Genomic DNA, 56,112 nt, shown 5'->3' on the forward strand with positions numbered 1-56,112 from the left:
AGCAGCGGAGAGACCTTCGGGTCGAGTTTCTCCGCCTCGCTGTTGAGGTAGCTGTCCATGAACCAGAACTGGGCATCGCGACTGATATTGCCGTACTTGCCCGCATACTCGCGGATGCTGAAATTCGTTCTGCGGAAATCGAGATCGGGATAGATCAGCAGTTGGAAGACCAGTGCCGGACCGTTGTCGCGTGCCATCCGCGCGACGACGGCCGCCAGATTTCCCCCGGCGCTATCGCCGCCGACGGCGATCCGGGTGGCATCGACGCCGATGTTGGCCGCGTGTTCGGCGACCCACTGGGTCGCGCCGAAGCAGGCGTCGGGTGCCGCGGGAAACTTGTGTTCCGGCGCCCGCGGATAGTCGACGGAGACCACGACGCATTCGGCGCCATTGGCCAGACTGCGGCACAGGCCGTCGTGGGTGTCCAGATCGCCGAGCATGAAGCCGCCGCCGTGGAAGAACACCAATGCCGGGAAGGGGCCCTCGCCGTTCGGGGTGTAGATGCGGATCGGTATCGGTCCGTTCGCGCTCGGGATCGTCCGGTCCTCGACCTGGGCAATGGGCTCCGGTTCGCCGAGTAGGGCGATCTGGCGCCGCCACCCTTCGCGCGCCTGCTCCGGGGTGAAGGTGTGCACCGAGCCGAAATCGGCGCGGGCGAGTCGGTCCAAGTAGGCCTGAACCTGGGGGTCCAAGGCGATCTGGTCTTCTTTTGTTTCGCTCATGCGCCTATCGTCTGACTTGAAGTCCGCTTCAAGTCAAGGAGTAGATGTGATGGAGCTCGATATCGGGGAAGTGGCCGCGCGGTCCGGGCTGGCGGCGTCGGCGCTGCGGTACTACGAGAAGCGCGGTCTCATCGAATCCGCGGGCCGAAACGGTTTGCGGCGCACCTACCGTCCTGAGGTGCTCGACCGGTTGGCGCTCGTATCCTGTGCTCGTGCAGCGGGTTTCACGCTCGCGCAGATCGCACGATTTCTCGTTGCCACGCCCGCGGACACCGAACTGCGCGGCTATATGGCCGCGAAGGCCATGGAGCTGGATGCCGATATCGCCCGCCTCACCCGCATGCGCGACAGCCTCCGCCATGCCGCCACCTGCACGCATCGACCGTTGGTCGAGTGCCCCGACTTCAAGCAGACCTTCGGCGACACCCGATCCGAACCGGCCCTGGCCGGCCGCGGGGGCGGGTCGTAACCGATACCCGAGCGCGCGTATATGCGGCGATACGATGTCGCCGACGATCCGCGTGTCGCGCGAACCGCACGAAAGCCATACTCCACCAAGCACTTTCGGCGTTCTCGTTGGTGAGAACAGGGTCCGGCGAGTGGTACTCGCCGGACCCTGTTTCGGCGCGACGTCAGGTGGCGCCGACCCCTCCGCGGCGCCAACCGCCGTTACGCGGCCGGTGTGGTCGGTACCGCGATGCGGCAGTTGGCTCCGGACTGGCGCCGGTCGCGTTCGAGGATGCGGGCGTGCAGCAGGACGACCGCCTGGGCCAGTTCGAGGCCGAGATCGGCGGCGCGCATGGCCGCGATTTCCATGGCCAGCAGGTAATCCTCGGGATCCGGATCACTCAGGGTCTCGTCGAGCACCATGCCGGTGATGGCCTGCTCACGGGTGAGCAGTCGGCCCGGCAGCCAGCTGAGGATCCAGCCGTCGCCCGTGTAGCGGGCAGTCTCGGGGGTGATGTCACTGGTGATCAACCAGTCGGTCGGTTCGAGCGTCATGACCCCTCCCTTGGTCGATCGAAACCACCTGTCCCGGAAGAGGTTCCGAATCAGATGTGGCGCTGACAACAATGCTATGGATCGCCACTTCGGGATGTCAACTAAGCATAGATGCTATCCAATGATATCTTTCAATCAATATTGCTTAGATTCAAGCAGATTGGGTGAAATATGTCCGAGTTATGTTCTTTGAGAGCGAGGTTGAGTGACGTAATGCCATTGCGGATGAAATTGCACCGACGATACCGAGGCTGCCATGCGCAATATCCGTCCGTGCGTACGGTTTCCAGCGACCGCTCAGGAAACATCCATTGTTCGAATCGGCGTCCGGCTTCGTAACGTGACTATGATGACGACGGATGACACATCGTGGGCATTAGGATCCGAGCGCAGGATGGAGGCGCGACATGGCTGGCTCTGGGCCGGACGGTGAGCAGGTAGGGGATCTGGTCCGTCGGCTCCGCACCGAACGCGGGTTCACCCAGGCCGCGCTCGCGGCCAAGGCGAGTTGTTCGCGCAGCCTGATCCAGCAGATCGAGAACGGAACCCGGGTGCCGCCGCTACCGCTGCGTGAACGTCTGAGCCTCGCGCTCGGCCAGGAATTGCCGACCACCGACGGTGTCACCGATGATCTGGCCGGCGGCGCGTACCACGATCTGCGCATGCGATTCAATGTCCTACTCGGCAAGGACCCTGAACTGGTCGAGCGGGCAATCGGCATCGCGGGCAGCCTGATCGATGCGACCGGTGCGCGGGAGGAGATCGAACCGCTGCGCATGATTGCGGATCGGCAGTTGGAGCGGGCCGAGGAGATCCTGGCCCAGATCCCCTCGCGCAGCGCGACGGTGTGGGAATGGAATACCGTGAGCGACTGGTTGATGATCCTCGAACAGGCCAAACAGTCCGTTCGTGCGATCCACACCGCCGACCTGGGCACCATCGGCGGCGATGTCGGCGATGACTATCACGCCGCGATCCTGCGGCTGGCCGACAACACCCATCCGCCCCGAATCGATGTGAGACGCATGTATGTCCTCGACACGATCGATGACGTATGGCCCTATGACGACAAACTATGGAAGCAGGCGCGTTCGGGAGTGGAGAGCGTGCTGGTCAAGCGCGAGCATGCACGCAATGCGCAGAGCATGCTGGTAGTGGACGAAAAGTACGTCGCCGTAGGTGAATACGACTATTCCCGGCAGGCCCGCGTCGCAACCCGGTTCTCGGCCTTGAAGCACGATGTGGCGTTCGCGGTGCGCCGGTTCGAGCGCCTCTACGAACTCAAGGTCGCCGGTTCGGGCATCGTCGTCAACGACATTGTCGCCGCACCGTCGCTGGCCGCCTTCGAACGCCTGACCGATGGCGACTGCCGCAGGCTGTTTCGTGCGGCGCTGGAGCAGAGTTGGCGCGAGATGACCGCGCCGGGGGAGTCGCCCGTCGAAGGCGAGGTGCCGTGACTCGGCTGGCTGCCATCGATGGGCTGCCATGGCAGCACCCGGCGCCGAGTCTCGCCGCTCGCACCAACCGCTCGGAGGTGCGTAAGCGGGAAGTGCGCCGACACCTGGGCGCACGGCCACAGTTCGCGGGTGCGGACGACCGGATGTATTCGGATGTCATCGACGCCTATCACGGTGAGACCGGTCTCGCGCTGGCCGAAAACGCCGTCACCGCACTGGATCTGGCTTGGCGCGAGCTGCTGCACACGCAGCCGCCGGATGAGTACACCGACGGCACGCTGTATCACAAGCGGCAGCCGCTGGTACTGCGAGAGTTGGCGGCGCACAAGCTGTTCGGGCGGCTGTCGGAGCCGGTCGACGGTGTGCCCGGAGTGCGGGTATCGCCCGAGGAGGTCATTGTCTGCGCATACTCGAGCACCATGCTGCTCGAGGAGGCGGTCGCGACCCTGGCCCGTCCCGGTGGTGTCATTGTGTATCCGGAAGGCCTGTACAAGAGTTCGGGTATCCACGTGGAGAAGTACGGTCTGCGGATGCAGGCATGCCCGGTCGCACCGGATGACTCCTTCAAGATCGACCCCGAGCTGCTGGCAGCGTGCCTCGACTACTTCGCCGAGCGCGGCGAGCTGTGCGGGGTGCTGCTCACCCTGCCCGGAAATCCGGTATTCACCGAGTATTCGGCCGAGGAACTGCTGGCGATCGGTCGAGTGCTGCTGGCGCACGGGGTGCCGGTGATCTGCGATATGGCCTTCGATTGCATGGTGGCGCAGCATATTCCGATCGCCGCACTCGAGATACCCACCGCCGATGGCGTGCGGCGGCTCTACGACCAAGTGCTGACCATCACCGGGAACTCGAAGGGCTACAACGCTTTCGGCCCGTGCAAATTGGGCGCTGCGTGCTCGGGCAATGCCGAATGGCTTGCCGAGGTTCGGGAGCGGCTCACCATTTCCTTCCAGCGCGAGTCCACGCATCTGGCGCGAGCGATCGTCGAGCACACGCCAGCGGATTATTTCGCGCGCAATCGCGTGCGCATGCTCGAACAACTCGACCGCGCGCACGGCCATATCACGGCCATCAACGCTCGATTCGGTGCGAAAGTCATGCGGCCACTGGGCAGTCGGCAGGGCATGTTCCTGACCGTCGTCTTCGACGACGCGCTGCTCGACCAGGTGTGTGTCGCGACGAGCGCGGAGCTGGAGGATCTGCTGCTCGCCGGCGCGGGGATCGATACCGTCGCGCTGGACCGGACCGGATCCGAGCGACTCGGCGTGCGGTTCAATGTGCTGGCGCCGCGCAAGGCGCCCGGCCGCGAGTCGGCCGATCTGGTCGACGAGCTGTTCGACCGGCTCGAGCAGTTGATCCAGGAGATCCGGGAGGGGCTGACCTATCCCAAGGTATTGGCCGAGCGTGGTCTACCGATTCTGGAAGGCACTCCCGCACGATGATTATCGGAGTGCTGCGGGAGACGGCGGTCGAGGAGCGGCGCGTCGCACTGATCCCCGACGATGTGCGCCGGCTCGCGAGTGTGGATGTCCTTGTCGAGCGCGACGCGGGCCGATCGACCGGGTTCAGTGATGCGGACTACCGCGGGTCCGGCGCGCGGATAGTCGAGCGGGCAGAGGTTTTCGCGCGCTCCGACCTTGTGGTGTGGGTGAAGCCTCCGGCATATCCGCTGGATTCGGTGCGGTCCGGCACCACCCTCATCGGATTCCAGGACCCGCTGCATCGTCACGATGTGATCGCTGGACTGCGGGCCCGCGGCATCGAATCCATTGGCTACGAAACCGTTCCGCACTCGCGCCCCGAGATCGATGCCCTCTCCGCCATGAGCCGAATAGCCGGTGAGGTCGCCTATGCGCAAGGCCGAGAGCTGCGCTCGGCTCAGGGGGCCGTGCACGCCCTGATCCTCGGCTGCGGACAGGCCGGACTCGCCGCCATCGCCGTGGCGGCCGCACACGACGACGTGCCGACCGCGCTCGGCAACCGCCCCGATCAGGAGTCCGCGGCAATCCGCCACGGTGCCAAGACATTTCTGCCGAATCCGGCCGGGCTGCTCGCACACCTCGCCGCCGAACCACCCGACCTGATCGTCTGTGCTGCCGTACATCGTGGTGCCCGGGGCCCGCTGCTGCTCGATGGCGCGGCTCTCGACATACTGCGCCCCGGCACGGTGATCGTCGATCTCGTCGCCAAATCGGGTGGCAACTGTGTCGCCACCGTGCTGGACCGCACCGTAACCCTGCCCAACGGCGTCATCGTCACGCACCGATCGAATTATCCGACGCTCCGTCCGCTGGAAGCGAGCCTCGCCTACAGTGCGGCCACCGCCGCCCTGCTGAAGACCCGTTTCGTGGGTTGAAAACCTTAGCGCGGCCGAACTCACCACGGAAGCCGCTGTCGCGCGGCTGGTTTCGGTCACCGCGAACGGACTACATTCCGACGTGCGGTGATCCATGGTCATGGTCGTGACCGGTGTGCTCGTGCTGAGTGTGATCGTGCTGGGCGTCGGGTGAACCACCCATCATGCGCAGCATGGGAATTCCGCCGGTGCGTACGAAAATCGTGACCAGCAGTGCGGCGAGGATCAGGAAGGCGATATTGAGCCAGGTGGTGTAGTTCCACCTGATTCCCTCCGCCATCACCATGGCATTGCGTTCGGCCGGGATGAGATTTGTCGTGCCGAAAATGATTTCGACCAGAAATCCGGCGCCGACCATGGCGGCGTAGAAGGTACCGAGCAGGGTGAGCATCATCCGGGTGCCGTAGTACTTGCGGTAGATATTCAGGATCGGCAGGATCAGCAGGTCGGCGTAGATGAAGGCGATCACACCGCCGAAGCTGATGCCGCCGTTCCACAACACCGCAGCCAGCGGCACATTGCCGATCGAGCAGACGAACGACAGGATCGCCACCAGCGGTCCGACGATCGGTCCCCAGATGGCCGACAGCAGTGGATGATCGGTGAGGAAGAAGTTCTGCCAGAACGTCTCCGGCACCCATGCGCCGATCGCGCCCGCGATGAGCAGGCCGAGCACGAGATCGCGCAGAATCGCGGCCCATTCCATGACGAATACATGTGAGACCGCGGTCAGCCCCGATCGTGACAGCAGCCGGTGCGCGAAGGAGCCTTCGGCCGCTACCGACATATCCATCGCAGCATGGCCTTCCATCGATCCGGCGAGACCGCGGTCGGCTTGCCGACGGGCCTCGTCGACCAGCTTGGACCGCACGAAGAGCCGGAACAGCACCGCGAGCAGCACGATCATAATGGGACCGCCGACGAATTCGGCCGCGGTGAACTGCCAGCCCATCAGCAGCGCGAGGATGACGCCGAGTTCGATGACGAGATTGGTGGAGCCGATCTCGAAGGCCATCGCCGCGGTGAAATTCGCGCCTTTGCGGAACAGTGAACGCGCCAATGCCACCGCCGCGTACGAGCACGACGAGGAGGCCGCCCCCAGCCCGGCCGCGATGGCGAGGGTGCGCGGCCGATCATCGCCCATCAGCCGCAGGATGGTCGACTTGCGCACCACCGCCTGCACCACGGCCGAGAGCGCGAAGCCGAGGATCAACGCCCAGAGGATCTCCCAGGTCATCGATCCGGCCAGCGATAGCGCATGCCCGATAGCGTTCACCACAACCTCGTCTCGGTGGAGATCCGGGCGACCGCTCCGACCGCCCTGCGCGGCAAGATATACCCCCACCGGGTAACGGTCAAGCCGCCACTCGGGTCGGCGCGCTGCGTCGCGTGCCCGCTTGCCGTCAGGCGCTGCGCAATACCAGGACGGTGATTTCGCTTGGTGCGAAGACGCGCAGCTGTGGACCCCAGAAACCGGTACCGCGGCTGGTGTAGAGCTGGGTGTCGCCGTGTCGGGACAGGCCGGCCACGACGGGTTGTTCGAGGCGGACCAGATAGTGGAACGGCCAGATCTGGCCGCCGTGGGTATGGCCGGAGATCTGCAGCGCGACACCAGCGGCGGCGGCCTCGGCGACCTGCCTGGGTTGGTGGGCCAACAGGACCACCGGTGCGTCCGGATCCGCGCCCGCGAGGGCGGCGGGCAGGTCGGGGCCGTGGCCGGGCAGGCCGACGCCGGTGGGATCGTCGATACCGGCCAGCACCAGCCGGTCATCGCCGCGGGTGATCGTCTCGTGCTGGTTGTGCAGCGGCTGCCAGCCGATCGAGGTCATATGGTCGATCCAGCCGGGTGCGTCGCCGAAGTATTCGTGGTTGCCGGTGATGTAGAAGCGGCCCAGCGGGGCCTCGATCTTGCCGAGCGGGTCGACCTGCGGATGCCGTTTCGCCACCGAACCGTCCGCGAGATCGCCCGCGTGGCAGGCGATATCGGGCTGCTGGGCATTGACGACGTCGACCACCTTTTCCGACCAGCGCAACCGGTCCAGCGCCGCGTAGTGGGTATCGGTGATGACCACCATGCGCAGTCCGTCGAGCGCGGGGCCGAGCCCACGGATCGCGATATCGAGGGTGCGGACCCGGGGCACCCGGCGCGCTTCGATCACACCCCAGACCGTCAGCGCGGCCGCGATCGCCAGTACGCCGATGGCGACAATTCTGGAGCGGGTGGGATCGTCCACCCCGCCGAGCGCCAATCCGAGTCCGACGATATTGCCGATTACCGACCAGCTGAACACCACCCACATCACGCCGAGCAGCGTGTCGCCCACAATGGACGCCGCATCCGACTGCCTCGGTCCATGGCCGAGAAACATCGAGGCGGGCAAACATGCGAATCCGGCCAGGAAAGCCGCAGAGCCGAACCAGAACAGCGGGCCCTCGGTGGTGGCACCGATCAAGGTCCACCAGGGCAGCAGGAACAGTAAGGCGGGAATCGCCAGAAACAGGGCGATGCGCGGAACGTATTTCACGGAAGATCATTTCTCGCGGGTGCGGTGCGGCGCCCGGTCCCACCACCCGGTGCCATGGGCGCTATCGACGATAACAGCGTTAACGCAACCGCGTCGGCGTCGACCGATCCGCGCACGTCACTCAGGGCAGGGGTCTCCGATATAGGACGGGTCGAGTGCTTTCTGTACGACATAGCCAACAGTGGGCGATTCCGGCAGCGCGCCATGGTTGAAGTCATCGTCCGGGCACAGATCCTGTACCCAGATATTGTCGACCGTGGCACCGAGACCGGCGGTGAGAAAGGTGGCCTCGGGTGGGGTGACGACGCGGTCGAGGTGGCTGGCGATCACCGTGTATTTGATACCGGGTTCGGTATCACCCGCGGCATTGAGGCTGTGCAGGAATTCACTGTCGATCAGTTGTTGGAGCGCGGCCGTGCCGAGATATTCGGCGATGATGCCGAGGACGGGCGCCTGTGCGCTGCCGGTCGGTAGTAGATAGCCGAGCCCTTCCGCAGTGGTGCCGTGATTGGTCGCCGCGATGGTGATCAGTTGGTCCACCTTGTTCTGTGCGGGATCGCGATAGTTCGCGCCGCCCTCGAAGCGCAGAAATTGCCGGACCAGCGGACCGCCCTGCGAATGCGCGACGATATCCACCTTCGGTACACCGGTCGCCGCGCGCACCAGGTCGACGAATCCCCCGACTTCCCGGGCCGAACTGCGAATGTCCTCGGTGCCGTATACGCCCGGTTCCGCACCTCGGACACTGGATTCCGCGCGGCCGTAGCTGAGCGAAAATACGCAGTAGCCTTGCGCTTTCAGTTGCGGTGCGAGCACATCCCAGGAATTCTGATTACCCCAGGTGCCATGGACCAGGACCACGGGTTCCGGATGCGCCGCCGACGGTCGGCACGCCCAATCATTGGCCCCGGCCGGTGGCGTGCTGCCATCCGGGGAGCCATCGTCGGCGTGCGCCGGAGCGAGCATGCCCGAGAATGCGCCGATGAGCAGAGCGGGCACAACAAATGATCGTCGAATAAGCGAACTCTTCGCGAACAGCGCAACGCTCCCTTCGCTCACAAATCAGGACCTGCAAACGAAACTCGCCATCGGCTCGGTGATCGGGGCCGATATGGCTGTCAACCGCCTGCTTCATAACACGGCAGCGAATGCAGGGCAAACATGCTCGCCGCTGTGGCGAGTCGCGGAAATGCGGTGCCACGATGGAGTTGCGCACCGCTGTCGGTCGGTATGGTCGTTGGAGAGGAATTCGAATTCATGCCCAACACACCGCGTTCGGTTATCGCAGTGTTCATCGCGGCACTGCTGGTTTCGGTGCCGACCGCGTGCAGTTCCGCTAACAAGCCCGCCCCGGCGGTACCGCGCGGTGCGGTGGTCTCCACCACCCCGGTCGAGCAGCTGTCGACCGAACAGACCACGGCGTATCTGGCCGATGCGAATATCGGTACACCGGTGCGCAATGGCGTCGACGCCTACCGCGTCGTCTATCGCACCATCACCCCGGAGGGCGGCGCGACAACGGCGAGCGGACTTATTGCATTGCCGCGCACCGATTCCCGGCGGCTGCGTGTGGTCAGCTACGAGCACGGCACGCTGGTGCTGAAGAGTGACGCGCCCTCGGTCAACGGTACGACCCGCCCAGAACGTGCCCGCACCATCATGTTCGCCGCGGCGGGCTATGCGGCCGTCGCGCCGGACTACCTCGGACTCGGCGAAGGTCCGGGCTTCCATCCCTACGCCCACGCCCCCTCGGAGGTCAGCGCCTCGGTCGACCTCTTGCGCGCCGCCCGCACCATGGCTGCCGAACGGCAGCGCGATCTGGACCCGGACATCCTCGTCACCGGCTTCTCCCAGGGCGGACAGGCCGCGACGGCACTGGGCAAGGCGCTACAGGGCGGTGCCGCCCCCGGCTTCGGCCTGTCCGCGCTCGCGCCGATCAGCGGGCCCTACGACGTCGCGCAGGTCGAGACGCCCGGCGCCATCGAGGGACGGGTCCCCCCGGCGATCGCGGTCTTCTTCCTGGCCTACTGGATCACCTCGATGAACCGCATCTACCACCTCTACGATCGGCCCGCCGACGCATTCTCCGAACCCATCGCCGACCGCATCGACCAAATCTTCGACGGGCAGCAGAACGAGATCACCATCGGCACCGCCCTGCCCGTGCGCCCGGAACTGCTGCTGACACCGAAATTCCTGGCCCAGGCCCAACATCCGACCGGAACCTCGCAATCGGCAGTGGCCGCCAGCGACGGCACGTGCGACTGGACGCCACGCGTCGCGGTGCACCTCTATGCCGCCACCGGCGACCGAAATGTGCTCTACGCCAATGCCGAACACTGCCTGCAGGCCATGCACACCGACCGCGCCACCCTCACCGACCTCGGCGATATCGACCACTCCGCCACCGCCCGCATCGCGCTCCCGCAGATCCTCGACTGGTTCCAACGCGAAATTCCGGCCACCTGAACAGATTCAGCGGATGCCGGGAGTCGGGGCGGGGCCGATGCAGCCGACAATGAAGCAGCCGGATGGCCAATCCGCGAACGGTGCGGCAGGAGCCTTGCCGAGGCAGAGCAGCGGGCCGCACCCCGGATAGGCATTGGGGCCGATGCCGAGGGCATCGAGGACCGCGTCGGGGTTGGTGATCATCGGATCGTTCAGGCTCACGCCCTCTTGTGGCACATAGGGTCCTGGATCCGGTAGCCGAGGTTCCCGGAAGGCCGCGTTGATGGCGCGCAGCGTATCACTCTGGAAGGTTCCGGCACGGCCGGGGACGGTGACGCCGGTCCAGCTGACCACCAGGTCGAGGCTCGGCACAATGTAGCTGTCCTGGCGCATCATGCCCGACATCTTGACGGCATCGGCTGGCAGACCGGGGAATTCGGCGGTGCATTCGGGTCCGTTGACGACGAAGAGGAAGCCATAGCACGGGCTGGTCTGCGACGGTTGACTCGCCTGCGCGAGGTAGTCCGTCGAAATGACCTGGATGCCATGCCAATTCCCGCGATTGGCGACCAGCAGGCCGAGCTTGACGAAATCGTCGGGTGGCAGCATGAGATGGGCATAGCCGTAGGTGTTTCCGCTGCGGTCGCGGCCCCAGTAGTAGTCAGTGCTCCGGATACCCAAGGGGTCGAACAGCTTTCGCTGCGCGTACTCCTGGAAGTCCATGCCGACGGCCTGCTTTACCACATAGGCGATCAGATCGACGGCGCGCTGGCTGTAGGCCCAGACCGTGCCCTGCGGATGCTCGACCGGTCGCGCCATGGCCTGCGCCACCACATTCGGATCGAGTTGCGCCAGCCCCGTGACGCCCTCGGAGAGTACCGAGACCTCGAGACCCGAGGATTCGGTGAGCAGATTGCGCACGGTGATCGCGCGGTGCTCGGCATCGCCGATGCCGGGCGGCAGATAGGCGTCGACCGGGTCATCGATCCGCAGCCGCCCCTCGTCGACGGCGATGCCGGTGACCAGCGAGATCACGCTCTTGGTCGAACTCCACAGATTCCACGGCACACCGCCGGTCTCTGCGTTGTTCGGCCCGGTCGCGATCAGACAGTTATTGCGGAACACCTGGATATTGCGCCGCGTCGGATCGGAGGCGAAGCCGATGGCCGTGCGCAGCGCGGCCGAATCGAGGCCGACCTCTTCGGGCGTCGCCGTTTGCGGCGTGCGCCCATCGGTGAGTGCACAATGCTTCAACTCCGCTGGCGCGGCATCGGCGACCGCACCCGACAGACCGGCCAACAGCACAACGGCCATGGTGATCGCAGACACCACAGCACTCTTCGAACGACGACGCACTCGACCCTCCACGTACCCACGGTTTCGGTGGTGAGATCGGGCGGTACGGCCCCCTGTTACGGCATCGAACGCCCCAAATCCCATGGTCACAGGGGTTAGGGGCAGGCTCACAGCGGACTGACAGCAAACGCCAAGGCGGTCCACCGGTACGGCTGTGATACTCCCCAGGTGACAGTGACCAGTCCCCTGGCGTCCCTGCCCGATACGACCCCGCCCGTCTCGGCGACGGCGTTGCCACCCGTCCGGCGGTGGGAGCGCATCGGCCTGGTGGTCCTGCTGATCGGGACGGCGGCCGCCTATCTGTGGAATATCACCGTCAATGCCATGGGCAATGGCTTCTACGCCGCCGCGGCATGGTCGGGTTCGCGGGACTGGAAGGCGGTGCTGTTCGGCTCGCTGGATCCCGGAAACTTCATCACGGTTGACAAGCCACCGGTATCGCAGTGGGTGATGGGACTTTCCGGTCAGCTGTTCGGCTTCAGCAGTGCGAGCATGCTCATACCGCAGGCGCTGATGGCGGTCGCGACGGTCGCGCTGATGTACGGCGCGGTGACCAGGGCGACCGCGAGCCGCGGCGCGGGGCTGCTCGCCGGTGCCGTCTTCGCGGTGACGCCGGTGGTGGCGCTGATGTTCCGGTTCAACAATCCGGATGCGGTAATGGTGCTGCTGATGACGGCCGGTGCGTACTGCACGATCCGCGCGCTGCGGCAGGCGAGTGTGCGCTGGCTGATGCTGGCCGGGATGGCGCTCGGCTTCGCATTCCTGGCCAAGATGCTCGAGGGTCTGATGGTGTTGCCCGCGTTGGGCATCGCGTATCTGATCGTCGCACCCACCGCACTGCGGACCCGGCTGTGGCACCTGCTGGCCGCGGCCGGTGCGTTGATCGTCTCGTCCGGCTGGTTCGTACTGCTGACCATGCTGTGGCCGGAGTCCTCGCGACCGTATCTGGCCGGTTCGACGAACAACACCTTCATGGATCTGGTGCTCGGCTATAACGGCTTCGCGCGCTTCCTCGGCCGCAATCACAAGGGCGGCAACCGCTTCGAGCTGCCGCCCGGTTACGAAATGCCGCACAATGCCGGACCGGGACAGGGCTTCGGCGGCTTCGGTTCGGGACCGGACCGATTGTTCACCGGCGAAATCGGTTATGAGATCTCCTGGCTGCTGCCAGCGGCGATCCTGTCCTTCGTGCTGGTGCTCGCGGTACGGTGGCGCGCGCCGCGCACCGATCTGGTGCGTGGTGCGGCATTGACCTTCGGACTGTGGCTGATCATCGATGGCGTCGCCTTCTCCACCATGAAGGGCGGCATGCACGCCTACTACACCCTGGCGATCGGACCTGCCGTTGCGGGAATGTTCGCGCTCGGTGTGCACGAAATGTGGCGTCGCCGCGACAGCGCCTTCGGCCGAATCGGCTCCGCCGCACTCATTCTGACCGCGGGCATATGGGCATTCGTTGTCCTGCAGCGGAATTCGGACTGGCAGCCCTGGCTGCGGTGGACCATCCTCGTGCTCTCGGTGCTCGCGGCGGTCGGGCTGCTCATCGCATCGCTGCCGGCGGCCGGGCGTCGCCGGGCGCGTGACCGGGTGACCTCGGTACTGGTGGTCGCGGGTGTGCTGGCCGGTCTCGGCGGGTCGACGGCGTATGCCGTGACGACGCTGCCGCAGTCGCATACCGGCGGCAGTCCGACGGTCGGCCCGGCCCGCAAGCAAAAGCCCGGTCCCGAGAACGAGGCCCAACAGCAGGTGCGCCGGTTCATGAGTGGCGATTTCGCGGAGCCGCGATTGGTGGGGATGCTCACCGATACGACGACGCGATGGTCGGCCGCCGTGGACCGCTCCTCGACTGCGGCCAGCCTCGAATTGGCCAGTCGCACACCGGTTATCGCGATCGGCGGCTTCACCTCCGATGATCCGGTGCCGACACTCGACCAGTTCCAGGAACTGGTGCGCACCCATCAGGTCACCTATTATCTCGCGCAGGAAGTGAAGCTGCCCGATTCCTGGCGGGTCCCGACTCCAGGCAATGCCCCGGCGGCGGAGCCCGAGGACGAGCTGTGGCGGCCGGTCGGCCACAAGGACATCGGCGACTGGGTGGCCGAGCATTATCCGGCGGTCCACATCGGCAATGTCGCGGTCTACGACCTGACGGCGTCGCCGAGCTAGCGGTTGCGCGGCGGAAAGCGCCGGGCCCAGGGTTCGAATTCGATACGGGCACTGGTGATCACGGTGCTGAGCAAGCGATACCAGCCAGCGATGATGATCAGTTCCAGGATCTGGTCCACGTCGTAGCGTTCGGCCAGCCGGGTCCAGACCTCATCGGAGATATCCCCGGTGTCGTGGAGTTCATCGGCCATAAGCACCAGCACGCTGTCCGCGGCGGTCCACGCCGGATCGTCGGCCGGACCGACCGCGGCGGCGTCGATCTGGGCGGTGGTCAGGCCGACCTGCGGACCCTGGACCACCGCGTGCACGCCCCATTCGTACTCGGCGCCCGCCCGGGCGCAGGTGCGGTGGATGACGATCTCGCGATCGCGCGGCGGCACCCGGCCGTGGCCCAGAATTCCCGCGCCCAGTGGACGCATGCGCGCGAAGAGTTCATCATGCACGGCCAGTGTGCGGAACAGCGCCAGCGGCTCGATTGTGGCTTCCGGTGGCATCCACTTCTTCAGCTGTGCGTCGATATCGGGTGCGTAGGGCGGGTGCAGCGGGGCGATTCGGGGTGTGGATTCGGTGGTCATCGATCGAACCTCGTTAGACTGGTCTTCATGCTTCGAAAAACAGAGCAAGGACGGTCTCGATGGTAGCTTCGGAATCCGAAGCGGGCAAGACTCCGGTGGTCGGCAAGCCCGTGCGGGGATCGCGCACCGGGCGCCCGATCATGGCGCTGCTGGATCTGCTCGGACGTCGCTGGACGCTGCGGGTGCTGTGGGAGTTACGCGACGGTGCCAGCGTCACCTTCCGCGAATTGCAGGGACTGACCGGCGGGGTGTCGGCCAGTGTGCTGAACGATCGGCTGCGCGAGTTGCGTGAGGTGGCGATCGTGCAGACGGATGCGAAGGGGTACCGCCTGACCGCCGATGGCCTCGAACTGGTCGCGGCCCTCGAGCCACTACAGGTTTGGGTCGAGCGCTGGGCCGACGACGCCTAGGTGCCAACCGGGGCCGCGTTCGAAGCCGCGGTCAGTTGCTCGACAGGGCGACCGACAGTGCGCGGGCCGCCGCGGCCAGGCGGCTGGCATCGCCGCGCCGCAGCACCGCATCGAGTCCGGGTAGGTCACCGCGAGCGCCCGATTTACGTGCGCAATCGGCCGCCATCGCAACCACATCGGGCAGGCCGGGCGTCGGATTGCTGGCGAACAGCACAGGCAGGATGGCCGCGAGCAACGGCCAGGTGCGGTGCGCGCCCAACGCGCGACGGGTGTCACGCAGCGAACTCGCGAGGCGCCCGGTCTGGGCGCGCACGGGCAGTGCCCGCGCCAGCAGATCCGGCCGGAGTTCGTCGGCGGTTGCCAGCGCGGCCAGTGCGTCGACGCCCGCGGTTCGGTCGCGGGCATCCTCGCTGACGAGTGCGGCCATTACCGCCCGATGCACCCGCGGCCCCTTCGTGCCCGGCAGATTCACGATGCGCGACAACCGATCTCGGTCCACCCATGACATCCACGCCGCCTGGACCTCCGGGATGGGCAGCTGATATTCGGATAGCGGGCTGGAGCGCCCGCGCTCATTCGGAGGCGGGCCCCGCAATGCCGCGCTCAGGTACTTCGGAAATGCGTCGGTCTCCGCATCGGAATGATCACTGCGCAACCAGGCGGCCAGGCGTGCCCCCTCGGGCAGCCGAAGTGCATCGGCCATCACTAGCACCTCGGGGCGCGCTGTCGGCGCGACCCGCACCAACGCCTGGGCGAAGTCGACCGGGCCTGGCCGCAGGCCCAACTCGGCGTATTCGCGCAGCCGCTCGACGAGTTCGGCGGCATCGATCCCGCCATTGTCAAAGGTCGGCGTGGCCAGTGCGAACGGTGGCAGCACGGCACCTTCCAGCACCAGGGTGCCCCATTCGGCCATGCGGTCGGTCAGCGGCGTGGAGCGGGTAGGACCGCGCGGCGGATATCGCAGTGCGCCGGTGGAAATCGCGGCCAGTGTGCGCATCGACCACGGTTGCTTATCGCACCACCGACGCTGTTGTTGTCGCTGCCACCACGATGGATCCTGTTGCGCCGCAGGCACTTCGTGGTCGATGAGCCGCCCGAGGGCCGTTGACAACCCGTTGCGATCCCGGTAGGTGAACCGGATGACGGTGTCGAGGAAGCGCTCGTCCAGTGACCAGTCGTCGTGCTGTCGTGCTGTCACGCGGCGGTACAGCTCCACCGTCTCCACAACAGTGCTCGCCACCGTGAATCGAGCGAGTGGAGCCCGCGGTGGCAGCGTGCACCGCTCCTCGATCTCCCACGCTCGCGCCGCGTCCGCCAACTCTTCCCGCGTCCGCTCGTCCGCGACCCGCAGCTGCCGGGTGATGATCCGCGCCATCCGCTCACGCAGCCCGATATCCGCGGTCGTCTCGATGACTTCCGCCAGCACCCGCACGGCCGCCGAGGCGCACTCCGGCTCACCCCGAACTGTCCGATCCAGCCAGCTCAACTGTGCCCGTACCAGCTTCTTCTCCGGTCGCGTGAGCACCGCCCGCGACAGCGATACAACATCCGCGCTGGCGAGCGCGCCCTCGTTATGCAATTCGGCGAGCACATTCTGCGCATGCGCGGCGGCGGTGGACCGCCCCTCGGTCAACATCCGCGAGTAGAACTCCACCCGCCCCGCGCATTCCGCGACGCTGGCCCGCATCCGCGTGAGTTCCACTAGCTGCCAACGGATCTCGGACGGACGCGCATCCGCATGCAGCAGACTGCTGAGCAGCTGCCCATGTCTGACCGCGCGCTCGGTATCCGCCATGGGCACACCGTAGAGGCGGGGTCCGACAATCTGGGGGTTGACAGCAGGCGGATCGGTGAGTGTATAGTCACTCACATGAGCAGACGCGGTGTCGTACTTTCTACCTCGGAGATCCGGCGGGATGCGGTGGTCGATGCCGCGATCGCCGAATTCGCACAGGCCGGATATCACGGCACGCCGATCAATACCGTTGCGGCGCGGGCGGATATCTCGCCCGCCTACGTGTTCAAGCTGTTTCCCGGCAAGGTCGCGCTGTTCGTGGCGGCGCTGGATCGGTGCTACGAACTGGTGGAGCGGGCGTTGTCGGCGGGCGCTGCGCGGGTGGACGGCGCGGCCCCCGACGCGATCCTGTACGAGATGGGCGCGGCGTATGCGGAACTGATCACCGACCGAAACCTGTTGATGCTGCAGGTGCACGCGCAATCGGCGTCCGATATCCCGGAGGTCGCCGAGGCGGTGCGGCGTGGGCTCGAGCGGGTGACGACCTTCGCGAAGACGCGATCTGGGGCGGCCGATGACGCGGTGCAGCGTTTCATAGCCTACGGCCAACTCTGCCATCTGATCACGACGCTCGGATTGGACAGTATCGAAAGCGATTGGGCGCGAATGCTGAGCGCCGGTATCCGTCACGTCGATCCGAAGCACTGAGGAAACTTGTTGCCCCTTCGTGGGGCACTCTTTTTGATCACCGAGTGACTGTCCAGTCACTCACTCGATGAAAATCAACCGAGAGGACACCGAAAATGAACACCCTGGCGACCCAGATCCTGCTGCCCGGCCCCGTCGAACCGTCGGGTCTGCAGATCACCCACCGCGAACTGCCCGCACCGGCCGCTGGCCAAGCCATGGTGGCCGTCGAGGCGACCGGCATCTCCTTCGCCGAACAGCAGATGCGCCGCGCGAAGTACTACGACCAGCCGCCGTTCCCGTTCGTCCCCGGCTACGACCTGGTCGGCACGGTGACCGCAATCGGGGCGAATGTCGATTCGACGCTGCTCGGACGCCGTGTCGCCGCACTGACCAAGGTCGGCGGCTGGGCCAGCCATATCGTCCTCGACGCCGCCGACCTGGTCCCGGTTTCCGACGGCCTCGATGCCGCGGAGGCCGAAACCTTCGTCGTAAACGGCATCACCGCATGGCAGATGCTGCATCGCATTGCCAAGGTGCGCAGCGGCGCAACGATTCTCGTGCACGGTGCCAATGGCGGCGTCGGCTCGACGCTGGTCCAGCTCGCGCGTCACGCCGGAATCCGGGTGCTCGGCACGGCATCCGCCCGGCACGCCGAAGCCGTTACCGCACTGGGTGCCGAGGCCATCGACTACCGCGGTGACGTGGTGGCGCAGGTTCGTGCGCTGGCGCCGGGCGGTGTCGACGCGGTCTTCGATCACGTCGGTGGTCCGGGCATCGTCGATTCGTTCGGCCTGCTCGCGCCGCACGGCACGCTGGTCTCCTATGGCACCGCGGCCACCAAGGACGATCCCGGCAACTCGCGTCTCCCGGTACTCGCCCTGGTGGGTCGCCTGATCCTGTGGAATCTGTTGCCCAACAAGCGGAATGCGCACTTCTTCAACATCTGGGCGGGAAAGCGCAACCGCGCCCGGTTCCGCACCGAGATCGCCGCGGATCTCAGCGCGGTATTCGACCTGGCCGCGGCCGGAATCCTGCGGGCGCAGGTGGCCGCTCGCATCCCGCTGTCCGAAGCCGCCCGCGCAATGGAACTCGCCGAATCCGGAACCGTCACCGGCAAGGTCGTCCTCGTTCCCTGACGCTGTTGCCCCGGCTCACGCCCCGGTCGTGGAGCCGGGGCGGACGATCATCAGCACCGTGACGACGGTCCAGAGGAGATTGAAGATGCCGGTGAACATGGCCAGCTGGGCGGTGCTGGGGACGGGCTGGGATGCTGTGCCGGAAAGCGCGGCGAGGATGCGGGTTTGATCGGGCAGGATTGCCAGGGCGAGGATTCCGGCGGCCGCCCCGGTCAGGGCAATGGAGATGGTCAGCCAAGTATCGGTCAGGACACCGAGACTCGCCGCGGTGGCCAGACCGAAGACCGGGACGGCGAGGCCGATGGCGGCATAGACGCGGCAGATGCGATGCAGGGTGCGGGCGGTGACCAGGTGGTGTTGGTCGGCCGGGGTGGCGAATGCCCGGCGAGCGGCGGCGGGGAACATGCTGGCGGCCACCGTCACCGGGCCGATGGCGATAATGGCGGCCAGGACATGCAGGGAGAGTAGAAGTTTCGTCACGGGCCGCGGCTCACCGGGCGACGGCGGGGGTACGGCCCGCATTGCGCCAGACGGTGCCGCGGCGCTTGGTGTCCGGGTCCTTCGGTCCTTCGGGCAATGTGCCGACCACGCCGGGGACGACGATCAGGTCCGCGCGGTCCGGATCGAGTCGGGCGGCGGCATCGAGCGAAATGGCGGGGATGCCGCTGGGCACCCGGCGTGCACCCTCGGCGGAGACCGATTCGACGGTCACCCCGCCGTCGGACACCAGACGTCCGGCATCGAGCACCGCGAACGGTGCGATGACATCCAGTGGGTCGAATCCGTCGAACAGTACGAACTGGGCGAGCACCCGAATCAGCTCCTTCTCATGTCGGTGCTGCCGACGGTAGTGATCGGGGAGCGGCACGGGAACTGGCGAAATTGCCATATGTCAACAGATTCTCGCCAAGCGGGTTGAACTGCAATTACGGGTAATCTGCGAGGTCAGCGCATTTGGCGGGAACCCGGTGACCGCCTACGGTATCGGCATGCACACCGTGGCCGTCCTCGCGTTGGACCAGGTCCTGCCCTTCGACCTCTCCACGCCGATCGAATCCTTCACCCGCTGTCGGCTGCCCGATGGCCGCCCGGCCTACCGGGTGCGCGTCTGCGCCGCCACACCGACCGTCGAGACCGAACTGTTCACCATCCGGGCCCGCTGGGGACTCGAGGCATTGGCCGAGGCCGATACGGTCATCCTGCCCGGCTGCGCGGATCCCGCCGCGCCGGTCCCCGCCGATGTCGTCGCGGCCCTGCGCGCGGCCGCGGCGAATGGCACCCGCATCGCCTCGATCTGTGTCGGCGCCTTCATCCTCGCCGCCACCGGACTGCTCGACGGGTTGCGCGCCACCACACACTGGGTGGCCGCCCCGACGCTCGCCGCCCGCTACCCCGCGATCGATGTCGACCCCGATGTGCTCTACGTCGATAACGGCCAGTTCCTCACCTCCGCGGGTGCCGCCGCCGGAATCGACCTGTGCCTGCACATGATTCGCCGCGATCACGGTTCGGCAGTGGCCGCCGATGCCGCTCGCCTCGCGGTGATGCCGCTGGAACGCGAAGGGGGACAGGCGCAGTTCATCGTGCACGACCAGCCGCCGACGCCGCAGGGCGCGTCGATGGAACCGCTACTGCGCTGGCTGGAGGAGAATGCGGCGAAGTCCCTCACGCTGGAAGATGTTGCGGCCCAGGCCGGTATGAGTCAACGGACCCTCAACCGCCGCTTCCGCGAACAGACCGGCACCACCCCGCTGCAGTGGCTGCACCGAGCCCGCATCCGTCAGGCCCAATACCTGCTCGAAGCCACCAACCATCCGGTCGATCGCATCGCCACCCAGGTCGGATTCGGTTCCCCCACCGCCTTTCGCGACCGCTTCAAACGAGTCGTCGGCACCAATCCGCACGCCTACCGCACCGCCTTCCAGAGCCTCGCCCGCTGACCGGCTCCGCTCGCGGACTGACAGTTCCAACCGGCCGGCGAGACGTCCTCTCGCCAGTGCGCCGCCACCGCCGGGCCATCGTGGAACAGCACTGGGATTCCAGCCCGGCCGCCGCCGCGGAGCGCGCGGTACTCGGCATCATCAACGCTCCCGTCGTGCATATGGGCTATCGATACGACTCGGCGGCGGTAATCGCACCGGAGCCCGCGCTGCCATCGACCGAGAACATCGAACTCGTGCTCGACGGCACACCGGGATCCAGGCTTCCGCACGCCTGGGTGGAGCGCGACGGCACCCGAGTCTCCACCCTCGACCTCGTGGCATCCCATTTCACGCTGTTGGTCGGTCCGGACGGTGCGACGTGGCTGCGTGCCGCACGCGAGGTTGCCGACCGTCTACTCATACCCCTGCGGGCGACGGTGATCGATACGCCGGACTGGTTGCGGCAGGTCGGAATTCCCGAGCAGGGCGCTCTTCTCGTGCGACCCGATCAGATGATCGCCTGGCGCGCGCCGACCACGCCGCCGGATCCGGCCGATGCGCTCGGCCGAGTGCTCACGCGCATCCTCGCCTGCACTGGGGGCTAGCCCACCTGGCTGTTTCGGATCGGCGCGTGGGGGAAATCTCACAGATGTCAGGCACCGAGCACCCAGCCTGAGATCGAAATGTGAGGTACCACCATGACAGCGGAAGGGCCGTGGGAAATTCCCCCGCTCGACGACGCGCCGGATATTGCTCGCTTGCCCGAGCCGCAGCCGGGAATTACGTTGGCGGACGCTAGAAATTGGCCCGGATTCGTCCTGCTGATCATCGGCGGACTCGTCGCAATCGCCGCCGCGGTGATCGCGGCGGTCGGATACCCCGGCGCGGCATTCATTTTCGCGCTCGCCGCCATCGCCGCATCGCTCAGCGGCGTGGCGCTCGTATTGTTCGAGCGTCGCGGCCACCGCCCACAGCGCGGGCCGGGGGCCTGATCGCCTGTGTCAGTGGCCTTTACAGGCATCCTCGGCAATGTTCTTGGTGGCGTTGAACTTATCGATCGCGGCATTGAGGGTATCGGTCGGCGCGCGCCGATCGAGAGTATCGGCGAGTGCATTGGTGTCGTCGCGGTAGCTGCGCAGCGGAGTCGCGACGGCCAACGGCACCTCGGAGGTCACCTTCGCATCGATGGTGCGCGCGTTATTGCGCAGCGCGGTGACGGCATCACTGGCCTTGGAATTGGTCTCCGGGTCGTTGATGCCCTTGCTATTGCTCGCATCGATGTAGTCGTTGAAGGTGCTGATCGAGCTGCTGTTCGCGGTGGCGAAGGTGTCGCACGCGGTTCCGGTCGCCCGTTCGGCCGCTGCCGCGCGCGAGGAGGATGCGGCCACCGACGACGCCGTGACCTCGGAGGTGTATGCGGCGAGTTCGGACTGGTCGACCTGCGCGCTGCCGGTGATCTGCTTCGAGCAGGCGCCGATGGTCAGGACACCCGCGGCGGTCGCGGCCGCGGCGGCGACGAGGCCCGCACGTTCTAGACGTCGCATGTTTGTTTCCCCTCTCTCCCCTCCGAACACCCGGCCGCTGGAGGCACGAAGGAGGCCGGACGTAACGACCGTACTTGTTCGCGCCCGCCGACGTCAGCCGAGCGCGGCCAGATCGATGACCAACTGATATCCAGCGGACCCGATGATGCAGGTCAGAGTGGTCAGAACCGGAGCGCACCGGGACCCGCCGGTCCCGGTGTGCTCCGGTTGCGATGGATCAGCGCTGGCCGAGCAGGCCGCGCATGGTGTCGATTTCGGCCCGCTGGGCCGCAACGATCGCGGTGGCGAGTGCCTTCGCATCCGGGTTGACGCCGTTGGCGAGTTCGGTGTTCGCCATGGTGATCGCGCCGGTGTGGTGCTCGATCATCAGTTCCATCCACTGCCGGTCGAAGTCGGCTCCCGATGCCGCCGCCAGCGCGTTCATCTGCTCGTTCGACATGATGCCCGGCATTGCCGAGGTGCTGGGCATGGTGGTCATACCGGGCATGGTGGTCATGCCGGGCATGTGCATGGTGCTGGTCATACCGGGCATCTCCATGCCGTGTCCGCCGTGTCCGGTGCTGCTCGGCGCGGGCTTGCCGAAGCTCTCGAGCAACTTGGTGATCTGCTCCATTTCGGGGGACTGTGCCTGCTCGATATTCGCGGCGAGCGCGCGCACCTGCTCGTTCTGGGTGCGGCTCGGGACCAGCCGCGCCATCTCGACCGCCTGCGCGTGATGCGGGTACATCATCTGCAGGAAGGTCACGTCGGCGTCATTGAAATCGGTTCGGGCGGCGGGCGTTCCGGAGCTGGCCTGGCTCGACGACGAGCCGTGGTCCGCGCTCGGCGATTCGCCATTGCTACAGCCCGCGGCGAAAAGCGCTGCGGCGGTGCTGGTTACGGCAATGGCAAGGGTGATTCGGTTACCGGTGATGAACATGTCTGTGCTCCTGAGGAATGGCGAATAAACGGTTTCGGACAGGCAGAAGGCGCGACCGTGGTTGCGGGCGCGGTGGGCCTGTCAGATCCGCAGAATCGACAATTCGGCCAGGGACAGCACGGTCCACGGTGGTGCGCGTTCGCGCATCGGCCGCCACTGGCGCGGTTTCGACACACCGCCACCCGGTCGATCGAGGGTGATCCAGTAGAGCAGGACGAGCATCAGAGCCAGTGCCACGACCGTCAGGATGAAGACGCACGCGTGCATGCCGCCGTGTGCGTTGCCGCAACCGTCGTCGGTGCAGTCCGATCCGGTGGTCGCGTCGTGCTCGGCGGGCATCGCCATTGTCATCGTGCCGTGGTGGTGGTCGGCGGGCGTGGCGACGGTGAAAACCCCTGCGTGCATGCCCACGATCCCCGCGAGCAGCACCAGCACACCGAGCGCCCGGACGAGTCCGGTGGCGCGCGGAGACAGGTGCTGTTCGACCACGCCGTCATTCTAGAGCGGCCCGGACGGGCGATCTTTGATACCCCCTGGCCGTATCGACACCGGCTATGCGGTCGCGATATCGATCACCAGCCGGGTGGGATTCGTCAGCGTGCTGACCGCGAAGTTCGGGCGATCGGCGTTGACCCCGATGAACGATTGGGTGGTGCCCTCGAAGACGGTGGTCCGGTAGACGCCCGCGACCGCGGGTGCGCTGGGGTCGGTGGCCGGATCGGGACCGGAGTACGGCGTCACACCGCTGTCGAACGGATAGGCCGAACCCGTGATCTGGACCTCCAGAATCGAACGGCCCGCGACATCGATGACCTTGCCGCTGCCGTCCTCGATGGCCTGCTCGGTGTACTGCACGATCCAGCCGGGTGTGCCAGCGCCGCCGAATTCGTAGACCACGCGGTCGAATCCGGGATGATGTCCGATCCGCAGGTCGGACACGGTCACGCCCGCGCCATTGGACGGGGCACCGCGCTTGGGCATGGCATCGCGCGGTGCGCCCTCTGGCGCGTCGGTGAATGTGCCGGTCGTGGTCGGCGCGGTCGTGGTGTTCGGGCCGGATCCACCGTCGCCGCAGCCGACGAGCACCATCGCCGCGGCGGCGGCCATCAGCACCATCCTGTTACGCATGTGGCTGATGGTATTGGCCCGCGCCTGCGCTGCCCGGGATTTGCCACATCCCGGTGTCAGCCAGCGGGGTGTCGCCGATATGCCGGGTCGGACGCGATGTATCGGCAACGATCTAGCACACTTGAGGTGTGGAAGATGTCGAGGATGTACTTGGCCGATTGCGGCGGTACCCGGATGTGGAGGCGCGCAACCTCTATGCCGTCGATGCCGCCGACCGGCTGATCCTCGACGTGGCCGCGGACGTCATCGATGCCGCTGGCTGCGGCCGGATCACGGTGATCGGCGACGCCTACGGTGCGCTCACCCTCGGCGCGATCGCCGGGCACGATCTGAGCGCTGTCCGGGTCCATCAGGATCTGCTCACCGGCGAACTCGCGCTGGCCAACAACGCCCGCGCGCTCGGCCGCACGGATCGCTATACCGCGTACGCGCTTTCCGAAGAGTTGCTCGCCGATGCCGAGGTCGTCCTGCTGCGCCTGCCGCGCATGCTCGCCGGACTGGCCGAGGTCGCCGATGCCATCGCCCGCTACGCGGACCCCGGGGTGGTCGTTGTCGCGGGCGGGCGCGATAAATACCTCACCAAATCCATGAACGACGTACTGGCCGAATCGTTCTCGGAGGTGCGTGCGAGCCGGGGGCGGCAGAAGTCGCGCACGCTCTTGGTGAGCGGTCCGAAACCCGTTGCCGCGCCGCCATTTCCGGTCCGCGAGCGGATCGACGATATCGATATCGATGTGGTCGCGCACGGCGCCGCGTTCTCCGGCGCCAAATTGGATATCGGAACCCGGTTCCTGTTGCAGCACCTCAAGTGGATGAAACCCGATGCCCGCGATGCCATCGATCTCGGTTGCGGCACCGGCATTCTGGCCGTCGCACTGGCCAAGGCGCGGCCCGGCATCCGCGTCGTCGGCACCGATCAGTCGGCGGCCGCGGTGGCCTCGGCGCGGGCGACCGCCGAGGTCAATCGGGTCGCCGATCGGGTGACGGTGGTGCGCGACGATGCCATGTCCGCGGCCGCGGACAATAGCGCCGATCTGGTGCTCTGCAATCCGCCGTTCCACGTCGGCGCGGCCGTGCACACCGGATCGGCGATCAAGATGTTCGCCGAGACCGGACGGGTATTGCGGCCCGGCGGTGAGCTGTGGACGGTGTACAACTCACATTTGAACTATCGCGGTGTGGTCCAGCGCATGGTGGGCCAGACCGAGGTGATCGGCCGCAATCGGAAATTCACGGTCACGCGATCCGTGCGTGGACTGCGTGACGTCCAGCGATAGTAGAGTCCGATTTGTCCGTACCGAAGGGTTGCTCGGGAACTCGAGCGGGCCGATACACGTTGGACAACCTAGTTGGATATCGAGCGACCGGCTCGATAGACACGGCTCGGGACCGATCTTCGAGCGACCGGCAAGTAGGCGCTGGCGATCGGCCACGGCGACGTGGACCACGACTCCAGAAAGGCATTCACGGTGCGCACCACTAGCAATCCGGTATTCCGTCAACTTCCTCGGCAAGAGGGCGGTGGCTATGCCAACTTCGGGTCAGGGGTGACGGGCGCGGGCCAGATGGGCCAGCAGTACGGCCAATACCCGCAGTACCCCCAGTATCAGCAGCCGTACCAGCAGGCCCCGACCACGCGGGCCATGACCATCGACGATGTGGTCACCAAGACCGCCATCACCCTCGGTGTGCTCGCGCTGTCGGCGATCGTGTCCTACGGCCTCACCAATGCCAATACCGCGCTGGCCCCGCTATTCGTCATCGGCGGCGGTCTGATCGGTTTCGTGCTGGTGCTGGTCGCGACCTTCGCAAGGAAGATGGACAACCCGGTCGTCGTGCTGTCGTACGCGGTCTTCGAGGGTCTGTTCGTCGGCGCGCTGTCGTTCATGTTCAGCAATATCGAATTCGGCGGCGCCGGCGGCAGCGGGATGATCGCGCAGGCCGTGCTGGGCACCTTCGGTGTCTTCGCGGGCATGCTGGTGGTCTACAAAACCGGCGCGATCCGGGTCACCCCGCGCTTGACACGCATGGTCGTCGGCGCGATGTTCGGCATCCTGGTGCTCATCCTCGGCAATGTGATCGCCAGCTTCTTCATCGACGGCGGCCTCGGCCTGCGTGACGGCGGCCCGCTGGCCATTGTCTTCAGCCTGGTCGTCATCGCGGTCGCCGCATTCAACTTCCTGCTCGACTTCGACGCCGCCGACCAGTTGATCCGCGCCCAGGCTCCGGAGAAGGCCGCCTGGGGTGTGGCCCTCGGCCTGACCGTCACCCTGGTCTGGCTCTACACCGAAATCCTGCGCCTGCTCAGCTACTTCAACAACGACTGATCCGGTACTTCAATAACGCGACTGATCCGGCCACCCGGGTCCGGCGCTGACGATACGGCCCCAGTTGCCTTGGTATTCCAGGCCACTGGGGCCGTTCTCGCTGATCGGGGGAGCTTGTGTGGATCAGGCGGCGATCCCGAGCCCCGTCGCGATGATGACTGGAACCATCTACAACAGCGGGCAGGGAATCCTGGCGTGTTCGCTGAGAAGTCGAAACCCGGGTGCGCACTGTGACGTCCGCGAGCGGACGCGGATTCTCCGGGCCGATCGATACCACGGCGAGCAGCAGCCCTGATACGCCAACGGCTCCCCATCCATCGGGATGGGGAGCCGCTGAAGCGATTTGGCGAGTTACCCGATCAGCTCAGGCGCTCGATGACCATCGCCATGCCCTGGCCGCCGCCGACGCACATGGTCTCCACACCGAACTGCTTGTCGTAGGTCTGCAGGTTGTTGAGCAGCGTGGTGGTGATGCGGGCGCCGGTCATACCGAACGGGTGGCCGAGCGCGATCGCGCCGCCGGAGACGTTCAGCTTGTCCTCGTCGATCTTCAGCGCGCGAGCCGAGCCGAGCACCTGCACCGCGAAGGCCTCGTTGATCTCGAACAGGTCGATATCGTCGACGGACTTGCCCGCCAGCGCGAGCGCCCGCTTGACCGCCTCGATCGGGCCCAGGCCCATGATCTCGGGGGACAGACCGGACACGCCGGTGGACACGATGCGCGCCAGCGGGGTGAGGCCGAGTTCCTTGGCCTTGGTGTCACTCATGATGACCAGCGCGGCCGCACCGTCGTTGAGCGGGCAGCAGTTACCGGCGGTGACGGTGCCGTCCGGACGGAACACCGGCTTCAGCTGGCTGACCGCCTCGTAGGTGACTCCGGCGCGCGGGCCGTCGTCCTTCGAGATCACGGTGCCGTTGGGCAGCGTGATCGGGGTGATCTCGCGCTCGAAGAAGCCCGCCTTGATGGCCTCCTCCGCGCGGTTCTGCGAGCGCACGCCCCAGCGATCCTGCTCCTCGCGGGTGATGCCGGTGAACGACGCGACATTCTCGGCGGTCTGGCCCATGGCGATGTAGGCGTCCGGGATCAGGCCGTCCTCGCGCGGGTCGTGCCAGATGCCGGCGCCGCCCTCGGCGGTCTTCGCGGTGCGGGCCTCGGCCTCGGCGAACAGCGAGTTCTTGGTGTTCGGCCAGCTGTCGGCGGAGCCGTTCTTGTAGCGGGACACCGTCTCCACACCGGCGGAGATGAACACATCGCCCTCGCCCGCCTTGATGGCGTGGAAGGCCATCCGGGTGGACTGCAGCGACGAGGCGCAGTAGCGGTGCACGGTGGTGCCGGGCACGAAGTCGTAGCCCAGCTGCACCGCGACGATGCGGGCGATATTGAAGCCCTGCTCGCCACCGGGGGAGCCGCAGCCGAGGATCAAGTCGTCGATCTGGGCTGGATCCAGAGCCGGCACCTTGTCGAGCGCCGCGCGCACGATCTGGGTGGTCAGATCGTCGGGCCGCATATCGACCAGCGAACCCTTGGCTGCCCGGCCGATGGGGGAGCGGGCGGTCGAAACGATAACTGCCTCAGGCATGAGGGCTCCTTATGTACTCTCTGCTCAGTTTTGTACTGGCACCTCTATGTGTACCGAATCCGCTGAGCGGGACATCCGCCACCCCGGTGATTCGATGAGTCCGCGCAGCCGGGCGGTGATGCCGCGGCGTTCGGCAGAGCAGGCCTGAGGCGATTCCGAGCGCCGCTGGGCGAGTGCCGTCACCAGGATCGGCAACAGATGCGCGGCGGCCAATGCGTAGCCGTCGGCAGAAGGATGGAAGCCGTCGTCGGCGAAGAGCCGGTCCGGCGCGGTGAGGAATTCCGGCCCGAGATCGCCCATCGGCACGGGGCTGCCACCCGCGGTGTGGGTGACCGCGAATTGTGCCTTGGCCAGCCGGACGCTCCAGTTGTGCACGATGGTGCGCAGCGGCTGCGGAATGGCGCCGACGGTGCCCAGATCCGGACAGGTGCCGACAACAACGACGCTTCCGGCCGCATGCAGCCGCGCGACGGCCACGCCCAACCTGCGCGCCGATGCGGATATCGAATGCTTCTTGGTGATGTCGTTCGCGCCGATGAAGATGACCGCGGCATCCGGCGGCGGCCCCGCGACGAACATGGCGTCGACCTGTCCGGCCAGCCCCTTCGAAGTCGCGCCGGAGATCGCCTTGGTGCTCAACCGGATCCGCATGCCGGTGGCCTCGGCCAGCCCGCGGGCGATGCGCACCCCCGGTACCTCTTCGGCGGTGACGCAGCCCACGCCCGCGGCGGTGGAGTCGCCGAAGACCATCAGGTGGACGTCGACCGGCCGACCGGGACGCCACGGCTCAGGGACGTCGCATCCGGCCGAATAGATACCGTCGGCCTCGGGCGGTTTGGTGGTATCGCGCCCGATCAGACCGCGCGCTGCTCCCGCCTGCGCCATGAGAAGTCGATACGCGGCCCAGGACGCGGTGCCCGCACTGGATCCGGCCAGCACGGTAGCCATACCCGTCACCGCGGCTGTCCGCCAACTGATTCGAGGTGCCACGACTAGAAATAGTACGTGTTGATCGGCGGCCTGCGGTCGGTCGAACTGCGCCGTTCTGCTCATCCGATATGCGGCTCCGGCACCGTATCGGTGCCCGTCGCCGCGTGGCGGGCAACCGCACGCCGGACTGCCACTTCGGCGCGGCGATCAAGTCCCGGCCAGCGGGATCAGGCTGGCACGTCGAAGGTGCCGTGCGCCGGGACGCTCGCGGTGTCGGTGGTGACGGTGACCTCGACGTGCCCCGGACCGGTGTCCTGGAACAGTGCGTACTGAATGCTGCCGTAGAGGCCGGTGACCACGTTGTTCTCGTAGACACCGGTCGCGCCGGTGCTCAGATTGCGCCACGCGACGGTGGTGCGGACCTCGCACAGCGGGGCCAGCGGATAGTCGCCGGGGCCCAGACCGGCCGCCGGATTCGCGCGCACATTGAGAATGGCCCGGCCCGGCCACTCCGAACTGGTATCGGCCCAGGTGCGGATGCTCGTCCAGCAGACGCCGCCGCGGGCCAGCGTTGGCACCTGCGGGAATTCGACGGTCGCGGCATCGGCTTGCGCCGCGCCAACTCCCGCGGCGAGTGCCGCTCCGGCGAGAACTGTTGCGGCGCGAGCAATGTTCGGCTGCCTCATGGTCGCGATCCTAGGCAAGTGATCGGCTTCAGGTGCATTTGTCACGCAAAACCGTCCGAGGCGACGTGCGCGAACTCACAGTGTCGGATCCGCGACATTCGCGGTGCACTGCGTGTTGTGCTGTGCGTCCGCCAGCGTGTCTGTTGCGAAGGCCGTGGGAGGGATCTGTGCGACGTTCGTTGTGCTGCTTTCTCGACCGCCGTCGGGGCTGACCTGTGACGGTGCTCTGCGGCGGATACGTCGCGCCTGCGGGCCCCGTTGTGAAGGCTGCGGGACCGGTCGTGGTGCCCTGCGCGGTTTCGCTGTGCTGCTGCCGGCGGGTCCGCTGTGCAGACCGCGGAGTCGGATTTGTGACACTCGCGGTTGCCCGACGCGCCGTACGCTGCGCGTCCGCCTCCGGGACCGTCGCGAACGCCCTGGAAGTCCTTCTGCAACGATAGGGGGCATGCGCATCGCTGATCATGTCGTTGACCTCATCGGCAATACGCCGCTGGTTCGGTTGAACTCGGTGGTGGGGCCCAACGCTGGTGTCGTCGCGGCCAAGATCGAATATCTGAATCCGGGCGGCAGCGCCAAGGACCGCATCGCGGTGAAGATGATCGAGGCGGCCGAGGCCTCCGGTGCCCTGCGGCCGGGCGGCACCATTGTCGAGCCGACCTCGGGTAATACCGGTGTCGGGCTCGCGCTGGTCGCGCAGCAGCGCGGCTACAAGTGCGTATTCGTCTGCCCGGACAAGGTCAGCGAGGATAAGCGCAATGTGCTGCGCGCATACGGCGCCGAGGTGGTGGTGTGCCCGACCGCGGTGCCGCCGGACCACCCGGACAGCTACTACAGCGTCTCCGATCGGCTGGTCCGCGAGATCGCCGGTGCGTGGAAGCCGGACCAGTACTCCAATCCGGGCGGCCCGGACAGCCACTACGAGACCACCGGCCCGGAGGTCTGGCGCGATACCGACGGCAAGGTCACCCACTTCGTCGCGGGCGTCGGCACCGGCGGCACCATTACCGGCACCGGCCGGTACCTGAAGGAGGTGTCCGGCGGCAAGGTGAAGATCATCGGCGCGGATCCGGAGGGCTCGGTGTACTCCGGTGGCACCGGTCGGCCGTATCTGGTCGAGGGCGTCGGCGAGGACTTCTGGCCCTCGGCCTACGACCCGGCCGTGCCCGACGAGATCATCGCCGTCTCCGACGCCGACTCCTTCGATATGACCCGTCGCCTCGCGCGCGAGGAGGGTCTGCTGGTCGGCGGCTCCTGCGGTATGGCGGTGGTCGCGGCCATCGAGGTCGCGCGCCGCGATCCCGATGCGCTGGTGGTCGTATTGCTGCCCGACGGCGGCCGCGGCTATCTGTCCAAGATCTTCAACGACCAGTGGATGAGCTCCTACGGCTTCCTGCGCGACCGTCTGGACGGCACCGCGGAACCGCTGGTCGGTGATGTGCTGCGCGGCAAGTCGGGCGCGCTGCCCGATCTGGTGCACACCCATCCGTCGGAGACCCTGCGCGATGCGATCGAGATCCTGCGCGAATACGGGGTTTCGCAGATGCCGGTCGTCGGCGCCGAACCGCCGGTCATGGCCGGTGAGGTCGCGGGCAGTGTCACCGAGCGCAATCTGCTCTCCGCGGTCTTCGAAGGCCGTGCGCATCTGACGGATTCGGTGGCCCAGCATATGAGTCCGTCGTTCCCGCTGATCGGTTCGGGCGAACCCATTTCGGCCGCGACCAAGGCACTGTCGGATACCGACGCGTTGATGGTGGTCGAGGACGGCAAGCCGGTAGGCGTGATCACCCGGCACGATCTGCTCGGGTTCCTCAGCACCTGATCCAGCTGAATTCACCTGGCTCGGTCGCCACTGAGCCGCCCGTCGGTCGTTGACGTGACGGATCCGTGGCATTGGCCGGGCACAGGTCGGCGGGCGGGTTTTCGGCCGTTGCCGTGGCACTGTTCGGCTCGGCGCTGTTCGTAGATCTGGTGCTGTCAGGTCTGTTCCCGGCATCACCCTGCGGCATCAACGCCTTGCTGGCCACGATGCTGGCCAGCACATCGGCCCAGATCAATACGGCATTGCCGAGCGCGAACCACCACAGGTTCTGCGCGAAACCCACTGTGCCCAAGGCGATGCCGATCAACAGGATGGCGGCCACACACAGCGGTACCGGACGGAACCGCGTCATGAACACGGGAGCGGTTGCGGCCACGGCCGAGGGCATGGGACGTCGGCCACCAGAGCCTGCACCTGCTCTCGATGTCCAGCGGATGTCGCCGGTACTCGGTTGCTATGCGGATCGACGCGTGCGCGGATTATCTTGTGCGGCACCGATGATGAGGTCGCTCCACTGGTCGGCGAGCAGCGCAAGGCGGTACCAGGCGGCGTGTACGCGATCGTCGGAGACCTTTTCGGCGGTGTGCAGCAGATGGCTGGCGTGGGTGTAGGCGGCGGCCATCCGATCCAATGTCGCGCCGATGGATTCGGCCCGGATATGTGCCGTCGATCGCCGCTGCGGCACCCGGGTGATCACCCAGGTGTCGATAGCCGAGACGAGTTCGGCTCGGCGGCAATCGATTCCGGCGGTGCCGAGCGGATCGTCGTGCCGCCTCCTGTGCAGATCCGCGAGCACGCGCGCCAGCGGAACAAGCGGATGTTCCGAACCCGGTTCGGGCGGATGCCCGCCGAATGCGCCGATCAATTCTCGTTGGTCCGGAAGCATTTTCGCGCCCTCGATGATCGGCGCGCGGTCACGGACGAACATTATGGGCCCCCAGATCTGACGACGGCATGAACATGGTGCACCTCCGAATAAGCGGTCGGTGCACTCGGATTCGCCGCGTTGATCCGGGACGCTGTACGGCTCCGATGCTGTGAGGCCTTCCCGAAACCGAGTGCCGTTACAGCTTCGCTATCCGCCTTGGCGAATCGGTGACATGAAGATGGCACAGCGATGACAGGTAGTAACAATGTTCTCAACTTGGTGCGAGCGCCGCTGTGAAATGTGCCGACCAGTCCGCAATACGCCGAATTCGCCACTTCCCCACCATGATTCGCACTACCACCCCCACCCCCACGCCCACCGCCACCCCATGCCCCGCCAGCCGCCGACACCCCCAGGATGTGGACAAATGATCACCATGCGCTGATGCAGGCAAACGCCGAGAGCGCTCTGCATCAGCGCATTCTCGTCGGTTTAGCGGAAGGCGTTGGAGTTGGTGAGGGATTTGCCTAGGACTAGTTGGTGTACTTCGGCGGTGCCTTCGTAGGTGAGGACGGATTCTAGGTTGTTGGCGTGGCGGAGGACTGGGTAGTCGAGGGTGATGCCGTTGGCGCCGAGGATGGTGCGGCATTCGCGGGCGATGGCGATGGCTTCTCTTGTGCTGTTCAGTTTGCCTGCGCTGATCTGTTCGGGGAGGACCTTGCCGGTGTCCTTCAGTCGGCTGATCTGTAGTGCGAGTAGTTGGCCCTTGCCGTATTCGAGGGCCATATCGGCGAGCTTGGCCTGGGTGAGTTGGTAGGCGGCCAGGGGTTTGTCGAAGACTTCTCTGGTTCGCGCGTATTCGATGGTTGCGGCCAGGCAGTCGCGGGCGGCGCCCAGTGCGCCGAAGATGATGCCGAAACGGGCCTCGCTCAGGCAGCCGAGGGGGGAGCTCAGTCCGCGGGATTGCGGGAGGACCGCGTCCGCGGGCAGGCGCACGTCGTCGAGGTCCAGTTCCGCGGTCACCGAGGCGCGCAGTGAGAGTTTGTGATGCATTTCGCGGGCGGTGAATCCCGGCGTGCCCGCGGGTACCAGGAATCCGCGCACCACCTGTTTGCCCTCATCCTCGGTCTGTGCCCACACCACCGCGATATCGGCCACCGAGCCATTGGTGATCCACATCTTCGAGCCATTGAGCACCCAGTCGGTGCCGTCGCGCTTGGCCCTGGTCCGCATGCCGCCCGGATTGGAGCCGAAGTCCGGTTCGGTCAGGCCGAAACAGCCGAGTGCGCGCCCCGCCGCCATATCGGGCAGCCAGCGCTCTTTCTGCTCTTCGGAGCCGTATTTGTGGATCGCGGTCATGGCCAGCGAGCCCTGCACCGAGACCATGCTGCGCACGCCCGAATCGACCGCCTCGAGCTCCTGGCAGGCCAGACCGTACGCGGTCGCCGAAAGGCCAGCGCAGCCGTAGCCGTCCAAGTGCATGCCGAGCAATCCGATATTGCCGAGTTCCGGCGCGATCTCGCGGGCCGGGAACGTTCCCGCCTCGAACCAGTCCGCGATATGCGGTCGCAACCGCTGGTTGGCGAACGTGCGGACGGTATCGCGGATCTCGCGCTCGTCCTCGGTCAACAGGGCATCGATCGCGAACAGTTCATCAACGCTGAGCATGAGCTCAACCTACCGCCGCACCCGCGCCGAAACCCCGGATCGGTGCACAACGCTGATCCGGCCGATAGCCCGCCGATCGCCCGACGCTAGGCTGACCCCATGAGTGAGCTGGGATTCTCCACCAGAGCCGTGCATGCCGGATACGACCCCGAAGCCCGGACCGGTGCGGTGAACGTGCCCATCTACGCGAGTTCGACGTTCGCCCAGGACGGGGTGGGCGGGCTGCGCGACGGCTACGAATACGGCCGCACCGGCAACCCGACCAGGACCGCGCTGGAAGCGAACCTCGCCGCGCTCGAATCGGGCCGCTATGGACGGGCATTCGCCTCCGGTATGGCCGCCACCGACTGTGCGCTGCGGGCGACGCTGCGTCCCGGCGACCACATCGTCATCCCGGATGACGCCTACGGTGGCACCTTCCGGCTGATCGATAAGGTCTTCAGCCAGTGGGGCATCGAACATTCGCCCGCCCATGTGTTCAACGTCGACGAAATGCGCGCCGCGATCCGGCCGAATACCAAGCTGATCTGGATCGAGACCCCGACCAACCCGCTGCTGAGCATCGGCGATATCCCGGCGCTCGCCGATATCGCGCATACCGCGGGCGCGAAACTGGTGGTGGACAACACCTTTGCCACGCCGTATTTGCAGCAGCCGCTGCTGCTCGGCGCCGATATCGTCACCCATTCGACCACCAAGTATCTGGGCGGGCACTCCGATGTCGTCGGCGGCGCGCTGATCACCAATGATCCGGAGCTCGACGCGGCATTCGCCTTCCTGCAGAACGGCGCGGGCGCCGTGCCCGGTCCGTTCGACGCCTTCCTCACCCTGCGCGGCACCAAAACTCTCGCGGTGCGGATGGATCGGCACTGCGACAATGCCGAGACCATCGCCGAATTCCTGACAAGGCATCCGGCGATTTCGCGGGTCATCTACCCCGGCCTGGCCGAACATCCCGGCCACTTCATCGCCGATAAGCAGATGAAGCGCTTCGGCGGCATGATCTCGGTCCGGCTCAACGGCGGCAAGGACGCGGCACACGAGTTCTGCTCGCGCACCAAGATCTTCACCCTCGCCGAATCGCTCGGCGGCGTGGAATCGCTGATCGAACACCCGGCCGCGATGACACACGCCTCCACCGCTGGCTCGCAGCTCGAGGTGCCGGACGATCTGGTGCGGCTCTCGGTCGGCATCGAGGACGTCAGCGACCTGCTGGCCGATATCGAACAGGCGCTGGCGAACTAGGTATGCATATCCCGAACGGCGGCCGCATCCGGATCTCCCGGATGCGGCCGTTCGTTTCGGGACCGGTGTCGAGATGCTCCGGCCGAGCCGGTCCCGACCCCCGATCAGCTGTGGTAGGGCTCCGCGCTGACCAGCGTCACCTTCATGGTCTTGCCATTGGGCAGCGTGTACTCACGGGTGTCGCCGACCTTCGCGTCGATGAGCGCGCCGCCGAGCGGCGAATTCGGCGAGTAGGTCTCGAGCTTGGAATCGTTGAGGCCCTCTTCGCGGGTCGCGATGAGGAAGGTCTCCGTGTCGGACTCGTCGCCGTCGTAATAGACCTTGACGACCGAACCCGGCAGTGCGACGCCGGACTTGGTGGGCGCAACGCCGACCTTGGCGTTGTTCAGCAGCTCCTGCAGCTGCCGGATGCGCGCCTCCTGCTGACCCTGCTCCTCGCGCGCGGCGTGGTATCCGCCGTTTTCCTTGAGGTCGCCCTCTTCGCGGCGTTCGTTGATCTCAGCAGCGATGACCGGACGATTAGCGATGAGCGCGTCGAGTTCACCCTTGAGCCTGTCGTGCGACTCCGGGGTCAGCCAAGTCACTTGCGTCTCAGTCATCTCGATCACTCCCTAGTAGTTGTTCCCGGCCGAGACCGGGCTCCCTGATCCGCTGCAGTGCCCACAGGGGGCGGGCACGCACCAGCCGACGGCTAGTGCCATCCTGGGGAAGTTCATCGAACCCCGACAGGCCTCAGGTCCGGCGAACTCACACACCCGGAACTGACAGCGCTGGCCGCCAATGCAGCAAACACGGCTCCGTGCCCCGGAACCGTGTATCACGCCATTTTAGCATGAATCGCAAACATGCAGGTCGGCGTTCGTTTTGCGGATGCCGTGATGGGGTACCGCCCGGGATCAGCCCGCCCGAAGGTACTTCGGGACGTCATCGCTGCAGCCGTAGATGCTGCTCGAGACCGGCCGCTCGGAGGCACGCACAATGGTCGTCAGCTCGATGGTGCCGCTGCCGGACGGCTCGATCAGCACCTCGCGGCGGCCCAATTCGGACCCGTCCCTGGCCATCGCGCGCACGAAACACACCACCGGCCGCTGCGGATCCTTGCGGGTGACCTTGAGGTGCACCGAGATCGTGGAATCGTCGACGACGGTGTAGCCGAGCTGTTCGGCGTCGATATCGTTCGGGCCGTACTTCTGGAAACCGATATATGCGACCACGAGACCCGCGGCGAGTACGACCGCGCCGAGTGCAAAAGGAATCCAGCGGCGCCTCGGGCGTGGCGTCGTACCGTACCGGTCGGCACGTCGGTCGGCGGGCGCCGAAGCGGCGGCACCGGGCGTATCACTCATGGTGTATCGCTCCCGGGGGGTACGTCGGAACAAAAGTCTGTCGAATGGAACTATAGGGACAGCAGATCGGACCCCGGCGGCGGAGATACGAGGTATGACGGTGAGTTCTGAGGTGGACGAGACGTGAGTGGCTTTCGCCTCATGGCGGTTCATGCCCATCCCGACGACGAATCCAGCAAGGGTGCTGCGACGACCGCGCGCTATGCCGACGAGGGCCATGACGTCCTCATCGTCACGCTGACCGGCGGCGAACGCGGCAGCATCCTCAATCCCGCGATGGATACCCCGGGGGTGCTGGAGCGGATCGATGAGATCCGGCGCGAGGAGATGGATGCCGCGGCCGCCGCACTCGGGGTGCGGCAGACCTGGCTCGGTTTCGTCGACTCCGGCCTGCCCGAGGGCGATCCGCCGCCGCCACTGCCGGAGGGTAGCTTCGCGCTGGTCCCGTTGGAAGAGGCGGTCGAGGCGCTGGTCCGGGTGGTGCGCGAGTTCAAACCGCATGTGATGACCACCTATGACGAAAACGGCGGCTACCCGCATCCGGATCACATCCGCTGCCACGAGGTGTCGATGGCCGCATTCGAGGCGGCGGGCGATCCGGAGCGGTTCCCGGACGCGGGCGAGCCATGGCAGCCGCTGAAGATCTATTACGACCACGGCTTCACCATGGCGCGCCTGGATGTCTTCGCCGCGGAGTACGAGCGGATCGGCGAGCCGTTCCCACTGCAGGAGTGGCTGGAGCGGATGCGCACCTACCGGCAGGGCCGCCCGGACGGAATGACCCGGGTGACCACGCAGATCGAATGCGCCAAATACTTTCCGCAGCGTGACGACGCCCTGCGCGCCCACGCCACCCAGATCGATCCCAACGGCGCGTTCTTCGCGATTCCGATGGAGATGCAGCAGCGGCTGTGGCCGACCGAGGAGTTCGAACTGGCCAAGTCCCGGGTGTCGAGCTCGCTCCCGGAGACCGACCTGTTCGCCGGTATCGAAGACGAGCACCGGTGATGTTGGCTCTGCTCGCCCAAGCGCCCGGCACACCGACCGGACCGGAGTTCGGCAAGGCGTCGCCGCTGGGTCTGGTGATCATTCTGGTGCTGCTCGCCGGGACCGTGCTGTTGGTGCGATCGATGAACCGGCATATCAAGGGTCTGCCCACGACCTTCGAGCCCGACCATCCGGAGCCGGATCAGGAGGCCGATGAGGGCACCGAGCCGGGCATCACCCGGCTCGAGGAGAGCAATGGCGACTCGGGCGATCGGCCCGATAAGACCTGATAGCGCCCGCTGCGACACCGGCCGCCCGAGGAATTCGGGCGGCCGATGTTACGTTTGCGGGCCGTATTTCGTCTATGGGGTAGTCGCGGCCCGATCGACGGGCCGCAGGTGCTTTCGGGCACGGCTGCGAAGTGAGGAAATACCAATGACATTCGAGGATCTGCGCGCTGCCCTGACCGGCCGGGTGCTGGTACCGGGCGAGCACGGCTTCGATGCGGCGGCGCGGCCGTGGACCACCACGGTCACCCAGCCGGTTGCCGCGGTGGTGCGGGCAGCCGACGCGCGGGACGTCGCCGCTGTGGTTGCCCATGCGCGCCGGACCGGGGTGCCGGTGATCGCGCAGCCGACCGGACACGGAGCCTCGGGTGCGATCGAGGACGCGATTCTGCTGCGTACCGGCGGACTGGACAGCATCGAGATCGATGCCGATCGGCGGGTGGCGAAGGTCGGTGCCGGTGTGAACTGGGGCGCGGTGCAGGCCGCGGCCGCAGTGCACGGGCTGACCGGACTGGCGGGCAGCAATCCGGTGGTCGGTGTGACCGGATACACCCTCGGCGGCGGGCTGAGCTGGTTCAGCCGTAAGTACGGCTGGGCTTCGGATGCGGTGCGCGCCTTCGAGATCGTCGATGCCGAGGGCATCCAGACCCGGGTGAGCGCCGTCGACGATCCGGAGCTGTTCTGGGCATTGCGTGGTGGCGGCGGTGATTTCGCGGTGGTGACCGCACTCGAGTTCGACCTCTTCCCGGCCCCCGCGCTCTATGGCGGGCGAGTGATGTGGCACGGTGCGCGCACGGCCGAGGTCTTCGAAGCGTTCCAGGAGATCACCGCGGATGCACCGGACGAACTGTCGGTGTGGTTCCACCGGTTCCAGTTCCCGGATGCGCCGCCGATGGTCGCGCTGGATGTCGCCTACCTGGGCGACGCGGAGGCAGGCCGGTCGCTGCTCGCTCGGTTGGACGCGATCGAGGGGCCGATCGCCGATAAGCGTGGTGCGCTGTCGGTGGCGAATCTCGGCGATATCACCGCAGAGCCGACCGATCCGAGCCCGTCCCTCTCGCGCGGTGAACTGCTCACCGACCTGGGCGATGCGGTGGTGAAAACCCTGCTCGACGAACCCGTTGCCCCACTGGTCGATATCCAGATCCGCCGTCTCGGTGGCGCACTGGCCAGGGCGGCCACCGACGGCGGTGCGCGCGGTCCGGTCACCGAGCCGTATCTGCTCTACGCACTCGGTCTCGGACTGCCGCATCTGACGGCCGCGGTCACCGCCCGACGGGCCGAGATCGTCGATGCGATCGGCGCGCATATCAGCGGCCGCAAGCCGTACACGTTCCTCACGCCGGAGGAGACGGCCGCCGCGGCGTTCGATGAGAGCACGCTCGCGCGGTTGCGGGAGATCAAGCGTGCGCGCGATCCGCGGTCGGTGATCCGCGCCAACTATCCGGTGCTCGGATAACGCGTTTCGGCCGCTGCCGACCGCCGGGTCGGGACCGTCGGTCGGCAGCAGTCTGTTCGATGTCCTCGCGTGGGCATCCGGAGTTCGGCATGGCCGGTTGACATTTCGGTTTCGAAGACCACACATCCGCCGGAAGTGCGGCAGCGCAACACTTTTGGGTCCCAGCCGTGCTGGATTCGGTGATCCGGGCGGCGTTGGATCGAGTTTGGATGTCACCCCGTCGTGCTACCCATTCTGCGAACTCTTCGAGCGAAGGATGCCCATGGACAATGTGATCGGACAGATCGACCGTGCTCTGGATATGACGGGCGCGATCGTGGTCGCCGCCGTCGACGGCGACCGGCTCGCGGCGTCGACGCCGTGTCCGGAGTGGGATGTGCACGCCGTGCTCAACCATGCCGTAGGCGGTATGCACCTGTTCGCCGCCGAGGTGAGCGGCACCGACGCGGGCGCCGGACACGATGACGACTGGCTCGGCATCGATCCGCAGGGCGCCTTCGCCGCGGCGTCCGAGGTCGACCGCGCGGCCTGGCATCGACCCGACGCACTGACCGGCACCGTTCACTTCTCACTCGGCGACCTGTCCGGCCCGGCCGCCGCCATGATCCATCTGACCGAGGTCGTCGCACACGGTATCGATATCGCAGTGGCCATCGACCGCCCCGATCTCGCCGACGACGAGCTGTGCGCCGAACTGCTGACCACCATGCACGCGATGGGCGGCCTCGACGGCTTCCGCAAACCGGGCATGTTCGGTGCGGAGGTCGCCGTGCCCGCCGACGCGCCAGCGCACCGCCGATTGCTCGGTTATCTCGGGCGGGCATGTTGATTGCGTAACCGCTTGCCGCGCAGCTGATTTCGTCGCGTTCGGCGTTGTGCCCGCGCTCGCGTCGCCGGGTCGATCGCCGGATCAGGCGCGGCGGACGGGATGACGCAGGATGGTCCTGGTCTTCGCGTCGGGGGATTTGCGCGGATCCGAGAGGTAGATCTCGTGATGGCGGCCGTTCATGACCAAATTCTGCTCGGCCATGAACGCCTCCATCCGAGCCAGCGTCTCCGGCTCGGTCGCATACGGTCCGATGTGCATGACCTGGATCGCTTCGCCCTCGGTCAGCCGCTCGAATATCGCGCCCGAGACCATCTCGGCGGTCACGGTATCGGGCATTCGGATCATCAGCTTCCACTGCCACAGTTCGCGCGGCACCGACAGCGGCGGCTCATCGGAATTCACCCACCACTGGCCCTCCAGCTTGGGCACCACGAAATCCTGTCCATCCGCCTTGGCGAGCTTCTTGGCGCCGTAGGCGGTTCGGTACAGCGTCTGCACCGCCTCGGTGTACACCTCGCCGCCGGGTGCGCCCGAGCCGGTGACCGTCAGGTAGCCGTAGGTGTCGAAGGTGCGCAGCTGCGGTTGCGTGGTGGCGTCGTAGTAGTGCTTATCACTCTTGGCCAGGTCGAGTTTCATCGTGGTCCTCCCAATCGAATGCGGACGCTGACGAGCCTGAACCCTCCATCGGCGGGAGAGTCAAGATGACTCGGATCGCTCCCGTATGGAAGCTTGGCAAGTGTGGAGGAGATCTTCCGTAAGGTCGGTGTGCACGGCTGGGTGCATGCCCGATGTTTCGATTGCGAGGGCGCGGCCGGGCTCGGTGCCGACGAACCGGTGGTGCTGGCATCGGTGGTGAAGGTGCCGCTGGTACTGGAGTTCGCGCGTCAGGTCGTGGCCGGTCAGCTCGATCCGACCGACCGGGTGCGGGCGAGCGCGGCGGACCGGCTCGGTGGCGTCGGCACCGCGGGCTGTCTGGACGATGTCGAATTCAGCCTGCGCGATGCCGCGTTCTTCGCACTGTCGGTGAGCGATAACACCGCCGCCGACCTGCTGTTCGATCGCGTCGGCCTGGACAATGTGCGCTCGCTGGTCCGCGAATTGGGCCTGACCCGCACCCGGATCGTCGGCTCGCCCAGGTATGTCGTGCAGACCATGGCCGCGGATATCGGCGCACCCGATACCGCCGAATTCGCGCGCCGCTTCCCGACGCTGAGCGTGTCCGAAGTGCTCGCCACCCGTGCCATGGACCCGCACCACACCACCGCGAGCACGCCGCGCGATATGACCCGCCTGCTCACCCTGCTCGGCCAGGATCGCGCCGTCGCACCCGAGGCCTGCCGGTGGGTGCGCGGACTCATGGCACAGCAGGTCAACTGGCACCGGCTCGCCGCGGCCTTCCCGCCGGAGGTGTCGGTGTGGGGCAAGACCGGTTCACTGCCCGCGATTCGCAATGAGATCGGCGTGGTGGAGTATCCCGGCGGCAGTCGCTATGCCGTCGCGGTTTTCACCAGGGCCGATACCCTCGTGCAACGCTTGCCCGATGTCGATCATGCGATCGGCGAGGCCGCGCGGCTGGCGATCGAGCGCATCCGTCACGATCTGCCGAATACGACATTCCACGGCCGCTGCGCCACCTCCTGAGCGGGTGCGGGCCGCGACGCGCCGTCGCCTTGAATTACTTCGACGATGAGGTCGGCGAGTTCGTGCACCAGGGGATGCGGTGCCGCCGCGGGCCAGGCGAGTGAGAGCCGCCAGCTCAAGGTGTCGGTCAGCGGGCGCCACACGACCCGGGGCTCCTTCTGCGCCACCATGCCCTGGTCGAAGGCGACGCCGCGGCCGGAAAGCACCATGCCGAGCACGAATTCGGGGTTGCGGGCGTGCTGGACCCGGCTGGGCCGGAAGCCGTGCTCCCAGCAGGTGCGCAGCGTGGCATCGTAGAGTCCGGGCGCGGCGGCCCGCGGAAAGATCACCAGACCGAGTCCGGCCAGCTCGGCCAGGGTGAGCGAGGAGCGAACGGCCAGCGGCGAGTCGCGCGGCAGTACCACGCCGAGCGGTGTCTCGACTTCGGGGCCGAGTTCGAGGCCGACCACATCGACCGGATGCTGGAGCAGCCCGGCATCGAGTTGGCGGTCGGCGAGCAGCCGGATCTGTTCCGCGGTGGTCAGCTCCTGCAGATCGACCTGGACGTCGCGACCTTCGCAGGCGGTGAGGATCGCCGCCAGCACCCGCCCGGCCAGCTCGGGCGGGACCCCGACCCGCAGCGCATCGATCTCACCCCGATGCGCCTTACCCACCAGCCGCTGTGCCCGATCCCAGCGGGCCAGCAGATCGCGGGATTCGGCGAGCAGGATCTGACCCGCCTCGGTCAGTTCGACCCGTCGGCTGTCCCGATCGAACAGCCGCGCACCGAGATCCTGCTCGAGTTTGCGGATGCGCTGGCTCAGCGGCGGCTGCGCAATGCCCAGCCGCTCGGCCGCACGTCCGAAATGCAGTTCTTCGGCGACGGCGACGAAGTACCGCAACTGGCGCAGGGAGTCCACGCTGCGACGATAGCGCGGTCGTGCTTATCGGCTGATGTCCGGCGATGACGCCGGGCGGCTGAGTTGGCCGTGGCCTGCCGGTCCTTCGCGGAGTTGTCCCGGCGTGGTGTCGAAGCGTCGGCGGAAGGCCTTGCTGAAGCTGCTGGTCGAACCGAAGCCCAGCTCCGATGCGATATCGGTGATGCTTCGATGCCGGTAGGCGGGGTTGCGCAGGCGGTCGCGCGCCAATTGCAGGCGTTCTTCCCGGATGACTTCGCTGGGCGTGGTGCCGACAGTGCTGAATGCCAGTTGAATTTGACGCAGCGACCAGCCGAGCGCACCGGCGACGGATGTGCCGGTGAGGTTCGGATCTCCGGCATGGCTGTGGATATGCCGACGGGCGGTCGCCGCCACATGGGCGAGCTGGGTGGGTAAGCTCCCCGGGTCGCCGAGAATCTGCATGCAGACCAGATCCACCAGCCGTTCGGAGACGGCGTCGAATTCGTGGTCGGTGAGTGCGGCGGATTGGGTGGACAAGCCGCTGACGATCCCGTCGGTCACCCGCCCGAGCCCGCTCGTGAGATCCAGCGGCTGGCTGGGCGGCGTGACGCGGTTGAGGCGATGCTGTATTTCCTTGTGCGGAATGGTGATGATCAGCCCTCGCGTGCCGTCGGACATGGACATCTCGTAAGGCCGGTCGACGGCCACCAGGCCCATCGTTCCCGGCGTGAGGACCCCGTAACCGTCGTCGGTGCGGAAGGACAGTTGCCCGACGAGAGGAACGATCAGCCGGTAGTCGTCATCGGGGTCGGCACGGATGTGCGCTGGGGTGCGCAGGTAGGTGACGGCATCCGATTTCCAGCCGACGAGCTGATAGGCATCGGTGCGGCGCAGTTGAGTGTGCCCCTGGAAGTCGGTGTGGCTGGGGAATCGGTAGCCGAGCCGACAGTGATATGTGCCGATCAGATGAGCCCAATAGTCGGCTCGCTCATGTGGGTCCACCACACTCGTTGTGGCGGAGTCGGCGATAGCCGCTCGATCCATGAATTCCGCCCTCCGATCGCCGATCATCGGTGGCCTAGGCGTCGACCCCAATTCTGGTAGCAGATTACGGCAGAACCGCGCGGATCACCGCCCCAGCAGCAAATCGCGGGCATTCGAGTTCTGCGCACTCGGACAGTGCTCGTGCGTGCTGGGACAAGTGGGGATGCGCGGGCCGCGGCTACGGTCCGAATAGCTCGGATCGGCCAGGTGCGGCTATCGGTGCCGACCTGATTCAGCTAGTGGTGGAAGGTAATCGGGAGTTCACATGCGCAGAATCGTGGTCGGCGACGACGGAACCGGGCAGGGACGGGTACTGGCAGACGACAGTATCGACCCGCTGACATTGGCGCTGCTGCCCGGCGCCGAAATCTATCGGATGTGGGAGCTCGACGAGCTGCCCGATCTGCCGGTCGACCGGATGCCGCCGCAAACTGATACGCGTTACTTTCCCGGTCCGGGCGGGTTGCGTTTCGGGTTCATCTCCGTACCTCCGGGGCTGACCTATGAGCCCGACGCCGAGCTGTCCGAGGAAGCAATGGCGGCCGTCGCCGCGGAAGCGGAGGCGAAACTGCCGGGGATGATGGCGGCATTCGACCCCGCCGCGCCCGGCATGCACAGCACTGCGAGCATCGATTTCGTGGTCGTGCTCAGCGGCCAGGGCCGCATGCGCCTCGGCGACGGTGTCGATGTATCGCTGCGGTCGGGCGATTGCGTGATCCAGAACGGCGCACCGCACGCCTGGTTCAACGACGGTGCGGTGCCGTTCGTCTTCTGTTACGCCCTGTGCGGCGTCGCCGACCGGAATGCGCCGACGCAGCCATGACTCATCTCCAGCAGCGCCCACGGCGGCGGCCTCTTACATGAGGGCCGTCGGAAATCGTTGGCGCAGTTTCGAATACACGCTGGTGTCGGCCGGTCCGTGCGCCGTAGCCGTCGACCTCCCGACGGTGGGCATGGCGCAGATGTTCGCTGATTGCCTGGTAGTGCGAGTCGATATCGAACCGGGCGATTGCCCCTTGACCGCCGAGGCCGTTCGCGCGATCCGGTACCTGTGCCTCGTCAGCGAGGCGGACCATACCGTTATCGCCGGAACTCCGCACTGGACGACCCGGGGTAGTCGGTTCACGTCGGCCGCCCGTCCACTGGATGTCCTCACTCACATCGCCGACACCCTCGACGTGCTTGCGGATCTTTCCGAACAATTGGGGGAATACGGGGAACGCGTCCATCTGATGCCGTTCGGATGGAACCTTGCCTGGCGCGCCGAAAAGTCGGCACGACAATGGGATTTGCCGTCGATCACCGTATCCGCGTCCGGGGATGTCGAGTCCATCCGCCGGTTGTCGGGCTCGAGCGTGCCCTGTTCGTCGACGGCGCGGCCTTCCGGTCCGGCCCGGACCTTTCGGTCTGTCAGCTGCGCCCGTAGTAGTTAGGGCTCACCCACATGCATGACTCCCGCACGCCGGTGGTCATCGGTCGTGCGGGCGAGATCGACACGCTGGCGGCGCTCGCGCGCCGGGCCGCCGCGGGGCAGGGCGCTGTGGTGCTGGTACAGGGCGAACCGGGTATCGGTAAGACAGCGCTATTGGACGCGGCCAGGGCACGGTTTACGGCGGCAGGTTTGCGAATTCGACTCGGCGCCGCCAGCGAACCAGGCCAGACCGTAGCGTTCGCGGCGCTGTTCTCCTGGCTCGATGTCGACCACAACGCCGACGCGCCGGGGGCGGATCCGATCCGCGCCCTGGTCGACAGCGACGATCCGTCGGGCGACGCGCAGGCAACGCCCGAGATCGTCATCGCCGAGGCGATCCTCGATCGCATCGAGATCTGGTGTGCGAGGGGCCCGCTCGCGCTGATAGTGGACGACGTCCAGTGGGCCGATCGGTCGAGCCTGTCGGTGTTGCAGCGACTGTGTGCCCGCATCGATGAGCTACCACTATTGCTACTGCTCGCGGCCCGCCCACAGCCCCAGGACTCGGCGTTCACCGCACTATCGGCAGAACTCGTCGAATGCCGCGCCGCGCAGATCCGTCTCGGTGGACTATCCGACGCGGCGACAGCGGAATTGGTGTCGCATCTCGTCGGTGCCGCACCCGGCCCGGGCATTGCTGCGGGAGGTTGCGGGCGCGGGCGGCAATCCGCTCTATATCACCGAATTGGTGGCCGCCCTGCTGCGCGAGCAGGCGATCACGGTAGTCGCCGACACTGCCGATAGCACCGAGGCGGTCGCCGGGCAGCGCCCGTCCGCGACACTCGCGCAGGCGATTTCGCGGAGGCTGGACTTTCTGCCCCGCCGGACACGGAAGGTGCTGGCGACTGCCGCCGCGCTGGGCCCGGTCGTCGACGTCACGGAATTGGCGGCGGTTCTGAACCAACCCCTGCTGGATGTGTGGAGCGTGGTCAGTGATGCGATGGTGATCGGACTGCTGATGCGGGTGGACTCCGAAGTGATGTTCCGTCACGACTTGATCCGCCACGTGCTGTCCGATCAGCTGCCCGCTACGGTGCGCGCCGGTCTGCTGCGCCGGGCAGGACAGGTTCTGCAGACGACCAACGCGCCGATCGAGCGGATCGCACACTATTTGGCGGTCGCCGACTACGAACTGGACCAGACCAGCATCGACTGGCTGGTCGCGGTAGCCGACAAGCTGGCATCTCGAACCCCTGAGCTGGCGGTGCAGCTATTGCGGCGCGCGATGACGGTCGCGGAGTCCGATGATCCACAGCTGATCCGCTCGTATATCAAGGCGCTGCTGTGGAGCGGCCGGACGGCCGAGGCGGAGGCCGAGGCGCGCGCTGCACTGTCGGCGCGCCTGGAGTGCGGCGACGATATCGAATTGCGTTGGCTGCTCGCTAGCGCCTGCCAGGCCCAGGGGCGCATGGCCGATGCCGTCGACATCGCCGAAACCGCGCTGCGCACAATCGATCTCCATGCCGAGCAGGCGGGCCGCTTCCAACGCATGCGCGCAGTGCTCAATCTATCCCTCGAGCGGTTCGATGCGGCGGAGCGGGCTGGCCGAGCGGCGGTCGCGATGGGGGAATCCAGTGGGGATCTGCGCACCGTCGGGTGCGGTCTCGCCGTCGTCGGCGCGATCCGATATGCCCGAGGCGATCTCGCCGAGGCGCTGGAGCTGAGTACTCGAATACCCATGGCCTCGACCGACGGCGCCGGACCGGATCAGTTCGATCCATACGCGCTGCGGGCAGACTGTCTGATCGAGCTCGATCGCCTGACCGAGGCCGAAGACGTGCTGGAACAGGCGATAGCGCACAACCGCCGTATCCGAGGCGAGCACCTTTGCTGGAACCTGGTCGCCGGGGCACGGCTACATCTGCTGGACGGTCGCTGGGATGACGCGGTGGCCGAATGCAGCGCGGGCGCGGCGGCGCCGGACGTGCTCGGGTACTCGACGGTCGCGCCCACCCTCGCAGCGCTGATCGGTATTCACCGCGGCACGTTCCTACCGGATGTGGACAGCATTCCCCTGCCGGGCGACCGCGTGGGCACCACCGGCTACGCGCACTTGCACTCGTGGGCCGAAGCATTGACCCACGAGGCCCGCGGTCATCCGGACCTGGCCTTGAAGCTGCTCGTCGAGACCCACGAGCGACTGGCCGACCGCTCGGCCGCGGCCACGCTGTACTACATCTTCCCGGATATCGCTCGACTGGCCGCGGACGTCGGTGACCCGGATGCGGCGCGGTCGGTTGCGGCCAGCGCCGACGAACTCGTGGCGCGAGAGCCGACCGCTTCCCGGAGCGGGACAGCGCTGCTGTGTCGCGGTCTGGCCGAGCGTGATTCCGATCGCCTGCTGGCAGGCGCCCAGGCCTTCCGGCGGTCCGGACGGCCGCTCTACGAAGCGCAGGCATACGAGAACGCCGCCGTGCTGCTCGCTGCCAACGGATCCGATGCCGACGCTCGTCGCTCGCTGGATACCGCGATAGCGATCTACGGCCGACTCGGCGCATCGTGGGATATCGCCCGTACGGCCGCGCGTGTGCGGCCGTACGAAATTCGACGAGGTGTGCGCGGCCGGCGCAACCGCCCCAAATCCGGCTGGGCGGCATTGACCGATACCGAGCGCAGGGTAGCGGTGCTGGTCGCCGAAGGCCGCTCCAATTCCGGCATCGCGGCGCAGATGTTCTTATCGCACCGCACAGTTCAGTCCCACGTATCGAAGATCCTCGCCAAACTCGATATGCGATCACGGCGCGAGATCGCCGCGGGCATGCGGCGTATGTGACCGCGCCGACAGCGCGAAACCTGGTGTGGCACAGTCGCTGTCTATCGTGGTGGTGATCATGTTCGACCATGCGTGTGAAGGTGATACGGGATGTTGGATTACGGCCTTGATATGTCCGATGTGGAGCGCGATCTGGCTCTGCCCGACTTGGTGGCTGAAGGAGATGAGCTCGACGCCCTGGTGTCAGCGCAGGCCGACTGGTCCAAGGACACGCCGGCAGCGGGGTGGACGATCGCCCACCAGATCGCTCATCTTGCTGCAGCCGATGCGAATGTTCTCATCGCCATACGGACCCCGGAGGCGTTCGACGCCGTGCTGAAGCAGGCCGAAGCCGCGGGCAGCCGATACGCTGATCTCGACGCTGCCGCGGGAGCGGCGAAACCGCGATCGGTACTGCTGGAACAATGGCGTGCTGGTCGAACCGAGGTGGCGGCCGCGCTGCGTGATGTTCCACTGGACCATGGGTTTCCGTGGTACGGCTCGCAGTTGACCGCCGCGGTCATGGTGCCGCTTCGGCTGATGGAAACGTGGGCTCACGGGCAGGACGTTTTCGATGCGCTGGGTGTTGCACACCGTCCGACGGGTCGGCTCCGGCATGTGGCCTCCTTGGGAGTCGTAGGGCGAGAGCTGTCGTTCTACGCGGCCCAATTGCCTACTCCGGCAGAGCCGTTCCGTGTCGAGCTGACCGGTCCCGACGGCCGGACCTGGGTCTGGGGCCCAGAAGATGCCGGGCAACGGGTTCAGGGCAGTGCCCTCGACTTCTGTCTTCGAGTCACCCAACGCAGGTCCCTGGCCGAGACCGACCTCACCGCGGTCGGCGAGGACGCCCGCAAGTGGCTGGAGATCGCTCGCGTTTTCCTCTGAAGTGGTGCGCACAACGGCATGAGCTCGCATGCGTAGCGGCGTGAGATGTTCGGCGGCGGCGGTTGCTGTCGCGACTAGGTAATCGGCGGGCCCGGCCGATCACTGGGCTATTTCTTGTTCACCGTCCACCGAAAGCAATTCGAGTTGTTCGACTGCCCACGTGCCCGGCACGGGGTGAACCAGAGCAGCCGTTGGGTGCCGGCCTCGCTGAGCAGGCTGAGGCAGTTGAGTTCGAGCTCGCCCATGACCGGGTGGATCAGCCGCTTGCGGTCTGCGCGACGGACGCCGACGTCACGCCGTCTCCAGAGCTCTGCGAATTCTGCGCTGATCCCCAAAAGTTTCTGAGTGAGTGCAATGACTTCGGGATCTTTTCCGCGGCGCGCGGCGACCGCCTGCATATCCGCCACGAACACCCAGGAGGTCGGCGCTCTCGCGCTGGGGGGAGATCGGACCGCAGTTCGGCTGTCGATCCTGCCCGTGGCGGTCGGGAACCAGCATGGTCGGCCGCTGCTTTGCTCGCAGGTGATTCATGCGGTGGAGGTCGTCGGGTAGTGCGGACGGAGGCCGAACGCGAGCATGCGGTCGAGCGTCCGGTCGGGTAGTACCCGCGATAGGCGGGTGATCAGGGCCGCGTCACCGCCCACGGTGTAGCGGGTGCGGGGCTTTCCGGCGGTTACGGCCTTCGCGATCACCCGGGCGGCGTCGTCGACGGGCCTGCCATTCGGGATATGGGCGGCGGCCTGCGCGTTCACCGCCTGGATCAGCCTTCCGTAGCGGTCACGCTGTTCCGGTGACATGGCAGCGGCCTGCTGGTTCGTGGCGGCGATGACCCGGTCCGACATCTCGGTGCGGACCGCTCCGGGCTCGACGACGACCACTCGCACGCCCAGCGGCGCCAGTTCCCGGCGCAGCGAGTCGCTGAGCGCCTCGAGGGCGAACTTTGTGGCCGCGTAGGGGCCGTATGCGGGCATGGCGACTCGCCCGCCGACCGAGCTGATGTTGATCACGCGGCCCGAGTTGCGCAGCAGCGCAGGCAGCAACGCTTGGGTGACGGCGATATGACCGAAGAGGTTGACCTCGAACTGCCTGCGCCACTCGTCCAACGGCAGGGTCTCGACAGGGGCGTTGATTTGGATGGCGGCATTGTTCACCAGTGCCCGCAGCGCACCTGTACGCGAGTCATCGGCGAAGAGGGGGGCCAGTTGCGCGATGTGATCCGGCTCGGTGATGTCGAGAATGATCGGCTCGATGCGGTCCGTGCGAAGCGCGTCGGCGTCCTGGTCGCGGCGGACTCCGGCGATGACGTGGAATCCTCGGCGAGCCAGTTCGCGTGCGGCCGCCGCGCCGATCCCGGTCGAGGCCCCGGTCACGACGACGCAGCCCTGAGGTTTCTGCGATTTTTCAGATGACATTGTCATCTTGATGACAATAGGCATCTCAGATGACAGCGTCAACTGTATTGTGATCGGCATGGTCAGCCGCATGGAATCCGCCGCCACGACGCGACGCACCCTGCTGGACGCCGCCGCCGACCTGTTGGACAGCGGTGGCTCGGACGCGGTGACATTGCGCGCGGTCGGGGCGCGCGCGGGGGTCACCCGCGGGGCGCCGTACCGGCACTTTCCCGACAAGGACAGCCTGCTGACCGCCATTGCAACCGAGGCCCTGGACCGGCTCGCGGATCAGGTGCGGGCCGTGCGCGCCGATCCGCAGATATCCCCGGCCGACAAGCTGCAACGCGCCCTGACCGCGCTGATGACCGTCGGCCGTCGTCAGCCGCACCGGTACCAGCTGATGTTCACCTCCCCGGCCGGCGACTCGTCCGCGATCAACGCCTCGACCCGGGCGGCCGAGCGCGCCCAGGACGAATTCCTCGCCATCGTCGGCGAAGTCGTCGGCGCACAGCACGCTGAGCGATTCGGGGCGCTGCTCTTGACCAGCGCGCACGGGATCACGGTGATGCAGATCAGCGGGCACCTGCCCGAGGACAAGTGGCACGTCACGGCCGAGGAACTTGTCTCGACCCTGGTGTGCATGATCGATCGCCAGGTCCACAGGGAAGCTTCGTGATGCGCTCGGCGTACTGCTAGAGCGCCGGGTCGTCGACGGTCCGCGGGTTCGTCCGCCGGTGGACAGCAATTGTCAACACGCGCAATCGGTTTCAGTTCCGAGCCGGACTATCGGCTGCCGTATCCGCCGCCATGTGATGGCGTACTACTCTTCAAGTGATGGCCCACGAGTCTCCGGTGTGGTGGCGGGGCAGGTTTTGCCATACCGCCGGTCTCCATCGGGTGGCTCGAGGCGAAGAGGCGCTGAGCGAGTTACGTGCTGGCTTGACACAGGAGGTTGATGGGTGTGAACCAATTATCCGGTGCGACATCTCCGTATCTGCGTCAGCACGCCGACAATCCGGTGGATTGGCGGGAGTGGGATGCGGATGCGCTGGCGGAGGCGGCGGCGCGGGATGTGCCGATCCTGCTGTCGGTCGGGTATGCGAGCTGTCACTGGTGCCATGTGATGGCACACGAATCGTTCGAAGACGCGCAGACGGCCGCGTTGATGAATGACAACTTCGTGTGCGTCAAGGTGGATCGCGAGGAGCGTCCGGATCTGGATGCGGTCTATATGAATGCCACGGTGGCGATGACCGGTCAGGGGGGCTGGCCGATGACGTGCTTCCTCACCCCGGGCGGCGAACCGTTCTATTGCGGCACCTACTACCCGAAACAGCCGCGCGGCGGGATGCCGTCGTTCACCCAGTTGCTCGCCGCCATTACCGATACCTGGAAGACCCGGCGCGACGAAGTGGACCAGGCATCCGCCCAGGTGACCGAGGCGTTGCGAGCGCAAACCGCCGGACTGCCCGATGCCGGGGTGGCGATCTCGGCCGATCTGCTCGCGCACGCCGTCGCCGCGGTGCTCCGCGATGAGGATCCAAAGCACGGCGGATTCGGCGGCGCACCGAAGTTTCCGCCATCGGCGCTGTTGGAGGGGCTGCTGCGCAGCTGGGAGCGCATCGGCGACGCGGCCGTCTTCGATGTGGTGAACCGCACCGTCGAAGCCATGGCGCGCGGTGGTATCTACGACCAGTTGCGCGGCGGTTTCGCGCGCTACTCCGTCGATGCCGCCTGGGTGGTGCCGCATTTCGAGAAGATGCTCTACGACAACGCCCAATTGCTGCGCGCCTATGCGCATCTCGCCCGGCGTACTCCCGAGCAGACCCGGGAGTCCTTGGCGCACAGGGTTACTCGGGAGACGGTGCAGTTCATCATCGATGATCTCGGTACCAGCGGTGGTGGGTTCGCCTCCGCCCTCGACGCCGATACGCACCTGGAATCCGGCGGTCCCGGCGTCGAGGGCGCGACGTACGTATGGGCGCCCGCCGACTTGATCGGCGAACTCGGTTCCATCGACGGCGCATGGGCCGCTGAGGTTTTCGGGGTCACCACCGCCGGTAACTTCGAACAGGGCACCTCGGTCCTCACCCGGTACTCCGACCCCGATGCCCTATCCGACTCGGCCACCGCGGCCGTCGCCCGCGAGCGCTTCGAGCGGATTCGTGCGACGCTGCGGGCGGCCCGTGGCCGACGCCCGCAGCCGGACCGCGACGACAAGGTCGTGACCGCATGGAACGGTATGGCCATTACCGCTCTCGCCGAAGCGGGTTCCGCACTGCGGCAAGATGATTGGCTGGACGCCGCCATCCGCGGCGCCCGCTTCCTGCTGGCCGAGCATGTGGTCGACGGCCGGGTGCGCCGCGCCTCCCTCGGCGGTGTCGTCGGTGCGTCTCCCGGCGTCCTGGAGGACTATGCCTGGCTGGTCACCGGCCTGCTCGCCCTGCATCAGGCCACCGGCCAACTGGACTGGCTCGAAGACGCACAACACCTGCTCGACAAGGCGATTCAGCACTTCGCCGATCCCGCCGCCCCGGGCAGCTGGTTCGACACCGCCGACGATGCCGAAACCCTCGTCACGCGTCCCCGCGACCCCATCGACGGCGCCACCCCGGCGGGTGCCTCCGCACTGGCCGAAGCCCTGCTCACCGCCGCTGCCGCCAGTGCACCGGAACCCGCCCTGCGCTACCGCGAACTGGCCGACCAGACGCTCGCCCGCGGCGCCGTCGTCCTCGCCCGCGCTCCGCGCTCGGCAGGTCAATGGCTGACCGTCGCCGAAGCCGCCCTCCGTGGCCCGCTGCAGGTCGCGATCGCGGCCGACAGCTCCACCGCGGCAATGGAATTGATCGCTACCGCACGCACCGAAGCCCCGGGCGGCACGGTCATTATCGCCGCACCCGCCGACTCGGTTCCCCTCCTGGCCGACCGACCCCAGAAGAACGGCGCACCGGCCGCCTACGTCTGCCGCGGCTCGGTCTGCGACCTTCCGGTGACGACTCCTGCCGACCTGAGCGCCTCGCTGAAACGCCCCTAGCCTGCACCAGCGGTTGCCCGCGGTCTGCTCCGCAGGGACCGTTTGGATCGTGCGCCGGCCGACCTGCCGCCCGAAGTCCGGGTGGCAGGTCGGCGGCGTGGATGTTCGGATCTCCCGTACGAATTCGGGCGTCGTCGACCCGCTCACACGGTCAGGTGCCCCAGCCTGATCATCAGCAGGTTCGCGACCAGGACGACGACGAAGACGACCGCGGCCGATCGGTAGCCCATGGCCCACAGTCCGACCGCGGCGCTGCCGAAAACCACGACCTTGGTGGCGACCGCGAGCAGTGGGTAGTCGAATGACGCATTCGGTGCGGCGAACAGGCCCCAGGCCAGTGCCGCGAGGAGTGGCATGCCCACGGCCAAGACGAGTTTGAGCGCAGTCGCATTGGCGGTCTTCCAGCCCCACAGCGCCAGCACCGCGAACGTGACCAGCTCCATCACGAATGCCAGCGTGAGGTTGGCCCATTTCCAGACTTCCAGCATGTCCGTTCTCCCTCGAATCGCCGAGAGCATCGCTCTCTAATGAGAGCAGTGTGCACGGAAGATTCGATCTCGTCAAGTCGCTGTCGGGCACCGGCCGTGGGCGTCCAGCCGGAGAAGGTGCCGTGATCCTGCTGACGGTTCCCGGCGGGTCGAGGTCGGCGCGGTCGGGCCCGCCACCGTGGCCGCGGATGCGGCACAGTGGTTGGGTGACCGTGCGCAGTCAGGCACTTTTCATCGGCGGTAGGGCCGGGGTCGGGAAGACGACCGTGGCCTTCGAGGTGCATGCGCGGCTTTCGGCGGCGCGGGTGCGGCACTGTTTGATCGAGGGCGACAATCTGGATCAGGCCTATCCGGCGCCGTGGGAGCACGGACTCGCGGAACGGAATCTGGCTGCGATGTGGGCGAATTATCGCGCGCTCGGATATCGGCGGATCGTGTATACGAACACCGCCAGTGTGTTCATGAATGTGATCGACGCACTTGTCGCGGCATTGGGGGAGCAGCCCGAGATCACTGCGGTCCTATTGACCTGTGCGGATGCGGCGGCGGCCGAGCGGCTCGCGGGTCGGGAGATCGGCAGCGCGTTGGACGAGCACATCGAGCGCGGCAAGGTGGTGGCCGCGAAGCTGGATGCCGAGGTCCCGGACTGGGTGCATCGGGTCGGCACCGATGGCCGTGGAGTGTCGGATATCGCGGCGGAGGTCGTCGGCCTGACTCGCTGGTTGCCTTGATCGCAGCGGTAGGGGTGACTCGTCGAAAGTGGTTGGCGCACTCTGTTTCTTGGTGAGCTCACCGACGAGGAAGGACACGGTCGACCTCGGATCGCATACGTGCCCGGTACCAGGAACACCAACTCAATTCTGGGACGGCGATTCGGTCGCCGCGGTACACACTTCAGTGATCGCGGTGACAGCGGTCTGGTCATCGGCTGGGGCGGTATCGGGCGCCGTGTCACTGGATGTCTCGGCGGTCTCGACATCGGTCCAGCAGGCGGTGGGGTCGGGCATGCCACGCAGCAGAATATGGTCGTAGAGAGTCCATTTGGCGCGCTCATGCGTGGCCGCGGCCTCGATGAGCGCGCCGCTCACCAGGATGCGACGCGGCACCTCTTTCGCCGCCGTGGTCAAACGGGCCGCCTCATTGACCGCATCACCGATCACCGTGTACTCCAAACGGGTATCGGAGCCGACATCACCAGCGAACACCGGACCGCGCGCCACACCGATACCGATATCGAGTTCGCCGGTGGCGATGACCTCATCTCGGATGCGCCTGGCCGCCCGCAGCGCCGGTGTCGCATTGTCCTGCAAGGCAATCGGTGCGCCGAAGATGCACAGCGCCGCATCGCCTTCGAACTTGTTGACCAGACCGTTGTTCTCCTCGGTCGCCGCGACGACGATCGCGAGCAATCGATTGAGCTTGGCGACGAACTCCTGCGGCGGCAGACCGCTGGACAGTTCGACCGATCCGGTGACATCGACGAACAGCGCCGACACCTCGCGCACATCGCCGGTCAGATCGAATCCGCCGGCCAGCGCCCGCTCGGCCACTTCGGCACCGACATGGCGGCCGAATACATCCCGCATCCGCTCACGTTCGCGCAGGTTGGCGGCGAGTTCGTTGACCGAATGCTCCAGTCGCCCGATCTCGCTGGTACTGCCGACCGGCACCCGAACGTCCAACTCGCCCTTGGTGATCAGGTCCAGCGCCCGGCGCAGCGTGCGCATCGGGGTGGCCACCGAACGGGCCAGGAAGGCGGTGGCAAGCGCGCCGACACCGAATCCGACACCGGAGAGGTAGATGGCGGTGCGGATGCGGTCCGGCGCACCGGCGGCCGGATCGGCGAGCACCACGATCAGCATCAGCAGCGGCATGGCCCCCGCCACCGCCCAGGTCATGACGACCCGGACGAGCACCGAGGAACTCCAGTGCATGGTGCCGCCGAGCACTCCTGCTACCACCGGGATGGTCGGGCGGATCAGCCGGTCGACGATCAGAAAGGTGAATCCGGCAGATTCGAGGGCGCCGAGGGTGAACAGCGCCGCCGTCACCGCCGCGCTGTTGTGCGCGGTGAGATGGGAGAACGTCGAGGCCGCCACGATCACACCGGGCAGCCAGATGGCCAGCGCCCGGATGGTTATGGCGATCGGCAGGCGCAGCAGTCGCCGCGCCTCCTCGGCCGTGGGCTTGCGCCCGTCATCGAGCCAGGCGAAGTAGACGGTGCGATCGCGCACGGCGAGCCCGACCCCGGCCAGAAAACCCACCACCGGATAGATCGACACCAGTCCGATGATGCGGTGCCAGTCGGCTCCGATCCGGCCGAGAAATCCACTGAGCCACAGCTCGGTCACGATCACCGCGAGGCCGCTGAGATTCGCGGTGATCACCACCGCTGCCAAA

Annotated in this window: 58 protein-coding genes (2 of these 58 only partly in view); 29 read left to right on the top strand and 29 right to left on the bottom strand. The window is 66.6% G+C overall.

What is annotated here, in order from left to right; translation table 11 throughout:
- Positions 1-722: the 5' portion of an alpha/beta hydrolase gene (locus ABZW16_RS02785; RefSeq protein ID WP_354951465.1), read on the bottom strand. 229 nt of this gene lie to the left of the window's left edge; 722 of the gene's 951 nt are visible here — the first part of the coding sequence; the start codon lies at positions 720-722; its stop codon lies off the left edge, out of view.
- A gap of 49 nt (positions 723-771) precedes the next feature.
- On the opposite strand from ABZW16_RS02785, the gene ABZW16_RS02790 reads away from it, so the two are divergent.
- On the top strand, positions 772-1,191 hold the full coding sequence (locus ABZW16_RS02790; RefSeq protein ID WP_354951467.1) for a MerR family transcriptional regulator: 420 nt from the start codon (positions 772-774) through the stop codon (positions 1,189-1,191).
- A 200-nt stretch (positions 1,192-1,391) separates the two neighbouring features.
- Here the strand turns inward: ABZW16_RS02790 and ABZW16_RS02795 are convergent, their stop codons facing one another.
- The gene (locus tag ABZW16_RS02795; protein WP_354951469.1) at positions 1,392-1,724 is read right to left on the bottom strand and encodes a hypothetical protein; all 333 of its coding nucleotides are present in this window, start codon (positions 1,722-1,724) and stop codon (positions 1,392-1,394) included.
- A 407-nt stretch (positions 1,725-2,131) separates the two neighbouring features.
- On the opposite strand from ABZW16_RS02795, the gene ABZW16_RS02800 reads away from it, so the two are divergent.
- Genes ABZW16_RS02800 through ABZW16_RS02810 form a run of 3 tightly spaced genes read left to right on the top strand, consistent with a single transcriptional unit; the run spans position 2,132 to position 5,540 of the window.
- Positions 2,132-3,181 carry a helix-turn-helix transcriptional regulator gene (locus ABZW16_RS02800; RefSeq protein ID WP_354951471.1) on the top strand — a complete coding sequence of 350 codons (1,050 nt, stop codon included), beginning with the start codon at positions 2,132-2,134 and terminating at the stop codon, positions 3,179-3,181.
- Positions 3,178-4,626, top strand: a complete 1,449-nt coding sequence (locus ABZW16_RS02805; protein ID WP_354951473.1) for a pyridoxal phosphate-dependent aminotransferase — start codon at positions 3,178-3,180, stop codon at positions 4,624-4,626. The genes ABZW16_RS02800 and ABZW16_RS02805 overlap by 4 nt, the downstream gene beginning before the upstream one ends.
- Positions 4,623-5,540 carry a hypothetical protein gene (locus tag ABZW16_RS02810; RefSeq protein ID WP_354951475.1) on the top strand — a complete coding sequence of 306 codons (918 nt, stop codon included), beginning with the start codon at positions 4,623-4,625 and terminating at the stop codon, positions 5,538-5,540. The genes ABZW16_RS02805 and ABZW16_RS02810 overlap by 4 nt, the downstream gene beginning before the upstream one ends.
- Before the next feature lie 70 nt (positions 5,541-5,610).
- On the opposite strand, the gene ABZW16_RS02815 is transcribed toward ABZW16_RS02810, so the two are convergent.
- From ABZW16_RS02815 to ABZW16_RS02825, 3 genes are all read right to left on the bottom strand, one after another.
- Positions 5,611-6,819, bottom strand: a complete 1,209-nt coding sequence (locus ABZW16_RS02815; protein ID WP_354951607.1) for a permease — start codon at positions 6,817-6,819, stop codon at positions 5,611-5,613.
- A gap of 124 nt (positions 6,820-6,943) precedes the next feature.
- Positions 6,944-8,065 (bottom strand): metallophosphoesterase, encoded by a 1,122-nt coding sequence (locus ABZW16_RS02820; RefSeq protein WP_354951477.1) that lies wholly within the window; start codon positions 8,063-8,065, stop codon positions 6,944-6,946.
- Between the two features lie 117 nt (positions 8,066-8,182).
- Complete coding sequence (locus ABZW16_RS02825; RefSeq protein WP_354951479.1) at positions 8,183-9,064, bottom strand: alpha/beta fold hydrolase; 882 nt, start codon at positions 9,062-9,064, stop codon at positions 8,183-8,185.
- A 258-nt stretch (positions 9,065-9,322) separates the two neighbouring features.
- Here ABZW16_RS02825 and ABZW16_RS02830 point away from each other — a divergent pair, with 258 nt between their 5' ends.
- Positions 9,323-10,534, top strand: a complete 1,212-nt coding sequence (locus tag ABZW16_RS02830) for a hypothetical protein (protein WP_354951481.1) — start codon at positions 9,323-9,325, stop codon at positions 10,532-10,534.
- A 6-nt stretch (positions 10,535-10,540) separates the two neighbouring features.
- Here the strand turns inward: ABZW16_RS02830 and ABZW16_RS02835 are convergent, their stop codons facing one another.
- Positions 10,541-11,842: a serine hydrolase gene (locus tag ABZW16_RS02835; protein ID WP_354951483.1), complete on the bottom strand. Its 1,302-nt coding sequence runs from the start codon at positions 11,840-11,842 to the stop codon at positions 10,541-10,543.
- 195 nt (positions 11,843-12,037) lie between these two features.
- Here ABZW16_RS02835 and ABZW16_RS02840 point away from each other — a divergent pair, with 195 nt between their 5' ends.
- The gene (locus tag ABZW16_RS02840) at positions 12,038-14,035 is read left to right on the top strand and encodes a glycosyltransferase family 39 protein (protein WP_354951485.1); all 1,998 of its coding nucleotides are present in this window, start codon (positions 12,038-12,040) and stop codon (positions 14,033-14,035) included.
- On the opposite strand, the gene ABZW16_RS02845 is transcribed toward ABZW16_RS02840, so the two are convergent.
- Complete coding sequence (locus ABZW16_RS02845) at positions 14,032-14,610, bottom strand: carboxymuconolactone decarboxylase family protein (RefSeq protein ID WP_354951487.1); 579 nt, start codon at positions 14,608-14,610, stop codon at positions 14,032-14,034. The two genes, ABZW16_RS02840 and ABZW16_RS02845, sit on opposite strands and share 4 nt — an antisense overlap.
- A 59-nt stretch (positions 14,611-14,669) precedes the next feature.
- On the opposite strand from ABZW16_RS02845, the gene ABZW16_RS02850 reads away from it, so the two are divergent.
- Entirely contained in the window at positions 14,670-15,020 is a 351-nt protein-coding gene (locus tag ABZW16_RS02850; RefSeq protein WP_354951489.1) for a helix-turn-helix domain-containing protein, read from the top strand.
- A gap of 31 nt (positions 15,021-15,051) precedes the next feature.
- Here the strand turns inward: ABZW16_RS02850 and ABZW16_RS02855 are convergent, their stop codons facing one another.
- Complete coding sequence (locus ABZW16_RS02855) at positions 15,052-16,815, bottom strand: hypothetical protein (RefSeq protein ID WP_354951491.1); 1,764 nt, start codon at positions 16,813-16,815, stop codon at positions 15,052-15,054.
- A 75-nt stretch (positions 16,816-16,890) separates the two neighbouring features.
- On the opposite strand from ABZW16_RS02855, the gene ABZW16_RS02860 reads away from it, so the two are divergent.
- Together ABZW16_RS02860 and ABZW16_RS02865 are read left to right on the top strand one after the other, a co-directional pair.
- Positions 16,891-17,463: a TetR/AcrR family transcriptional regulator gene (locus tag ABZW16_RS02860; RefSeq protein WP_354951493.1), complete on the top strand. Its 573-nt coding sequence runs from the start codon at positions 16,891-16,893 to the stop codon at positions 17,461-17,463.
- A gap of 95 nt (positions 17,464-17,558) precedes the next feature.
- Entirely contained in the window at positions 17,559-18,581 is a 1,023-nt protein-coding gene (locus ABZW16_RS02865) for a medium chain dehydrogenase/reductase family protein (protein ID WP_354951495.1), read from the top strand.
- Positions 18,582-18,596: 15 nt separating this feature from the next.
- On the opposite strand, the gene ABZW16_RS02870 is transcribed toward ABZW16_RS02865, so the two are convergent.
- Together ABZW16_RS02870 and ABZW16_RS02875 are read right to left on the bottom strand one after the other, a co-directional pair.
- Positions 18,597-19,061: a hypothetical protein gene (locus tag ABZW16_RS02870; protein WP_354951497.1), complete on the bottom strand. Its 465-nt coding sequence runs from the start codon at positions 19,059-19,061 to the stop codon at positions 18,597-18,599.
- 10 nt (positions 19,062-19,071) lie between these two features.
- Positions 19,072-19,392: a hypothetical protein gene (locus tag ABZW16_RS02875; protein WP_354951499.1), complete on the bottom strand. Its 321-nt coding sequence runs from the start codon at positions 19,390-19,392 to the stop codon at positions 19,072-19,074.
- 178 nt (positions 19,393-19,570) lie between these two features.
- Between ABZW16_RS02875 and ABZW16_RS02880 the strand changes: the two genes are divergently transcribed.
- The 3 genes from ABZW16_RS02880 (at position 19,571) to ABZW16_RS02890 (ending at position 21,495) form a co-directional block, all read left to right on the top strand.
- A complete protein-coding gene (locus ABZW16_RS02880; protein ID WP_354951500.1) occupies positions 19,571-20,521 on the top strand; it encodes a helix-turn-helix domain-containing protein in 951 nt (316 codons plus the stop codon).
- 56 nt (positions 20,522-20,577) lie between these two features.
- Positions 20,578-21,108, top strand: coding sequence for a hypothetical protein (locus ABZW16_RS02885; protein ID WP_354951502.1), 531 nt, complete (start codon positions 20,578-20,580; stop codon positions 21,106-21,108).
- Positions 21,109-21,201: 93 nt separating this feature from the next.
- Entirely contained in the window at positions 21,202-21,495 is a 294-nt protein-coding gene (locus tag ABZW16_RS02890) for a hypothetical protein (RefSeq protein ID WP_354951504.1), read from the top strand.
- Between the two features lie 9 nt (positions 21,496-21,504).
- Here ABZW16_RS02890 and ABZW16_RS02895 read toward each other — a convergent pair whose 3' ends face one another.
- From ABZW16_RS02895 to ABZW16_RS02910, 4 genes are all read right to left on the bottom strand, one after another.
- Positions 21,505-22,047 (bottom strand): hypothetical protein, encoded by a 543-nt coding sequence (locus tag ABZW16_RS02895; protein ID WP_354951506.1) that lies wholly within the window; start codon positions 22,045-22,047, stop codon positions 21,505-21,507.
- 217 nt (positions 22,048-22,264) lie between these two features.
- A complete protein-coding gene (locus tag ABZW16_RS02900) occupies positions 22,265-22,966 on the bottom strand; it encodes a DUF305 domain-containing protein (protein ID WP_354951507.1) in 702 nt (233 codons plus the stop codon).
- An 81-nt stretch (positions 22,967-23,047) separates the two neighbouring features.
- Positions 23,048-23,455, bottom strand: coding sequence for a DUF6153 family protein (locus ABZW16_RS02905; RefSeq protein WP_354951509.1), 408 nt, complete (start codon positions 23,453-23,455; stop codon positions 23,048-23,050).
- 63 nt (positions 23,456-23,518) lie between these two features.
- Positions 23,519-24,094, bottom strand: a complete 576-nt coding sequence (locus tag ABZW16_RS02910) for a hypothetical protein (RefSeq protein ID WP_354951510.1) — start codon at positions 24,092-24,094, stop codon at positions 23,519-23,521.
- A gap of 128 nt (positions 24,095-24,222) precedes the next feature.
- On the opposite strand from ABZW16_RS02910, the gene ABZW16_RS02915 reads away from it, so the two are divergent.
- Positions 24,223-25,371, top strand: a complete 1,149-nt coding sequence (locus ABZW16_RS02915; RefSeq protein ID WP_354951512.1) for a methyltransferase — start codon at positions 24,223-24,225, stop codon at positions 25,369-25,371.
- A gap of 192 nt (positions 25,372-25,563) precedes the next feature.
- Positions 25,564-26,421 carry a Bax inhibitor-1/YccA family protein gene (locus ABZW16_RS02920; RefSeq protein WP_354951514.1) on the top strand — a complete coding sequence of 286 codons (858 nt, stop codon included), beginning with the start codon at positions 25,564-25,566 and terminating at the stop codon, positions 26,419-26,421.
- A gap of 359 nt (positions 26,422-26,780) precedes the next feature.
- On the opposite strand, the gene ABZW16_RS02925 is transcribed toward ABZW16_RS02920, so the two are convergent.
- From ABZW16_RS02925 to ABZW16_RS02935, 3 genes are all read right to left on the bottom strand, one after another.
- The gene (locus ABZW16_RS02925) at positions 26,781-28,001 is read right to left on the bottom strand and encodes an acetyl-CoA C-acetyltransferase (protein ID WP_354951516.1); all 1,221 of its coding nucleotides are present in this window, start codon (positions 27,999-28,001) and stop codon (positions 26,781-26,783) included.
- Between the two features lie 24 nt (positions 28,002-28,025).
- Positions 28,026-28,949 (bottom strand): SGNH/GDSL hydrolase family protein, encoded by a 924-nt coding sequence (locus ABZW16_RS02930; protein ID WP_354951517.1) that lies wholly within the window; start codon positions 28,947-28,949, stop codon positions 28,026-28,028.
- 209 nt (positions 28,950-29,158) lie between these two features.
- Positions 29,159-29,617 carry a hypothetical protein gene (locus tag ABZW16_RS02935; protein WP_354951519.1) on the bottom strand — a complete coding sequence of 153 codons (459 nt, stop codon included), beginning with the start codon at positions 29,615-29,617 and terminating at the stop codon, positions 29,159-29,161.
- Positions 29,618-30,062: 445 nt separating this feature from the next.
- Between ABZW16_RS02935 and ABZW16_RS02940 the strand changes: the two genes are divergently transcribed.
- Positions 30,063-31,436 carry a cystathionine beta-synthase gene (locus ABZW16_RS02940; RefSeq protein ID WP_354951521.1) on the top strand — a complete coding sequence of 458 codons (1,374 nt, stop codon included), beginning with the start codon at positions 30,063-30,065 and terminating at the stop codon, positions 31,434-31,436.
- On the opposite strand, the gene ABZW16_RS02945 is transcribed toward ABZW16_RS02940, so the two are convergent.
- The 3 genes from ABZW16_RS02945 to ABZW16_RS02955 all read right to left on the bottom strand — a co-directional run bounded on the left by ABZW16_RS02945 (position 31,426) and on the right by ABZW16_RS02955 (position 33,972).
- Positions 31,426-31,812 carry a hypothetical protein gene (locus ABZW16_RS02945; RefSeq protein ID WP_354951523.1) on the bottom strand — a complete coding sequence of 129 codons (387 nt, stop codon included), beginning with the start codon at positions 31,810-31,812 and terminating at the stop codon, positions 31,426-31,428. The two genes, ABZW16_RS02940 and ABZW16_RS02945, sit on opposite strands and share 11 nt — an antisense overlap.
- Before the next feature lie 78 nt (positions 31,813-31,890).
- A complete protein-coding gene (locus ABZW16_RS02950) occupies positions 31,891-32,364 on the bottom strand; it encodes a DUF4254 domain-containing protein (RefSeq protein WP_354951525.1) in 474 nt (157 codons plus the stop codon).
- Positions 32,365-32,796: 432 nt separating this feature from the next.
- The gene (locus ABZW16_RS02955) at positions 32,797-33,972 is read right to left on the bottom strand and encodes an acyl-CoA dehydrogenase family protein (RefSeq protein WP_354951527.1); all 1,176 of its coding nucleotides are present in this window, start codon (positions 33,970-33,972) and stop codon (positions 32,797-32,799) included.
- A gap of 99 nt (positions 33,973-34,071) precedes the next feature.
- On the opposite strand from ABZW16_RS02955, the gene ABZW16_RS02960 reads away from it, so the two are divergent.
- On the top strand, positions 34,072-35,217 hold the full coding sequence (locus tag ABZW16_RS02960; RefSeq protein ID WP_354951529.1) for a cystathionine gamma-synthase: 1,146 nt from the start codon (positions 34,072-34,074) through the stop codon (positions 35,215-35,217).
- Between the two features lie 104 nt (positions 35,218-35,321).
- Here ABZW16_RS02960 and greA read toward each other — a convergent pair whose 3' ends face one another.
- Together greA and ABZW16_RS02970 are read right to left on the bottom strand one after the other, a co-directional pair.
- Complete coding sequence (gene greA, locus ABZW16_RS02965; RefSeq protein WP_040695247.1) at positions 35,322-35,816, bottom strand: transcription elongation factor GreA; 495 nt, start codon at positions 35,814-35,816, stop codon at positions 35,322-35,324.
- 297 nt (positions 35,817-36,113) lie between these two features.
- Positions 36,114-36,563, bottom strand: coding sequence for a DUF4307 domain-containing protein (locus tag ABZW16_RS02970; protein ID WP_354951531.1), 450 nt, complete (start codon positions 36,561-36,563; stop codon positions 36,114-36,116).
- A gap of 123 nt (positions 36,564-36,686) precedes the next feature.
- On the opposite strand from ABZW16_RS02970, the gene mca reads away from it, so the two are divergent.
- The 4 genes from mca to ABZW16_RS02990 all read left to right on the top strand — a co-directional run bounded on the left by mca (position 36,687) and on the right by ABZW16_RS02990 (position 40,125).
- Entirely contained in the window at positions 36,687-37,571 is an 885-nt protein-coding gene (mca, locus tag ABZW16_RS02975; protein WP_354951533.1) for a mycothiol conjugate amidase Mca, read from the top strand.
- Entirely contained in the window at positions 37,571-37,840 is a 270-nt protein-coding gene (locus tag ABZW16_RS02980) for a hypothetical protein (RefSeq protein ID WP_354951609.1), read from the top strand. The genes mca and ABZW16_RS02980 overlap by 1 nt, the downstream gene beginning before the upstream one ends.
- 145 nt (positions 37,841-37,985) lie before the next feature.
- The gene (locus ABZW16_RS02985) at positions 37,986-39,296 is read left to right on the top strand and encodes an FAD-binding oxidoreductase (protein WP_354951535.1); all 1,311 of its coding nucleotides are present in this window, start codon (positions 37,986-37,988) and stop codon (positions 39,294-39,296) included.
- A 262-nt stretch (positions 39,297-39,558) separates the two neighbouring features.
- Positions 39,559-40,125 (top strand): TIGR03086 family metal-binding protein, encoded by a 567-nt coding sequence (locus ABZW16_RS02990; RefSeq protein WP_354951537.1) that lies wholly within the window; start codon positions 39,559-39,561, stop codon positions 40,123-40,125.
- A gap of 81 nt (positions 40,126-40,206) precedes the next feature.
- Here ABZW16_RS02990 and ABZW16_RS02995 read toward each other — a convergent pair whose 3' ends face one another.
- Complete coding sequence (locus ABZW16_RS02995; protein ID WP_354951539.1) at positions 40,207-40,761, bottom strand: GyrI-like domain-containing protein; 555 nt, start codon at positions 40,759-40,761, stop codon at positions 40,207-40,209.
- A 102-nt stretch (positions 40,762-40,863) separates the two neighbouring features.
- On the opposite strand from ABZW16_RS02995, the gene ABZW16_RS03000 reads away from it, so the two are divergent.
- Positions 40,864-41,766, top strand: coding sequence for a serine hydrolase (locus ABZW16_RS03000; protein WP_354951611.1), 903 nt, complete (start codon positions 40,864-40,866; stop codon positions 41,764-41,766).
- Here the strand turns inward: ABZW16_RS03000 and ABZW16_RS03005 are convergent.
- Complete coding sequence (locus ABZW16_RS03005; RefSeq protein WP_354951541.1) at positions 41,718-42,665, bottom strand: LysR substrate-binding domain-containing protein; 948 nt, start codon at positions 42,663-42,665, stop codon at positions 41,718-41,720. The two genes, ABZW16_RS03000 and ABZW16_RS03005, sit on opposite strands and share 49 nt — an antisense overlap.
- Before the next feature lie 24 nt (positions 42,666-42,689).
- Positions 42,690-43,688 (bottom strand): helix-turn-helix domain-containing protein, encoded by a 999-nt coding sequence (locus tag ABZW16_RS03010; RefSeq protein WP_354951543.1) that lies wholly within the window; start codon positions 43,686-43,688, stop codon positions 42,690-42,692.
- Between the two features lie 265 nt (positions 43,689-43,953).
- Here ABZW16_RS03010 and ABZW16_RS03015 point away from each other — a divergent pair, with 265 nt between their 5' ends.
- The 5 genes from ABZW16_RS03015 to ABZW16_RS03035 all read left to right on the top strand — a co-directional run bounded on the left by ABZW16_RS03015 (position 43,954) and on the right by ABZW16_RS03035 (position 48,796).
- Positions 43,954-44,511: a cupin domain-containing protein gene (locus ABZW16_RS03015; RefSeq protein WP_354951545.1), complete on the top strand. Its 558-nt coding sequence runs from the start codon at positions 43,954-43,956 to the stop codon at positions 44,509-44,511.
- Positions 44,512-44,704: 193 nt separating this feature from the next.
- Complete coding sequence (locus ABZW16_RS03020; protein WP_354951547.1) at positions 44,705-45,121, top strand: hypothetical protein; 417 nt, start codon at positions 44,705-44,707, stop codon at positions 45,119-45,121.
- Between the two features lie 11 nt (positions 45,122-45,132).
- Positions 45,133-45,903 (top strand): ATP-binding protein, encoded by a 771-nt coding sequence (locus tag ABZW16_RS03025; RefSeq protein ID WP_354951549.1) that lies wholly within the window; start codon positions 45,133-45,135, stop codon positions 45,901-45,903.
- A 934-nt stretch (positions 45,904-46,837) separates the two neighbouring features.
- The gene (locus tag ABZW16_RS03030; protein ID WP_354951613.1) at positions 46,838-47,932 is read left to right on the top strand and encodes a helix-turn-helix transcriptional regulator; all 1,095 of its coding nucleotides are present in this window, start codon (positions 46,838-46,840) and stop codon (positions 47,930-47,932) included.
- A 90-nt stretch (positions 47,933-48,022) separates the two neighbouring features.
- On the top strand, positions 48,023-48,796 hold the full coding sequence (locus tag ABZW16_RS03035) for a TIGR03084 family metal-binding protein (protein WP_354951551.1): 774 nt from the start codon (positions 48,023-48,025) through the stop codon (positions 48,794-48,796).
- Positions 48,797-48,903: 107 nt separating this feature from the next.
- Here ABZW16_RS03035 and ABZW16_RS03040 read toward each other — a convergent pair whose 3' ends face one another.
- Positions 48,904-49,203, bottom strand: coding sequence for a hypothetical protein (locus ABZW16_RS03040; protein WP_354951552.1), 300 nt, complete (start codon positions 49,201-49,203; stop codon positions 48,904-48,906).
- Between the two features lie 120 nt (positions 49,204-49,323).
- Positions 49,324-50,214 (bottom strand): SDR family oxidoreductase, encoded by an 891-nt coding sequence (locus ABZW16_RS03045; RefSeq protein ID WP_354951554.1) that lies wholly within the window; start codon positions 50,212-50,214, stop codon positions 49,324-49,326.
- 52 nt (positions 50,215-50,266) lie between these two features.
- Between ABZW16_RS03045 and ABZW16_RS03050 the strand changes: the two genes are divergently transcribed.
- Together ABZW16_RS03050 and ABZW16_RS03055 are read left to right on the top strand one after the other, a co-directional pair.
- Positions 50,267-50,866 (top strand): TetR/AcrR family transcriptional regulator, encoded by a 600-nt coding sequence (locus tag ABZW16_RS03050; protein ID WP_354951556.1) that lies wholly within the window; start codon positions 50,267-50,269, stop codon positions 50,864-50,866.
- 279 nt (positions 50,867-51,145) lie between these two features.
- Positions 51,146-53,224, top strand: a complete 2,079-nt coding sequence (locus tag ABZW16_RS03055; RefSeq protein ID WP_354951558.1) for a thioredoxin domain-containing protein — start codon at positions 51,146-51,148, stop codon at positions 53,222-53,224.
- A 143-nt stretch (positions 53,225-53,367) separates the two neighbouring features.
- Here the strand turns inward: ABZW16_RS03055 and ABZW16_RS03060 are convergent, their stop codons facing one another.
- Entirely contained in the window at positions 53,368-53,712 is a 345-nt protein-coding gene (locus tag ABZW16_RS03060) for a YrdB family protein (RefSeq protein WP_354951560.1), read from the bottom strand.
- A gap of 206 nt (positions 53,713-53,918) precedes the next feature.
- Between ABZW16_RS03060 and ABZW16_RS03065 the strand changes: the two genes are divergently transcribed.
- Positions 53,919-54,443 carry an ATPase gene (locus ABZW16_RS03065; protein WP_354951562.1) on the top strand — a complete coding sequence of 175 codons (525 nt, stop codon included), beginning with the start codon at positions 53,919-53,921 and terminating at the stop codon, positions 54,441-54,443.
- A gap of 123 nt (positions 54,444-54,566) precedes the next feature.
- Here the strand turns inward: ABZW16_RS03065 and ABZW16_RS03070 are convergent, their stop codons facing one another.
- Positions 54,567-56,112: the 3' portion of an adenylate/guanylate cyclase domain-containing protein gene (locus ABZW16_RS03070; protein ID WP_354951563.1), read on the bottom strand. 44 nt of this gene lie beyond the right edge of the window; 1,546 of the gene's 1,590 nt are visible here — the last part of the coding sequence; the start codon falls outside the window, past its right edge — the gene reads right to left on this strand; the stop codon is at positions 54,567-54,569.

The sequence above is a fragment of the Nocardia sp. NPDC004604 genome, from assembly GCF_040609795.1.
GTDB lineage: Bacteria > Actinomycetota > Actinomycetes > Mycobacteriales > Mycobacteriaceae > Nocardia.

Bases quoted from the DNA above. Each gene is read 5' to 3' on its own strand.
- ABZW16_RS02790 (WP_354951467.1), top strand. From the start codon at position 772: ATGGAGCTCGATATCGGGGAAGTGGCCGCGCGGTCCGGGCTGGCGGCG.
- ABZW16_RS02795 (WP_354951469.1), bottom strand. From the start codon at position 1,724: ATGACGCTCGAACCGACCGACTGGTTGATCACCAGTGACATCACCCCC.
- ABZW16_RS02800 (WP_354951471.1), top strand. From the start codon at position 2,132: ATGGCTGGCTCTGGGCCGGACGGTGAGCAGGTAGGGGATCTGGTCCGT.
- ABZW16_RS02810 (WP_354951475.1), top strand. From the start codon at position 4,623: ATGATTATCGGAGTGCTGCGGGAGACGGCGGTCGAGGAGCGGCGCGTC.
- ABZW16_RS02830 (WP_354951481.1), top strand. From the start codon at position 9,323: ATGCCCAACACACCGCGTTCGGTTATCGCAGTGTTCATCGCGGCACTG.
- ABZW16_RS02845 (WP_354951487.1), bottom strand. From the start codon at position 14,610: ATGACCACCGAATCCACACCCCGAATCGCCCCGCTGCACCCGCCCTAC.
- ABZW16_RS02850 (WP_354951489.1), top strand. From the start codon at position 14,670: ATGGTAGCTTCGGAATCCGAAGCGGGCAAGACTCCGGTGGTCGGCAAG.
- ABZW16_RS02855 (WP_354951491.1), bottom strand. From the start codon at position 16,815: ATGGCGGATACCGAGCGCGCGGTCAGACATGGGCAGCTGCTCAGCAGT.
- ABZW16_RS02860 (WP_354951493.1), top strand. From the start codon at position 16,891: ATGAGCAGACGCGGTGTCGTACTTTCTACCTCGGAGATCCGGCGGGAT.
- ABZW16_RS02865 (WP_354951495.1), top strand. From the start codon at position 17,559: ATGAACACCCTGGCGACCCAGATCCTGCTGCCCGGCCCCGTCGAACCG.
- ABZW16_RS02880 (WP_354951500.1), top strand. From the start codon at position 19,571: ATGCACACCGTGGCCGTCCTCGCGTTGGACCAGGTCCTGCCCTTCGAC.
- ABZW16_RS02890 (WP_354951504.1), top strand. From the start codon at position 21,202: ATGACAGCGGAAGGGCCGTGGGAAATTCCCCCGCTCGACGACGCGCCG.
- ABZW16_RS02895 (WP_354951506.1), bottom strand. From the start codon at position 22,047: ATGCGACGTCTAGAACGTGCGGGCCTCGTCGCCGCCGCGGCCGCGACC.
- ABZW16_RS02900 (WP_354951507.1), bottom strand. From the start codon at position 22,966: ATGTTCATCACCGGTAACCGAATCACCCTTGCCATTGCCGTAACCAGC.
- ABZW16_RS02910 (WP_354951510.1), bottom strand. From the start codon at position 24,094: ATGCGTAACAGGATGGTGCTGATGGCCGCCGCCGCGGCGATGGTGCTC.
- ABZW16_RS02925 (WP_354951516.1), bottom strand. From the start codon at position 28,001: ATGCCTGAGGCAGTTATCGTTTCGACCGCCCGCTCCCCCATCGGCCGG.
- ABZW16_RS02930 (WP_354951517.1), bottom strand. From the start codon at position 28,949: ATGGCTACCGTGCTGGCCGGATCCAGTGCGGGCACCGCGTCCTGGGCC.
- ABZW16_RS02935 (WP_354951519.1), bottom strand. From the start codon at position 29,617: ATGAGGCAGCCGAACATTGCTCGCGCCGCAACAGTTCTCGCCGGAGCG.
- ABZW16_RS02940 (WP_354951521.1), top strand. From the start codon at position 30,063: ATGCGCATCGCTGATCATGTCGTTGACCTCATCGGCAATACGCCGCTG.
- ABZW16_RS02950 (WP_354951525.1), bottom strand. From the start codon at position 32,364: ATGTTCGTCCGTGACCGCGCGCCGATCATCGAGGGCGCGAAAATGCTT.
- ABZW16_RS02955 (WP_354951527.1), bottom strand. From the start codon at position 33,972: ATGCTCAGCGTTGATGAACTGTTCGCGATCGATGCCCTGTTGACCGAG.
- ABZW16_RS02960 (WP_354951529.1), top strand. From the start codon at position 34,072: ATGAGTGAGCTGGGATTCTCCACCAGAGCCGTGCATGCCGGATACGAC.
- greA (WP_040695247.1), bottom strand. From the start codon at position 35,816: ATGACTGAGACGCAAGTGACTTGGCTGACCCCGGAGTCGCACGACAGG.
- ABZW16_RS02970 (WP_354951531.1), bottom strand. From the start codon at position 36,563: ATGAGTGATACGCCCGGTGCCGCCGCTTCGGCGCCCGCCGACCGACGT.
- ABZW16_RS02980 (WP_354951609.1), top strand. From the start codon at position 37,571: ATGTTGGCTCTGCTCGCCCAAGCGCCCGGCACACCGACCGGACCGGAG.
- ABZW16_RS02985 (WP_354951535.1), top strand. From the start codon at position 37,986: ATGACATTCGAGGATCTGCGCGCTGCCCTGACCGGCCGGGTGCTGGTA.
- ABZW16_RS02990 (WP_354951537.1), top strand. From the start codon at position 39,559: ATGGACAATGTGATCGGACAGATCGACCGTGCTCTGGATATGACGGGC.
- ABZW16_RS02995 (WP_354951539.1), bottom strand. From the start codon at position 40,761: ATGAAACTCGACCTGGCCAAGAGTGATAAGCACTACTACGACGCCACC.
- ABZW16_RS03010 (WP_354951543.1), bottom strand. From the start codon at position 43,688: ATGGATCGAGCGGCTATCGCCGACTCCGCCACAACGAGTGTGGTGGAC.
- ABZW16_RS03015 (WP_354951545.1), top strand. From the start codon at position 43,954: ATGCGCAGAATCGTGGTCGGCGACGACGGAACCGGGCAGGGACGGGTA.
- ABZW16_RS03025 (WP_354951549.1), top strand. From the start codon at position 45,133: ATGCATGACTCCCGCACGCCGGTGGTCATCGGTCGTGCGGGCGAGATC.
- ABZW16_RS03030 (WP_354951613.1), top strand. From the start codon at position 46,838: ATGGCCTCGACCGACGGCGCCGGACCGGATCAGTTCGATCCATACGCG.
- ABZW16_RS03035 (WP_354951551.1), top strand. From the start codon at position 48,023: ATGTTGGATTACGGCCTTGATATGTCCGATGTGGAGCGCGATCTGGCT.
- ABZW16_RS03045 (WP_354951554.1), bottom strand. From the start codon at position 50,214: ATGACAATGTCATCTGAAAAATCGCAGAAACCTCAGGGCTGCGTCGTC.
- ABZW16_RS03050 (WP_354951556.1), top strand. From the start codon at position 50,267: ATGGTCAGCCGCATGGAATCCGCCGCCACGACGCGACGCACCCTGCTG.
- ABZW16_RS03055 (WP_354951558.1), top strand. From the start codon at position 51,146: ATGGGTGTGAACCAATTATCCGGTGCGACATCTCCGTATCTGCGTCAG.
- ABZW16_RS03060 (WP_354951560.1), bottom strand. From the start codon at position 53,712: ATGCTGGAAGTCTGGAAATGGGCCAACCTCACGCTGGCATTCGTGATG.